This window comes from Peptoniphilus sp. (assembly GCF_022767005.1).
Taxonomy (GTDB): domain Bacteria; phylum Bacillota; class Clostridia; order Tissierellales; family Peptoniphilaceae; genus Peptoniphilus_A.
On record NZ_JALEOV010000103.1, the window covers coordinates 1 to 57,671 of the forward strand.

55 protein-coding genes (1 of these 55 running past the window's edge) are annotated in these 57,671 nt (G+C 30.2%); 10 read left to right on the forward strand and 45 right to left on the reverse strand.

Annotated features, from left to right (window positions below):
- The 3 genes from dnaK to hrcA all read right to left on the reverse strand — a co-directional run.
- Positions 1-1,608, reverse strand: a 1,608-nt coding sequence (gene dnaK, locus MR285_RS07595) for a molecular chaperone DnaK (protein ID WP_293559649.1), incomplete at its 3' end; no start/stop codon positions are given.
- 26 nt (positions 1,609-1,634) lie between these two features.
- Positions 1,635-2,207, reverse strand: a complete 573-nt coding sequence (gene grpE / locus MR285_RS07600; protein ID WP_293559651.1) for a nucleotide exchange factor GrpE — start codon at positions 2,205-2,207, stop codon at positions 1,635-1,637.
- 8 nt (positions 2,208-2,215) lie between these two features.
- Positions 2,216-3,238, reverse strand: coding sequence for a heat-inducible transcriptional repressor HrcA (hrcA, locus tag MR285_RS07605; protein ID WP_293559653.1), 1,023 nt, complete (start codon positions 3,236-3,238; stop codon positions 2,216-2,218).
- Between the two features lie 205 nt (positions 3,239-3,443).
- Between hrcA and lepB the strand changes: the two genes are divergently transcribed.
- From lepB to hemW, 3 genes are read left to right on the forward strand one after another with little or no spacing between them, the layout of a single operon-like run.
- Entirely contained in the window at positions 3,444-3,968 is a 525-nt protein-coding gene (gene lepB / locus MR285_RS07610; RefSeq protein WP_293559655.1) for a signal peptidase I, read from the forward strand.
- 31 nt (positions 3,969-3,999) lie between these two features.
- Positions 4,000-5,811: a translation elongation factor 4 gene (lepA, locus tag MR285_RS07615; RefSeq protein ID WP_293559657.1), complete on the forward strand. Its 1,812-nt coding sequence runs from the start codon at positions 4,000-4,002 to the stop codon at positions 5,809-5,811.
- Complete coding sequence (hemW, locus tag MR285_RS07620; protein ID WP_293559659.1) at positions 5,798-6,937, forward strand: radical SAM family heme chaperone HemW; 1,140 nt, start codon at positions 5,798-5,800, stop codon at positions 6,935-6,937. Before lepA ends, hemW begins: the two co-directional genes overlap by 14 nt.
- Positions 6,938-7,052: 115 nt before the next feature.
- Here hemW and rpsT read toward each other — a convergent pair whose 3' ends face one another.
- From rpsT to MR285_RS07635, 3 genes are all read right to left on the reverse strand, one after another.
- Positions 7,053-7,322: a 30S ribosomal protein S20 gene (rpsT, locus tag MR285_RS07625; RefSeq protein ID WP_293559661.1), complete on the reverse strand. Its 270-nt coding sequence runs from the start codon at positions 7,320-7,322 to the stop codon at positions 7,053-7,055.
- A gap of 96 nt (positions 7,323-7,418) precedes the next feature.
- Positions 7,419-8,432 (reverse strand): DNA polymerase III subunit delta, encoded by a 1,014-nt coding sequence (gene holA, locus MR285_RS07630; RefSeq protein ID WP_293559663.1) that lies wholly within the window; start codon positions 8,430-8,432, stop codon positions 7,419-7,421.
- A complete protein-coding gene (locus tag MR285_RS07635) occupies positions 8,404-10,677 on the reverse strand; it encodes a DNA internalization-related competence protein ComEC/Rec2 (protein WP_293559665.1) in 2,274 nt (757 codons plus the stop codon). The genes holA and MR285_RS07635 overlap by 29 nt, the downstream gene beginning before the upstream one ends.
- A 75-nt stretch (positions 10,678-10,752) precedes the next feature.
- On the opposite strand from MR285_RS07635, the gene MR285_RS07640 reads away from it, so the two are divergent.
- The gene (locus MR285_RS07640; RefSeq protein WP_293559667.1) at positions 10,753-12,213 is read left to right on the forward strand and encodes an alanyl-tRNS synthetase; all 1,461 of its coding nucleotides are present in this window, start codon (positions 10,753-10,755) and stop codon (positions 12,211-12,213) included.
- A gap of 52 nt (positions 12,214-12,265) precedes the next feature.
- On the opposite strand, the gene MR285_RS07645 is transcribed toward MR285_RS07640, so the two are convergent.
- From MR285_RS07645 to MR285_RS07680, 8 genes are all read right to left on the reverse strand, one after another.
- Positions 12,266-12,820 (reverse strand): DUF6648 family protein, encoded by a 555-nt coding sequence (locus MR285_RS07645; protein ID WP_293559669.1) that lies wholly within the window; start codon positions 12,818-12,820, stop codon positions 12,266-12,268.
- Positions 12,821-12,923: 103 nt separating this feature from the next.
- Positions 12,924-13,349 (reverse strand): hypothetical protein, encoded by a 426-nt coding sequence (locus MR285_RS07650; RefSeq protein WP_293559671.1) that lies wholly within the window; start codon positions 13,347-13,349, stop codon positions 12,924-12,926.
- Entirely contained in the window at positions 13,346-14,254 is a 909-nt protein-coding gene (locus tag MR285_RS07655) for a TIGR01212 family radical SAM protein (protein WP_293559673.1), read from the reverse strand. Before MR285_RS07655 ends, MR285_RS07650 begins: the two co-directional genes overlap by 4 nt.
- An 8-nt stretch (positions 14,255-14,262) precedes the next feature.
- Positions 14,263-14,589, reverse strand: coding sequence for a DUF1292 domain-containing protein (locus MR285_RS07660; protein ID WP_293559675.1), 327 nt, complete (start codon positions 14,587-14,589; stop codon positions 14,263-14,265).
- 13 nt (positions 14,590-14,602) lie between these two features.
- Positions 14,603-16,057 (reverse strand): aminoacyl-histidine dipeptidase, encoded by a 1,455-nt coding sequence (locus MR285_RS07665; protein WP_293559677.1) that lies wholly within the window; start codon positions 16,055-16,057, stop codon positions 14,603-14,605.
- Between the two features lie 48 nt (positions 16,058-16,105).
- Positions 16,106-17,437 (reverse strand): (p)ppGpp synthetase, encoded by a 1,332-nt coding sequence (locus MR285_RS07670; protein ID WP_293559679.1) that lies wholly within the window; start codon positions 17,435-17,437, stop codon positions 16,106-16,108.
- 7 nt (positions 17,438-17,444) lie between these two features.
- Positions 17,445-18,194 carry a peptidylprolyl isomerase gene (locus tag MR285_RS07675; protein ID WP_293559681.1) on the reverse strand — a complete coding sequence of 250 codons (750 nt, stop codon included), beginning with the start codon at positions 18,192-18,194 and terminating at the stop codon, positions 17,445-17,447.
- Between the two features lie 70 nt (positions 18,195-18,264).
- Positions 18,265-18,990, reverse strand: coding sequence for an acyl-ACP thioesterase domain-containing protein (locus MR285_RS07680; protein WP_293559683.1), 726 nt, complete (start codon positions 18,988-18,990; stop codon positions 18,265-18,267).
- Between the two features lie 291 nt (positions 18,991-19,281).
- Between MR285_RS07680 and glmS the strand changes: the two genes are divergently transcribed.
- Together glmS and MR285_RS07690 are read left to right on the forward strand one after the other, a co-directional pair.
- The gene (gene glmS / locus MR285_RS07685) at positions 19,282-21,108 is read left to right on the forward strand and encodes a glutamine--fructose-6-phosphate transaminase (isomerizing) (protein ID WP_293559685.1); all 1,827 of its coding nucleotides are present in this window, start codon (positions 19,282-19,284) and stop codon (positions 21,106-21,108) included.
- Between the two features lie 80 nt (positions 21,109-21,188).
- Complete coding sequence (locus MR285_RS07690; RefSeq protein ID WP_293559687.1) at positions 21,189-22,442, forward strand: hemolysin family protein; 1,254 nt, start codon at positions 21,189-21,191, stop codon at positions 22,440-22,442.
- Positions 22,443-22,505: 63 nt separating this feature from the next.
- Here MR285_RS07690 and MR285_RS07695 read toward each other — a convergent pair whose 3' ends face one another.
- The 11 genes from MR285_RS07695 to MR285_RS07745 form a co-directional block, all read right to left on the reverse strand.
- Positions 22,506-23,768 carry a sodium/glutamate symporter gene (locus tag MR285_RS07695; RefSeq protein ID WP_293559689.1) on the reverse strand — a complete coding sequence of 421 codons (1,263 nt, stop codon included), beginning with the start codon at positions 23,766-23,768 and terminating at the stop codon, positions 22,506-22,508.
- Positions 23,769-23,977: 209 nt separating this feature from the next.
- On the reverse strand, positions 23,978-24,340 hold the full coding sequence (locus MR285_RS07700) for a hypothetical protein (protein ID WP_293559691.1): 363 nt from the start codon (positions 24,338-24,340) through the stop codon (positions 23,978-23,980).
- 74 nt (positions 24,341-24,414) lie between these two features.
- Positions 24,415-25,281: an S-layer homology domain-containing protein gene (locus MR285_RS07705; protein WP_293559693.1), complete on the reverse strand. Its 867-nt coding sequence runs from the start codon at positions 25,279-25,281 to the stop codon at positions 24,415-24,417.
- A gap of 102 nt (positions 25,282-25,383) precedes the next feature.
- Entirely contained in the window at positions 25,384-25,935 is a 552-nt protein-coding gene (locus MR285_RS07710; RefSeq protein WP_293559695.1) for a hemerythrin domain-containing protein, read from the reverse strand.
- A gap of 4 nt (positions 25,936-25,939) precedes the next feature.
- A complete protein-coding gene (locus MR285_RS07715) occupies positions 25,940-26,521 on the reverse strand; it encodes a hypothetical protein (RefSeq protein WP_293559697.1) in 582 nt (193 codons plus the stop codon).
- A gap of 199 nt (positions 26,522-26,720) precedes the next feature.
- Positions 26,721-27,161, reverse strand: a complete 441-nt coding sequence (locus tag MR285_RS07720) for an ATPase (RefSeq protein ID WP_169967852.1) — start codon at positions 27,159-27,161, stop codon at positions 26,721-26,723.
- Complete coding sequence (gene coaD, locus MR285_RS07725; RefSeq protein WP_169967853.1) at positions 27,158-27,643, reverse strand: pantetheine-phosphate adenylyltransferase; 486 nt, start codon at positions 27,641-27,643, stop codon at positions 27,158-27,160. The genes MR285_RS07720 and coaD overlap by 4 nt, the downstream gene beginning before the upstream one ends.
- Positions 27,621-28,187, reverse strand: coding sequence for a 16S rRNA (guanine(966)-N(2))-methyltransferase RsmD (rsmD, locus tag MR285_RS07730; protein ID WP_293559701.1), 567 nt, complete (start codon positions 28,185-28,187; stop codon positions 27,621-27,623). Before rsmD ends, coaD begins: the two co-directional genes overlap by 23 nt.
- Positions 28,188-28,240: 53 nt before the next feature.
- A complete protein-coding gene (recG, locus tag MR285_RS07735; RefSeq protein WP_293559703.1) occupies positions 28,241-30,274 on the reverse strand; it encodes an ATP-dependent DNA helicase RecG in 2,034 nt (677 codons plus the stop codon).
- A 57-nt stretch (positions 30,275-30,331) separates the two neighbouring features.
- Positions 30,332-31,996 carry a DAK2 domain-containing protein gene (locus MR285_RS07740; RefSeq protein ID WP_293559705.1) on the reverse strand — a complete coding sequence of 555 codons (1,665 nt, stop codon included), beginning with the start codon at positions 31,994-31,996 and terminating at the stop codon, positions 30,332-30,334.
- Positions 31,997-32,009: 13 nt separating this feature from the next.
- A complete protein-coding gene (locus MR285_RS07745; RefSeq protein ID WP_293559707.1) occupies positions 32,010-32,363 on the reverse strand; it encodes an Asp23/Gls24 family envelope stress response protein in 354 nt (117 codons plus the stop codon).
- Between the two features lie 204 nt (positions 32,364-32,567).
- On the opposite strand from MR285_RS07745, the gene rpmB reads away from it, so the two are divergent.
- The gene (gene rpmB / locus MR285_RS07750) at positions 32,568-32,759 is read left to right on the forward strand and encodes a 50S ribosomal protein L28 (protein ID WP_019106947.1); all 192 of its coding nucleotides are present in this window, start codon (positions 32,568-32,570) and stop codon (positions 32,757-32,759) included.
- 418 nt (positions 32,760-33,177) lie between these two features.
- On the opposite strand, the gene MR285_RS07755 is transcribed toward rpmB, so the two are convergent.
- Positions 33,178-34,620 carry a carbon starvation CstA family protein gene (locus tag MR285_RS07755; protein WP_293559710.1) on the reverse strand — a complete coding sequence of 481 codons (1,443 nt, stop codon included), beginning with the start codon at positions 34,618-34,620 and terminating at the stop codon, positions 33,178-33,180.
- Between the two features lie 301 nt (positions 34,621-34,921).
- Between MR285_RS07755 and MR285_RS08340 the strand changes: the two genes are divergently transcribed.
- Positions 34,922-35,107 (forward strand): IS3 family transposase, encoded by a 186-nt coding sequence (locus MR285_RS08340; RefSeq protein ID WP_366934101.1) that lies wholly within the window; start codon positions 34,922-34,924, stop codon positions 35,105-35,107.
- A gap of 40 nt (positions 35,108-35,147) precedes the next feature.
- On the opposite strand, the gene MR285_RS07760 is transcribed toward MR285_RS08340, so the two are convergent.
- Positions 35,148-36,425, reverse strand: a complete 1,278-nt coding sequence (locus MR285_RS07760) for a folylpolyglutamate synthase/dihydrofolate synthase family protein (protein WP_293559712.1) — start codon at positions 36,423-36,425, stop codon at positions 35,148-35,150.
- 116 nt (positions 36,426-36,541) lie between these two features.
- On the opposite strand from MR285_RS07760, the gene brnQ reads away from it, so the two are divergent.
- Complete coding sequence (gene brnQ, locus MR285_RS07765) at positions 36,542-37,849, forward strand: branched-chain amino acid transport system II carrier protein (RefSeq protein WP_293559714.1); 1,308 nt, start codon at positions 36,542-36,544, stop codon at positions 37,847-37,849.
- Between the two features lie 48 nt (positions 37,850-37,897).
- On the opposite strand, the gene radA is transcribed toward brnQ, so the two are convergent.
- The 6 genes from radA to fusA all read right to left on the reverse strand — a co-directional run bounded on the left by radA (position 37,898) and on the right by fusA (position 45,921).
- Positions 37,898-39,265: a DNA repair protein RadA gene (gene radA / locus MR285_RS07770; RefSeq protein WP_293559716.1), complete on the reverse strand. Its 1,368-nt coding sequence runs from the start codon at positions 39,263-39,265 to the stop codon at positions 37,898-37,900.
- Entirely contained in the window at positions 39,234-41,705 is a 2,472-nt protein-coding gene (locus tag MR285_RS07775; RefSeq protein WP_293559718.1) for an ATP-dependent Clp protease ATP-binding subunit, read from the reverse strand. Before MR285_RS07775 ends, radA begins: the two co-directional genes overlap by 32 nt.
- On the reverse strand, positions 41,702-42,682 hold the full coding sequence (locus tag MR285_RS07780) for an ATP--guanido phosphotransferase (RefSeq protein ID WP_293559720.1): 981 nt from the start codon (positions 42,680-42,682) through the stop codon (positions 41,702-41,704). The genes MR285_RS07775 and MR285_RS07780 overlap by 4 nt, the downstream gene beginning before the upstream one ends.
- Entirely contained in the window at positions 42,675-43,184 is a 510-nt protein-coding gene (locus MR285_RS07785) for a UvrB/UvrC motif-containing protein (protein WP_293559722.1), read from the reverse strand. Before MR285_RS07785 ends, MR285_RS07780 begins: the two co-directional genes overlap by 8 nt.
- A 10-nt stretch (positions 43,185-43,194) precedes the next feature.
- Positions 43,195-43,647, reverse strand: a complete 453-nt coding sequence (locus MR285_RS07790; RefSeq protein WP_293559724.1) for a CtsR family transcriptional regulator — start codon at positions 43,645-43,647, stop codon at positions 43,195-43,197.
- A 213-nt stretch (positions 43,648-43,860) separates the two neighbouring features.
- Positions 43,861-45,921, reverse strand: a complete 2,061-nt coding sequence (gene fusA, locus MR285_RS07795; RefSeq protein ID WP_293559726.1) for an elongation factor G — start codon at positions 45,919-45,921, stop codon at positions 43,861-43,863.
- A 142-nt stretch (positions 45,922-46,063) separates the two neighbouring features.
- On the opposite strand from fusA, the gene MR285_RS07800 reads away from it, so the two are divergent.
- Entirely contained in the window at positions 46,064-46,708 is a 645-nt protein-coding gene (locus tag MR285_RS07800; RefSeq protein WP_293559728.1) for a helix-hairpin-helix domain-containing protein, read from the forward strand.
- 105 nt (positions 46,709-46,813) lie between these two features.
- On the opposite strand, the gene MR285_RS07805 is transcribed toward MR285_RS07800, so the two are convergent.
- The 12 genes from MR285_RS07805 to MR285_RS07860 form a co-directional block, all read right to left on the reverse strand.
- On the reverse strand, positions 46,814-47,152 hold the full coding sequence (locus MR285_RS07805) for a cytochrome C biosynthesis protein (RefSeq protein ID WP_293559730.1): 339 nt from the start codon (positions 47,150-47,152) through the stop codon (positions 46,814-46,816).
- Positions 47,153-47,160: 8 nt separating this feature from the next.
- Positions 47,161-48,585 (reverse strand): hypothetical protein, encoded by a 1,425-nt coding sequence (locus tag MR285_RS07810; RefSeq protein ID WP_293559732.1) that lies wholly within the window; start codon positions 48,583-48,585, stop codon positions 47,161-47,163.
- A complete protein-coding gene (locus MR285_RS07815; RefSeq protein WP_293559734.1) occupies positions 48,578-49,999 on the reverse strand; it encodes a HAMP domain-containing sensor histidine kinase in 1,422 nt (473 codons plus the stop codon). The genes MR285_RS07810 and MR285_RS07815 overlap by 8 nt, the downstream gene beginning before the upstream one ends.
- A 13-nt stretch (positions 50,000-50,012) precedes the next feature.
- Positions 50,013-50,696 (reverse strand): response regulator transcription factor, encoded by a 684-nt coding sequence (locus MR285_RS07820; RefSeq protein WP_293559736.1) that lies wholly within the window; start codon positions 50,694-50,696, stop codon positions 50,013-50,015.
- Between the two features lie 79 nt (positions 50,697-50,775).
- On the reverse strand, positions 50,776-52,221 hold the full coding sequence (guaB, locus tag MR285_RS07825) for an IMP dehydrogenase (RefSeq protein ID WP_293559738.1): 1,446 nt from the start codon (positions 52,219-52,221) through the stop codon (positions 50,776-50,778).
- A 20-nt stretch (positions 52,222-52,241) separates the two neighbouring features.
- Positions 52,242-53,183 (reverse strand): CdaR family protein, encoded by a 942-nt coding sequence (locus tag MR285_RS07830; protein WP_293559740.1) that lies wholly within the window; start codon positions 53,181-53,183, stop codon positions 52,242-52,244.
- Entirely contained in the window at positions 53,164-53,994 is an 831-nt protein-coding gene (cdaA, locus tag MR285_RS07835) for a diadenylate cyclase CdaA (RefSeq protein WP_293559742.1), read from the reverse strand. Before cdaA ends, MR285_RS07830 begins: the two co-directional genes overlap by 20 nt.
- Entirely contained in the window at positions 53,978-54,553 is a 576-nt protein-coding gene (locus MR285_RS07840; RefSeq protein ID WP_293559744.1) for a DUF5317 domain-containing protein, read from the reverse strand. Before MR285_RS07840 ends, cdaA begins: the two co-directional genes overlap by 17 nt.
- Before the next feature lie 435 nt (positions 54,554-54,988).
- Positions 54,989-55,453 (reverse strand): CPBP family intramembrane glutamic endopeptidase, encoded by a 465-nt coding sequence (locus tag MR285_RS07845; RefSeq protein ID WP_293559746.1) that lies wholly within the window; start codon positions 55,451-55,453, stop codon positions 54,989-54,991.
- A gap of 53 nt (positions 55,454-55,506) precedes the next feature.
- Entirely contained in the window at positions 55,507-55,788 is a 282-nt protein-coding gene (locus MR285_RS07850; RefSeq protein ID WP_293559748.1) for a hypothetical protein, read from the reverse strand.
- A gap of 204 nt (positions 55,789-55,992) precedes the next feature.
- The gene (locus tag MR285_RS07855) at positions 55,993-56,514 is read right to left on the reverse strand and encodes a CPBP family intramembrane glutamic endopeptidase (RefSeq protein ID WP_293559750.1); all 522 of its coding nucleotides are present in this window, start codon (positions 56,512-56,514) and stop codon (positions 55,993-55,995) included.
- A 636-nt stretch (positions 56,515-57,150) separates the two neighbouring features.
- Positions 57,151-57,671: the 3' portion of a type II CAAX endopeptidase family protein gene (locus MR285_RS07860; RefSeq protein WP_293559752.1), read on the reverse strand. 304 nt of this gene lie beyond the right edge of the window; only the last 521 of its 825 coding nucleotides appear in the window; its start codon lies off the right edge, out of view; its stop codon occupies positions 57,151-57,153.

Genomic DNA, 57,671 nt, shown 5'->3' on the forward strand with positions numbered 1-57,671 from the left:
CTTAGTCTTATCAGCATCTGAAATTTTTCCTTCAACATCTTTTAATGTGTTTTCAGATTGATAGATAATTGAGTCAGCATTATTCTTTGCTTCAATTAATTCCTTCTTCTTAGCATCTTCTTGAGCGTACATTTCAGCTTCTTTAACTTTCTTTTCGATTTCTTCTTCATTTAGGTTAGTAGAAGATGTAATTGTGATGTGTTGTTCCTTGCCTGTACCAAGGTCTTTTGCACTTACATTTACGATACCATTTGCGTCAATGTCAAATGTAACTTCAATTTGTGGCACTCCTCTTCTTGCCGGTGCAATACCATCAAGTGTAAATCTACCAAGAGTTACATTGTCCTTAGCCATTTGTCTTTCACCTTGAAGTACGTGAATTTCTACGGAAGTTTGATTGTCTGCTGCAGTTGTAAATACTTGTGACTTTTTAGTCGGAATAGTAGTATTTCTTTCGATAAGTCTTGTAGTAATATTACCCATAGTTTCAATTCCAAGAGAAAGTGGTGTTACGTCAAGTAATAATAAATCTTTTACATCACCAGATAAAACTCCACCTTGAATTGCTGCACCAAGAGCAACACATTCATCTGGGTTAATATCCTTTTGTGGTTGTTTTCCAGTTAATTTTTTAATGCATTCTTGTACTGCAGGTATTCTTGTTGAACCTCCAACTAAAAGAACTTTATCTATATCATTTGCAGTAAGTCCTGCATCTGATAATGCATCCTTAACAGGTCCTTCAGTCATTTTTACAAGATCAGCTGTAAGTTCATCAAATTTAGCACGAGTTAAGTCCATATTTAAGTGAAGTGGACCAGCTTGTGATGCTGTAATAAATGGAAGATTGATATTAGTTGACAATGTAGAAGAAAGTTCTTTCTTAGCTTTTTCAGCAGCTTCTTTAAGTCTTTGAAGACTCATCTTGTCAGCCTTTAAGTCAATACCATTTTCTTTTTTAAATTCTTCAGCAATATAATCGATAACTCTGTTATCAAAGTCATCTCCACCTAATTTGTTATTACCACGAGTTGCGTGTACTTCAAATACTCCATCAGAAAGTTCAAGGATTGAAACGTCGAAAGTACCACCGCCAAGGTCATAAACCATTACAGTTTGTGCTTCAGTGTCCTTATCTTCTCCATAAGCAAGAGCAGCTGCAGTTGGTTCATTTACAATTCTTTTAACATCAAGACCTGCGATTTTACCTGCATCCTTAGTTGCTTGTCTTTGAGCATCTGTAAAGTAAGCTGGAACAGTGATAACTGCTTCAGTAATTTTTTCTCCAAGATAAGATTCTGCATCAGATTTTAATTTTTGTAAAATCATAGCTGAGATATCTTGTGGTGTATAAGTTTTTGAATCTATTTTTACGTTAAAGTCAGAACCCATGTGTCTTTTGATAGAAGAGATAGTTCTGTCAGGGTTTGTAATAGCTTGTCTTTTAGCAGTTTCTCCTACTAATCTTTCTCCATCTTTAGTAAAAGCTACAACAGAAGGTGTAGTTCTATTACCTTCGATGTTTGGAATTATTACAGCGTCTCCGCCTTCCATTACTGCTACTGCAGAGTTAGTTGTTCCTAAATCGATACCAATTATTTTTCCCATAATATATTTCCTCCTAAATAAATCACTTATTGTGAAACTTTGACCATTGCAGGTCTTAGCGTTTTGTCATTAATTAAATAACCTTTTTGTAAAACTTCAATTACGTAGCCACTGTCGTATTTATCAGAATCTTCAGTAAGCACTGCGTGGTGATACAATGGGTCGAATTCTTCGCCCAGAGCTTTCATTTCAACTATACCTTCTTTTTTAAGTACCTCAGTAAGTTGATCCTTTATCATCATAATCCCGTCATAAGTTGAATCCCTTTCACCAATAGAATCCATTGCTCTTTCAAAATTGTCAATGACAGGAAGCAAGTCGTTTACGACCTTTTTAACTCCTAGCTCAATATATTCAGTTTTTTGAGCCTCAGTTCTTCTCTTATAATTTGCAAAATCAGCTTGAAGTCTCATAAACTTATCAGTTAGCGCTTGATACTTTTCATCATCGCTTACCTCATCTGTAACTTCTTCTGAATTTTCTTCTGTATTTACATCATTGTTAATTTTCTCACTGTCTTCATTTTCATTATCTATATTTTTATTTTCATCAATAATTTCTTCTTGAACATCTTCTTTTTTTATATCATCATTTGTCATGTACTCCCTCACATTTCTTTTAATCCTTTAGTAAGTGCATCGCTAAAAATTTTAACGAGCTTTACTAATCTCATATAGTCAATCCTAACTGGTCCAATAATTCCAAAGCTTCCATAGATGCCATAATCCTTGGCAAAGGGTGCTCTAATAATAGTATTTTCTTTCATTAGACTTGCACTGTTTTCTGAACCAATTATTACCTCCACATCTCCTGTAAAGTTATCATCTTTTAAGATTTGAAATAAACTGTCTCTATCCTCAACTAAACTCATAAAATTTTTAGCCTTGTCAAGATCCCTATATTCGTCAAAATTCAAAATATTAGTGAGACCATCATAATAAATTTCAATGGATGAGACCTTTTTATTAAATTTGCTTGCAATTTTTACAACATCGGAAATAAAATTCCCATATCTAATCATATTATCAGAAAGAGAAATTTTAAGTGATTCAATTTTGTCAAAATCAATTCCCGACATTTTTTCATTTAAAACTTTCTCAATATAATAAAAATCTTCATCTGGGATATTTTCTATTTCTAAAAAATATCTTTCTATTACTCCCTTGTCCCCTATTAAAACTAATAGCACTGTATTTTCATCAATTTTTACAAGAGTAAGTCTTTTTATTTTTGTATCAGCCTTTTGTGGTGTAATTAAGTATGCTGTGCAATTGCTGATATTGGCGAGCAAATTAACAGAATTTTTATAAAAGTCTTCTAAATTTCTAGAAGTATATAAAAGTCTATCTTTGATTTTTTGTGAAGCATCTATATCATGAAATTCACTAAAACTATTAAAAATTTCATCAACATAAAATCTATAAGCCTTGTCAGAAGGAATTCGTCCCGCTGATTGATGCGGCTTATTTAAAAAACCAAGATCTTCAAGATCCGCCATTTCATTTCTTATAGTCGCAGAACTAACTCCAAGATTATATTCTTTAGATAAAGTTCGTGACCCGACGGGAGTTGGCATATCGATGTATGCTTCAATTATGGCATTTAAAATATTTATTTTTCTAGCATCCATAATTTCCTCCTTTGTTAGCACTCATTAATGTCGAGTGCTAATCTATTTATATAGTACCCTCTTCTCTCCTCTTTGTCAAGGAATTTTCAAAAATTTTTTCATATTTTTTTATAAAATAGTTATATGTCCTTACATTGGAATAAATCAAAAATTTTCCAATCTTCTATATATTTATGTTAAAATTAGTTATTGGAGATGATTTAATTTGAAAAAAAATGAAACTTTGTCTTTTATTCTTACAATTGTTGCTGCAGTTTTACTTGCACTATTTGTTAGGAATTTTATTTTTAATATAGCTGTTGTTAATGGAGAGTCCATGAACCCAACATTAAATGAAAAAGATAAATTAATTTGTCTTTCTTACAAAAGATTCACTGACATACCTCGAGGCGAAATTGTTGTAATAGACGCACCAAATGACAGTAGAAATTACATTAAAAGACTTATTGGAAAGCCTGGCGATACTATTGAGTTTAAGGAAGGAAAAGTTTATTTGAATGGCAATCTATTAAAAGAAAACTACACTTCAACTGATGTCACAGAATCTGACCAAAAAAGTTTTACACTAAAAGACGATGAATATTTTGTTATGGGAGACAATAGACTGCCGGGCATGAGCATTGACTCAAGATACTTCGGACCAATCGAAAAGAAAAGAATAAAATCAGCTGCAGTTTACAGAATTTTACCTCTTAAAAGTAGAGGGAAAATTGAAACTTTGATAAAATAAAAAATATCCCCTAAAGTATGGAGGTAAAAATTTGAGAAATCAAAATAATATTAGAAATTTTTCAATAATAGCACATATTGACCACGGCAAGTCTACTCTTGCCGATAGACTTATTGAGTCAACTGGCATGCTCACAAAAAGAGAAATGGACGAACAAGTCCTCGACTCCATGGATCTTGAACGTGAGAGAGGAATTACAATTAAATTAAAGGCTATTAGGCTTATATATAAAGACGATAGAGATGGCAAGGAGTACATTTTAAACTTAATCGACACTCCAGGTCATGTTGACTTCAACTACGAAGTTTCTCGTTCCCTTGCAGCCTGTGAAGGTGCCATTGTAGTTGTAGATGCTTCACAAGGCGTTGAAGCACAGACTCTTGCAAATGTATATCTTGCCATTGATCAAGACCTTGAACTTGTGCCAGTAATAAATAAAATTGATTTGCCAAGTGCAAGGCCTGATGAAATAAAGGAAGAAATAGAAGACATTATTGGCATTGATACTGAGGGTATTCCCCTTATTTCTGCAAAGGAAGGTATTGGAATTGACGACGTACTTCACGCAATCGTAGATAAAATTCCTGCACCAAGTGGCGATTACAATGCACCACTTAAAGCACTTATTTTTGACTCAATTTATGACTCTTATAGAGGAGTTATTTGCCACGTTAGAGTTGTCGATGGTTCAGTAAAACCAGGTGATGAAATACTTATGATGGCTACGGGCAAAACTTTTGAAGTAGTTGAAGTTGGTGTAACTTCCAATGGTCATATCCCTCTTGACTCCTTAAACGCAGGCGAAGTTGGTTTTATAACTGCTTCAATTAAAAATGTTAAAGACGCAAGAGTTGGAGACACTATCACTTTAAAAAATAATAGAACAAGTGAGCCAATGCCTGGCTATAAAAAAGTTGTGCCAATGGTATTCTGTGGTGTATATCCTGGAGAAGGCGAAGAATACAACAATGTTCGCGATGCCTTGGAAAAACTACAAGTAAATGATGCTGCCCTAGATTTTGAAGCAGAAACTTCTGTTGCCCTTGGCTTCGGATTTAGATGTGGTTTTTTGGGGCTTCTTCACATGGAAATTATCCAAGAAAGACTAGAAAGAGAATTTAATTTAAATATTGTTACTACTGCTCCATCTGTTATTTACAATGTAATGAAAAAAAATGGCGAGATGATTTCTATTCAAAATCCATCAAACTTGCCTGATCCAACAGAAATTGATTACATGGAAGAACCAATTGTAAAGGCGGAAATTATGACTCCAACAGATTATGTTGGTCAAGTTATGGAACTATGCCAAAATAGACGTGGCGTCTTTAAAGATATGCAATACTTAGAGGAAACTAGAGCACTTATAACTTATCATATGCCTCTAAATGAGGTAATTTATGATTTCTTTGACGCACTTAAATCAAAGACTCGTGGCTATGCTTCCTATGATTACGAATTAATTGGCTATGAAAAATCTAATCTCGTTAAACTTGATATTTTAATTAATGAAGAACTTGTAGATGCCTTCTCACTAATTGTCCACGAATCCAATTCTTACCTTCGTGCGAGAAAAATTTGTGAAAAATTAAAGGATGTAATACCGAGACATCAATTTGCAGTGCCTATTCAAGCTGCAATTGGAAATAAAATTATCGCCAGAGAAACTATTCGTGCACTTAGAAAAGACGTCCTCGCTAAATGTTACGGTGGCGATATTACTAGAAAGAGAAAACTTCTTGAAAAACAAAAGGAAGGAAAGAAGAGAATGCGTACCGTAGGTAATGTTGACATTCCACAAGATGCTTTCTTGTCTGTATTAAAGTACGATGAAGAAAAATAAAATTTCAATTTACATTCATATACCTTTTTGCGAGAGTAGATGTTACTATTGTGACTTCTGCTCTTCTCTTTTAAATAGAGAAAATGAAGAAAAATATTTTCATTATTTGGAAAGAGAAATAAAATTACGAGAAAATATTTTAAAAGAAAGAACTATTGACACCATTTTTATTGGCGGCGGTACTCCCTCTTCTGTGAACGAGAAATTTATCGCAAAAATTTTAAACATTTTAAAAAATTATGATATTAGTGAAAATGCAGAAATTACAATAGAGTCCAATCCCAATTCTCTCACAAGAAGAAAAGCAGAAATCTTTTTTAGTTCTGGAATTAATAGAATTTCTATTGGAGCTCAATCCTTTAACGACGAAATATTAAAAAAGATTGGAAGGATTCATAAATCCGATGATATTTATAAATCTGTTGAAAATGCAAGAGCTGCAGGATTTACAAATATAAATTTAGATCTAATGCTTGCACTTCCAACACAAAAATTTTCTGATATATTAAAATCAATTGATGAAGTAAAAAAATTAAATCTTCCTCATATTTCTTATTACTCATTGATTTTAGAAGAGGGTACAATTCTTTATAAAGCGCACAAAAAAACTCCTCTCGCCTTTCCTAATGAGCTTGAGGATAGAAAAATGTATCACTATGTAGTAACAGAGCTTGAAAAAATTGGTCTACACCAATATGAAATTTCAAATTTTGCAAAAAGAGGTTTTGAATGCAGACACAATTTAATTTATTGGAAACTAAAGGATTATATTTCCTTTGGGCTAAATGCTTCATCAAATATAAAAAGTTTGAGATACAGAAACTTTTCTGACTTTAAAAATTATTATAATTCAATTGATAAAAATAATTTGCCCATAGAATTTTCTGAAGAATTATCTGAAACTGATAGAATTAATGAATATATAATGTTGGGACTTAGGCTTAATTCAGGAATAAATATAAATGAGTTCAATGAAAAATTTCAAAAAGATTTCCTTAAAGTTTATGAAAGTGAAATAGAAAAAAATATTACTCTTGGACTAATAAACTTTAGCGAAAATAAAATCTATCTCACTGAAAAAGGAAGAGATTTATCAAACCAAGTAGAATTAGATTTTTTTAGATAAAAAAGTTAAACTTAATATGCAAAAAACAAGGTGATGTTGCAGAATAATTGTATTCTGTACATCACCTTTTATTCTCTCAAACAAAAAGAGAGAAACTTTCCCGGGAAAATTTCTCTTAGCCAGCGATTTTGCTGTTAAGTTCCTTAGCTAGTCGACTTAGCTTTCTGGAAGCTTGTTTTTTATGAATTACATTTTTATTAGCAGCTTTCTTTAATTTTTTATCTGCAAGGATTAAAAGCTCTTTTGCATCATCAATTCTATTTTCATCAAGTGCGATTCTAAAATTTTTAACTGCATTTTTCATTTCAGTTCTTATAGGTTTGTTGCGCTCAGAATTTCTTCTAGCTACATCTATTCTCTTAATAGCTGATTTAATATTTGCCATTATTTCACCTCCATATTTAACGCTTTTGCTATTTTACCACGAATTTACTTTCATTGCAAGGTTCTTTTTTGCACAACTTTGAATAGGAGTTTAAAATCATAAATTATTGCAATATTTTATAATAATTGTTTCCAAAATAACAATTTCATCCACAGAAGAAGTTTTTAGTAGCTCGTCTGCTTTAATCAATTCATCATGGAATTCTAATAAAAAATTTTTTGAAAAATTTCCCTCGTAGGTTAATATTTTTTTTTCAAATTCAAATTTCTTTACATCCATTTTATTCATAATGTCATTTCTGCTCAAATTTTTTTCAGATAAAATTTTATAAGACAATAGGTTTTTAACTTGTCTAATGATCATGTGAAAAATTAAAGGAAGAGGCTCTCCTAATTTGTCGAGATTGTGAAGTTCTTTTATTGCAATTTCTGTATTTTTGCTAAGGAGTGCATCTAAAAATTTAAAAATATTTGTATCTATATTATCTGAAATTATACTTCTTATATCACTTTCTTTTATAATATTATCCTTGGCTACTGCTGCAATTTTATCCATTTCAGAATTTAAGTCAAGAAGTCTTATATCTTCATTTTTTGAATTATATCCACTTTCTTGGATAAAAATAGCAACTTCACTATCCTTAATTGATTTTCCCTTTCTTATAAAATATCCCTTAATAAAATTTCTAAGATCAGCTGAACCAAGCTTGTCGAATTCCATATCTCTATTTTTTTTGTGAAAGTATTTATAAAATTTTGTAGTCTTTTTAATGCTTTGCGTATCCCAAAAAATTAAAATTACAAAATCAGATAATTTGTTTAAAAAATCATAAAAAGAATCCTTTAATTCATTTTCGTTTAGAAAATCACAGACATCTCTAAGAAGTACAATTTTTTTTTCATTCATAACGGGATAAGTTTCGCAGGCAGAAATAATATCTTCTGGCTTTACATCAGAACCCTTAAATTTAGTATAATTAAAGGCTTCTGTCCCCTTTACATATTTATTTATTAGATAACTAATGGCATTTTCTATTAAATATTTTTCTTTTCCAAAAAATAAATAGGCTCCACTATGTGTCTTATCTCTGTAAATTTGTTTGTAATTCATAATTTTCCCTCGCTACAATATATAGTAAAGTTGTGTTTAAAATTATTAGCAAAATATAAAATCTTAAATCTACTTCTTCCTTTTTTGTGTCAATTCTAAGATTGTAACCTTGCATTTTTAAATCCACTTCGCCGTCTTTTGCAGTAACATAATATATGATACCATGTTTTTCCAAATTCTGTATCACTTCTTGATGTGGATGACCATAGGAATTGTCGACTCCTGCTGAAATTATGGCAATTTTTGGCTTTGTTTTGTACAAAAATTCATTTGAGGTTGAAGTTTTTGAACCATGATGGGCAACCTTTAAAATATCAATTTTACTATTTATTTTCTTTTCACCTTGTTCTGAAATATCGCCAGTAAAAAGTGTCCTAAAACCTCTATGATTTATTAACAATACCATTGAATTATCATTTTCATATTCGCTATTTAAAACATCGCTTATTACTTCAATAGTTGTATCTTTGGAAATTTTTATAATGTCGCCCTTTTCTAGCATTGTAACCTTAGAAAATTTTTTTGCATCTTCTAAAATTTTTGGATCTTCTGGCAAGTGATTTATATATACATTTTTTACATTATATTTTTTTACGAGTTTACTCAAGTTACCAGCGTGGTCTTCGTCAAAGTGAGATAAAAATATTCCGTCGATTTTTGAAATTCCTCTCACCTTTAAAGTTGGAAATAAAAACTTTTCTGCAATTTTATTTTCAAATCTCGCCCCGCCAGTGTCTATTAAATAATTTTTATCGCGAAAACTGATTAATGTTGAGTCCCCTTGGTCTACGTAAAGATGACATTCTTTGTATGTATTGTAATCCTCAAATATTCCTAAAGATGTTGCTACAAAAAATATTACCATATAAATTTCAATTATTTTAATATTTGGCACAATAATTTCTTTTAACTTATGTCTATATAAAATTAATATAAGTAAAATGTAGTATATAAAAATGTACTCAAATTTAAAAGCCCTCAGTGAAAGGAAAAAACTTCCCTTTGAAACAAATAAACTTTCCAAGCCATAAGTTGCATTCATTAAAATATTTAAAATTTTGCCAAGTAATCTCGGTAAAATGCCCACACCTAGAAGAAAACCAAGAGAAATTATAATTGAATAAATTGGCACTATCACTAAATTTGTGATAAAAACCAAAATAGAAAAGCCGTCGAAATAATAATTTATTATTGGAAAAAGTGAAATTAATGCAGATGCTGTTCCCAAAATTGATCTTTTTATAATTCCACTGCCAGCCACCCTATTATTTAACGCTGGATAGACAAAAACTAATCCAAAAATTGCACCGTAGGACATAATCATTGAAATTGAATAAATTGCCATGGGATTAATAAATAAAATTATGGACAAACTTAGAAAATAAATTTTTTTCACGTCTAAGTCTTTTTTTAAATAGATATTTCCCTTGTACAAAAGGAAAAATAAAAAGGCACGCAGAGCCGAAATTGGAGCACCAATAGTAATTATGTAAAAAAGTATTGCTATTGTAACTACTAAATCTGTGAGTTTCCTATCTTTAATAAGCTTCTTTGTTATGCTTTCTAAAAAAATAACGAGAACGCCAATGTGAAGACCTGACACAGCCAAGATGTGACTAATGCCAAGATTATTAAATCTATCTCTATCTCCCTCTCCCATTAAAGATTTATCGGCAAGGACAATTGAAGACATTAAATTTGAATTTCTCTCATCTAAATTTTCTGAATAAAATTTTTTTGCCCTATCAATACAAAAATTTGAAAATCTATAAAAAGCATTTGGTTCAGAAATCTTTTTATAACTTTTTATATTTCCAATAGAGTAAATTCCTTGAGCCTTGTTGTTTTTTTCAAAATCAAAAGTTCCATAATTCATCGCAGGAAGTGGCGAACTAAATTTTCCAAAAATTTTATAATTTGCTCCACGTTCTAGCTTTTCGTAGACCAAAATTTTTGTCCTAAGGTTTTTACCCCTTATGGAATTTGTTTTAAGTACAGATTTATTTTCATTTGAAGAAATAACTGTTCCTGTTACTTCGCCAGTAAAATCTTTTATTTTATAATCTCTAAAACTAAAATTTATGTAAACTGCACAAATTATGAGAGGAAATAAAAATAATTTTATATCTTCTTTTTGCGTTACAATAACAAGGGCTAAAGCCAAAAAAAAGATTGCCTTTATTAAACTTATTTTAATAAAAATTGAAAGTAAAATTCCCAAAAAAATTGTTCCAAATAAATACATAGGCACCCCTTCTTATTATATATCTTTTTAAAGCGTGAAGTCACGAAATATGATAATATATTATAGGAGGTAATTATGAATTCGAAATACAAAAATCCTTACAAAAAAAATTATAAATTAAAAATTATTGATAAAATAAATCGAAATGGAATTACTTATGGAAAGCTTGAAGATGCACCTTTCTTCACTGGAAGCGAAAATCTTTTAGCTGATGAAATTAAAATAAACGGAGAAAAACCCCTATTTTTATCTGGCAATAAAAATTACTTTAAAGTTGATGAAAACAAAGATGAAATTGAAATTGAAATAAACTGGAAAACTAGACTTCTTTTGATGCAAGAAAATCTTGGCAATGCACTAATAAGATATTTCCTTACAAGTAATACCAATTCAGAAATTTTAAATTACAAAGTTGGAATAAACTCTTCTTACATAGATGTGAACGCAAAAGATTTTAAATTTATGACTGTAAAAAATATTGAATCTCTTGCAAATTATGCAGTCTTCTCTAATTTAGCAATTGAAAATTTTGATGATTATTTGTCAATTGAAAGACTTGCAAAAATTTCTTATGAAGGTCCTGCACTAAAAAGAACTGGTGAAATTGGAATGATCCTTATTTCTTCAGTTGACAAGGTAAATTCTGCAATTAGACTTACAATTGTGTCAGGTGAAAATGCCTACAAACTTGCAAGAAATTCCATCAATACTCTTGAAAATATGAAGATGTACCTAAATAGCGATAGCATTGAAAATGTGTTTTCTGATGTAAAAAAACTTAAATCTACTGGATTAATTAATGCACCAAAAATTTCAGCCGATGAAACCTCTTTTCAAAATAAAAATGACGTTAAAACAAAAGCTGAAGGGAACGTACAAAATTGTAATTCAAAAAAATTTGAGAATAATGAACAAGGGGAAAATGAATTATCTTCAAAAGAAAATTTAAAATTTGAAGAAAGCAAAATAGATTTAGAAAAATTTAAATTTAAACCAATGCCTAAAAAAGAATTTTTTGTAAAATCAGAAAATTCTAAGGAAGAAATAAAAAATGATGAAGTTAAAAATTATTCCCAAACCCAAAAAATTTTAGAAAGAGAAAAAATTTCTAATCCAGATGAAAATAAAGTACCCTCAAAAATTGATTTAGATAAAGGTAAGGAAAAATCCCCTCTTTTTTATCAAGCAGTAGAAAGCTTTAAGCGATTTGCCACAGATGTCACTGGAATAAACTATATTTACAAAGTTCTTAACGATGTCAACTTAAAGGAACTCCGTGAAATTTCAAATTATATTTTAAAGGAAGACAATTTTATACAAATTTACGGATTAAAAAATGGAAATAGGTCAAAAGTAATAATACTTCGCTCACAAAATTTGAATTTTGACCTAAAGAAAATTTATAAAAAATTAGAAGATCATTTTGAATTTACTGGAACTGGCAATATGTACACTCTTGATTTGGAATGTAGGGAAAGTGATATGATAAGAATTATGGAGAGCTTTTTAATTGAAATTAAAAGATACGCAAAATAAATTAAGCTTAGAAAGCAAAAAGGGCTGAGGGAATATTTCCCGCAGTCCTTTTTTAATAATATTTTTCATTTATATAGTGATCTATAATTGATGTCTTCATTTTGCTGTCAAAAATATTTTCATCTTTTAGAATTCTCAAAAGCCAAGGAGCCTTTGAGTGAAAGATTGCCTCTTTCTTGTCCTCTAAAACTATTTCATAAAGTACATTTCTAAGTGCCTTTGATTGACACTTAATATAATAAGCCTTAGTATTTCTAAAATCTTGGATCTTTAAAATATTTAAGACAGATTTGTCTTTAAGTTGATAATATTTATTTGTTAAATTTAAATAATAATTATAGTACTTTGAATGTTTTTTTGTATTCCTGACATCTTTGGAAAGAGCTCTATAATACTTTGCCATTACATTGTAATACTGATAATTGTACATTCCCTTTTCATAGGAATCTACTTTAATGTAAGGCCTTGCATTTCTTAGAGCAAAATAATCAAAATTTTTTTGCAAAAATTCTCTCTTAGAGATGTCGCCATTTGTGTATTGCATTATGAGAAAGGATCTGTGCTCAAAAAAATCTTCAAAAAGTCCCTTCTTTTTATTAACTTCCACGAAGCACCATTAAATTACACTTAGAACTATTGGAATTACCATGGCAATAATAAGTAATAATGCAATAATCCTAACCACTGTTTTTCTATCCACTTATAACACCTTATTTACCAGTTACTTCTAGACAATTATCTTTTAGAGATTCAGGCATATCTTCTTTTAGATAATCAACATTGATGTAGATTTCTTTGTTTTCTGCATCAGGAATTTTAGAAACTTTATTGTATAAATGTTCTAAATCTTCAATATTTAGTTTCAATACTTTGTAGATTCCGTCAACATAAATTTTGTGTAAATCATAATCCATTGCAAAAAGTCCGCAAATGAATCCATAAAAACTATCAATAGAATTTAATCTGTATTCAGTTGCATTGATAAGTCTTACATTGTAATCTAAACTGAAGATGTGATCGTCGTCAACTTCTACGAAAGCAATATTTCCATCGCCCTTTTTCATATCATCATTTGCGTTGTTGATTAACCATCTTGTCTTTCCAGAGCCTTTGCTCCCTAAAATATACTTTATCATAGTATTTCTCCTTTCACTAGATCACCTTGATTGTATCCATTTTCATGCATAACATCTATAATATCATCTCTAATTTTCCACCATGATGTATTCCAATTGCAAAAAAGAGAATCTTCATAAGGTGCTCTTCCTATTATTCTTTCCACTATTATATCATCTTTAAGATTTCTTAAAAAGAGTATAACTTTTTTCTTGTAATCATCTAAAGAAATAGGATTTATTTGTCCGCGTTGATACATCTTTCCAAGTGCAGTGTCCTTTAAGATATAAAGGGCATGAATCTTAACTTCGTCTATGCCAAGGACATTTAATATTTTTGCACATTCAATAATGTCTAAATCGTCATCCCAAGGAATTCCAATTATTATATGAGTACAAACATTTAAGTTCCTTCTTTTTAATTTTAATGCAGCATCTATAAATTCAGAAAGACCATGTCCTCTATTTAATTTTTTCAGACTGTGATAATTTGGCGTCTGAAGACCAACTTCAACTGTTACAAAATAATTTTTCCCTAATTCTTCCAAATAATCTAAATGCTTTTTTGGAAGATAATCAGGTCTTGTGGATATACTTACGCCAACTACATCTTCTATGAGAGCTTCTTCGATAACTCTTTTAAATTCATCAAAGGGCATATAGGTATTGGTAAAATTTTGAAAGTAGGCAATAAATTTATTTGCCTTATATTTATTTTTTATGTGGTCTTTATTTTTCAAAAGTTGCTCCCTAACAGTTCCAAAATTATTTTCAAAACTGCCGCCTTCTTCACCACAAAAAATACAACCGCCAACTCCACAAGTACCGTCTCTATTGGGGCAAGTTAAATCAAGTTTTACGGGAAGTTTGTAGACTTTTTCGCCAAACTTTTCCCTTAAAAAATCAGAATATTTTCTGTAAACCATTTAGGAAATTATTCTTCTTCCTCATCATCAAAAATTTCTTCAAAAGTTTTTGAAACTTTTTCAAATTCTTCTTCAGATTCAATTATGTCAAGTTCAACTTCTTCTTCGTCAATTTCTTTGTACTTATAAAGAAATACATCTTCTCCATCTTCTTTATCTTCAGGAATAAGAGCAATGTATTCATTATCTTCACATTCAAATATTCCAAGAACTATACACACCATCTCACTGTCATCATCTAGTGTAAGTGTAATAGTTTGGTAACCTTCCTCGTGATCGCAACCACAATCGCAGTTTTCGTCGTGTTCATGTAAGTTTTTTTCTTCGTTATTCATATTTCCTCCAAATTTATTTTAATTTTTCTAGTATTCTTAATAAGAAATCAAATACTCTTTCAGTTGACGAAATTGAAAGGTGTTCGCCAGGTGCGTGAACTCCCTTCATATTAGGTCCAATTGAAAGCATATCGATATCGCCAATTGTTTCGACAAACATTCCACATTCAAGTCCTGCGTGAATTGCTTCTAGTTTAAATTCTTTACCACTTACTTCTTTGTAAGCTTCTTTTGCAACTTCACGTAGTGGGGAATTTTCTTTGTACTCCCATGCTGGATACTTTGTCGTGACTTCTATTTCTGCGCCAAGACTATCAGCTGCAATTTTATTTACAAGTCCAATATATTCTTTAGAAGACTGGACAGAAGATCTAATGTTAGAAATAATATTTATAGATTCTTCTTTATCTTCAATTACTCCAACATTCACAGAAGTCTCTACTAATCCGTGAATATTTTTACTCATAGCAATTACGCCATTAGGAAGTATGTTTAATAGACTTAAAATTTTATTTTTTAATTCATCAGTAAAGGCTTTTTCTGAATTGACCTTTGTTTTTTCAAAATTTAACCTTACATCAGGATCAACTTTTCCAAGTTCTGTAACGAAATGAGAATTAAGTTCCACGATTATGTCTTGAATTTTTTTGATATCTTCTTCTTTTATTGCAACTATTGCCTTTGCATATCTTGGAATTGCATTAGGTTTTGCTCCGCCTTCAATTTCAACTAAGTCTCCGTCAACTTTTTCAAAAATTTTGTAAAGACTTCTTCCCAAAATTTTTATTGCGTTGCCTAAACCAACTTGAATTTCTTGACCAGAGTGTCCTCCTCTTAATCCATTTACAATTATTTCGTATATCGTTTTTTCTTTGTCTAATTTCTTGAATTCTTTTTTAAATTTTATAAGATCTCTTTCTGCACCAGCACATGAAATACATCCCACACCTTCAGTTTCTGAATCGAGGTTTAAAAGTCTTTTTGACGTAACCATTCCCTTTTCAAGATTGGCTGCACCAGTCATTCCACTTTCTTCGTTAACTGTGAAAAGTGCTTCTATCTTTGGATGTTTATACTCCTTTGACTCTAAAAGAGCAAGTATCATGGCAACAGCAATTCCATTGTCTGCACCAAGAGTTGTATCGTGAGCGACAATAAAATCGCCATCTATTTCATACTTTATTGCATCCTTGGAAAAATCAATTATACATTCAGGAGTTTTTTCACAAACCATGTCCATATGACCTTGCAAAATTATGCTGTCAACGTCTTCATAGCCCTTTGTTGCTTCTTTTATAATAACAACATTTCCTATCTTATCAGTTTTATATTCTAAATTATGTTCTTTTGCAAATTCAATTAAGTAATTTCTAATTTTTTCTTCTTCAAAGGAACATCTTGGGATTTTTGTCAATTTATCAAAATAATAAAAAATTCTATTATCCAACAAGGTATTCATATCTTTCATTTTAACCTCCTAGTTACATTATACATAAGTGTAAAGGATATTTATAGCTTAAAAAGTGTAATTATCTTTAAATATTTTAATCATTTTTTCTGGACTTGTGGCATCACTTTTATTAATTTCACAAAGAACAGAGTTAAATTTATTTAGAGATGTATTCAAAAGAAATTCTATGGTTGTTTTTTCTCTAAATTCATCAATTACTGAAGACAAAAATACACTTTCCACTTGATCACGTTCATCTTTTGAAAGATCTTTGCTTTCGAAAAGATTAGATAAACACATCATATATTCGTATCTCACAAAAATAATAAATTCTGTAAAAATTTCGCCATAGGATTCTTGAGAAATTAATCTTATTATTTTAAATAAAATATTCCAATCCAAATCATTGTTTATAACTTCTCCAAGAATTTCTGTGATTTCTTTTGAAAAACTGTCATAATATTTTGGATTCTTTTCAAAAACTATGTATTCCTCAACATTCATCTCATTACCTGAAACAGAATTAATTTTATTAATTAAATCAATAAAATTTTCTCCGTAACTTAAATCTTTATTTTTTGAAGATTTCATAAATAGAAAATCAACAACTACGTCTGTAATAATTTTTATATTTATAAAAAGTCCAAGTTCATCATGTATTTTCCTAGTGAAAACATCGTGAAGAATTTTTGAGAGAAGTTTCTTTAGCTGAATTTCTGCAGAAATAGTTTCAGAAGCATCTTGTTTTTTCACATGGTCGTATAAAATCATTAATTGTTTGTCAATCATCTTCAAGCTGTCATTAATTGAATTCATTATTTCTCTAAAAAAACCTTCTGTAATAATGTAATTGTAATTTTTGTAAAGAAGTTTGTGATCAATTTCTCCCCAAAAAACATTTACGAAGGATTTTATTTGAAGTTCAAAACAATATATAAAAGAACCTGTGTCATATTCGCCATCTAATTTATACATTTTAAAACCATTTGCAAGAGTTTGAGGCTGTGGGTCATCTAATTTTAATCTAATCTTTTTATTAATATTTGACTTGTAATAGCCTCTGTCAGACTTTATAGTAAAATCTTCAATGATTTTTTTATACAGTGCTTCTTCATCTTTAATAAAACGACATTCAACTCTAATGCCAACTAAATCTTGAATTTGTTTAAAGCCACGAACGGGATCAGGAAACCTCATGAAAAAATTTCTTCTAATTAATTTTTCACGAAGAGATTCCTGAGTTTTTATTCTCGTAGTAATATTTGTGAGTCTATCGTCATCTAAAAATATGTAGGAAAAATACTTTTTAAGCTCTTTATTAACTCCTGCAAGTTCAATTTTGTGATAATCAAAAAGATCTAATACATCGTCGATGTAATTAAAAAGCTCGAGTTTCATATTTCACCTAGACATTCATTTTCACTTCATATTTATCTTTAAGTTCAGTTATTTTTTTGTTATAAATTTCTTGTTCTTTTTGCCTTCTAATTTGTGTAGCAATTTTATCCTTAACTTCATCAAGGGTTAAATCTCTACCTTTATTTTTGTCATTAATTTTAATAATGTGATAACCAAATTGTGTCTTAACAGGTTGAGTAACTGTTCCAACTTCGTTTGCAAATACTGCGTCTTCAAATTCCTTTACCATTTGTCCCCTAGTGAAAGTCCCTAATTCGCCGCCCTTTTCCTTTGATGGACAAGTAGAAAATTCCTTTGCAAGACTTGCAAAATCTTCGCCATTTTTTATTTTTTCATAAATTTCTCTTGCCTTGTCTTCTTCTTCCACTAAAATATGAGAAGCATCTGCACTTTCCTTTTCTTTAAAAGCCTCTTTATTATCTTCGTAGAATTTTTTAATTTCCTCCTCTGTTACAGTTACCTTTGCAAGAAGTTTTCCAAGAGCGTAAGTTTTTAACATACTCTCCTTAGTTTTATCTAAAACTTGTATAAATTCGTCATCTTTATCCATTCCCTTTTCTATTGCATCTTGATACAAAAGAGTTTGATATACAAGTTCATTTACAACTTCTTTATTCATCTCTTCCCCGCCAAAATATTGTTTAAGCTGTGGATTTAGTGAATCTATAAATAAATTGTAGTCCACTCCTGTAATTTTCTTGCCATTTACCTCTGCTAAAAGCTTGTCCTTATCCATTATTACCTCCGCAATTTATATCAATTTATAAGTTTCCCATAATTTATGTTACCATTTGAAAAAACTTTTTTCAACTAATATAGTGGCAGCAAACTCTCGCATAAATCTCGCTTTTTTCTTTATTTTTAAAGAAAAAGTAAAGCTTATCATCTTCTAAATAGACATAAATAAAGACACGATCACCGTATTTCAATTCCTTTACATAATTTATATTCACATCAGTAAATTTTATATTATATAAACTTTTAGGCAATGCTTCATAAAGTAGTTTGGCATAGACGCTATTGTTCACATGATTATTTATATCTATATCAGCTTTTAATATATTATAATCAAAATTATTTATAGCCTCTATGTCCTTAGGCTCATTAATTCTTTCAATTTTATCAAAATTCTTCACATAATATGTGCTATAAATTTCAGAAACTTCTCTTGGAATTTTTATTGGCTTTAATTTTTTTAAATCAATTAATAGAAAAATGGAAGATGCCGAAACTATTTTTTCACCTTCTGCATACATTTCAAATTCACGAAATGCGTTAATACCCTTAAAACTACTTGCCCAAGTTCTTACTTTTATCTTTTGATAAGCTTTTGGATATTTTAAAATTTTTATAAACCATTTATAAATCATCCAAGTGTAACCTTTACTTATTAAGTTGTTACTATCTTCGCCTAAACTAATTGACTGACAATTTGATGTCTCCACAAAATAATTAATTATATGATTAAGTGGAAGTTCTCCATTTTTGCACAAAAAATTTTCCACAATATACTCTTTTTCGTAAATACTCATAACTACCTCCAAATTTATTTTAACACATTACTTTTTTTATTTTTTAAAATAAAATTTACAAAAATCATCATTTATCTTTAAAAGTTTACTTTAAATAGCCCTTATGTTAAAATCAACTGAAGAGATAAAAATAATTTAAGCGCCTGAGCCCTAGTGGCTGACGAGGGATAGAGTTATCGAATATCGGCGGATGCTCTAAAGGTTTCACAGCCTAAACATTTTACAAAAAATAAAAGCAATTTTATAACAAAATAAATGTAGTGAATCTCTAATAAATTTGGAGGTAGAAATATGTGCGGAATAGTTGGATATATTGGAAAAAACAACGCAACGAAATTAGTGCTAGAAGGTCTAAAAAAATTAGAATACAGAGGTTATGACTCTGCAGGACTTTCTATTATAAGAGATAATAAATTGATGACCTTTAAGAAAAAGGGTCGCATAAAAGTTTTGGAAGAATCCTTTGATCAAGATGAATTCTCATCAAATATCTCAATTGGACATACAAGATGGGCAACTCACGGAGAGCCAAATGAAATAAATGCTCATCCTCATCTATCAAGTGACGGCAAAATTACTGTTGTTCACAATGGTATCATTGAAAATTACTTAGAGCTTAGAAATGATTTAATAAAAAAGGGATATAAGTTCCTTTCACAAACGGATACAGAAGTAATTCCAAATGTAATTGCTGATAATTATAAGGGCGACATCTTAGATGCTGTTTTTAAGGCAACTGAAATTTTAAAGGGCGCTTATAGCATTGGCATACTTGATGAAAATGAACCTAATAGACTTATCGCTGTTAGAAATTCATCTCCCCTTCTTTTTGCAATTTGCAAAGACGGATATTTTATTGCAAGTGATATTACATCAGTAATTGAACATACAAATAAAATTATTTATCTCGAAGATGGCGATATAATTGATATTCGAGAAAATTCCTATAAGATTTACGACAAAAACCACAAAGAAGTTGAAAGAGAAATAACTGAAGTTAATATTTCAGCAGCAGACGCATCTAAGGAAGGCTACGACCATTTCCTAATTAAAGAAATTCACGAGCAACCTCGCGTTTTGCGTGAAGTTATTTCAATTAAACACAATAATTATGTAATAAATCTTCCAGCAGAAGGAAGTCTTTCACTTGAAGAATTAAAAAATATTAACAAGATTTATATCACTGCTTGTGGAACTGCCTTTCATGCAGGAGAAGCAGGAAAATATGCAATAGAAAATCTTGCAAAAATTCCAGTCATCTCTGAAATTGCTTCTGAGTTCAGATACAAAAATATGTTTACCGATGACAAATCCCTCGTTATTTTTGTATCACAATCAGGAGAAACGGCAGATACTTTAGCTGCATTGAGAAAAGCAAAGGCGATTGGTGCAAAAACTCTTGCCATTACAAATGTAGTTGGCTCATCTATTTCAAGAGAAGCTGATAAAGTTGTATATTGCTATGCTGGCCCAGAAATTTCTGTCGCTTCAACTAAAGCTTACACTACACAAGTAATTTCCCTTTACTTCTTGGCGATGGACATAGCGCTAAAATTAAAGGCAATCACTCAAGAACAGGTTAAAGATATAATTCAAAACATGGAAAAAATTCCATCTCAAATTGAAGAAATCTTAAAACACAAAGATGAATTTAAAAAAATTGCAAATTCTATTAAAGATGCAAAATCAATTTTCTACACTGGAAGATCACTTGACTATATAACTGCAAAAGAAGGTGCACTAAAACTTAAAGAAATTTCCTATATTCACACTGAAGCCTTCCCTTCAGGCGAATTAAAACACGGTTCCATCGCCCTTATTGAAGAAGGCACACCAGTTATATCAGTAGCAACTCAAAGTTCTATTTTGGAAAAAACAATTTCAAATAACCAAGAACTACTAGCAAGAGGTGCCACAGTAATTTCAATTGCAGAAGAAAAAAACAAATTTGTAAAGGACTCTTCTGATGTAATGATTGAAATTCCAAACACAATAGATTTGTTAACACCGCTTCTCGCAGTAATACCAGAACAATTGATTGCATATTACGCTTCAGTCTTACTTGGCAATGATGTAGACAAACCAAGAAACTTGGCAAAATCTGTAACAGTAGAATAATTATTAGAGCTGCCTTTGTGCAGCTTTTTTAGTTTTCATAAGGACATTTCGGGTATATAATATAAATGGAGTTGAATTTTATGAATGAATACATATACCTTCTCATATCCATTGTGGCACTTTACTTTTCATATTTGTTTACACTTATAGAAAATGCCTATCTTGCCCTTGGACCTGTAAAAATTTCAAAATTAGAAGACTTAGAAGTTAAAAATCTTGCAATTATAAAAAAACTTGTTAAAAATGAAAATATTTATTCTTCAACACTTATTTTAGATTATTTTTCCAATTCACTTACTGTGATTTTTATGTCTTTATTTTTCTTTTTTAAATGGAATCATATTGGAATGATTTTTGGAATAATAATCTCCACTATAATTGTAATAATTTTTGGCGAAACCTTGCCTAGAAACCTTGGCAAAAATAATTATGAAGTAATTGTACCTAAGTACGCAAAATTTTTAAAATATTTAATAGTTTTTATGCGTCCACTTTCATTACTAATTACATTTCTATCTCAAAATATTATTAAATTAATTATTAAGGACAAAAGTTATAAAGAGCCAATAATTACAGAAGATGATTTAAAAGATGCAATGGACCTTAGTATAGAAGAAGGAATTATAAATAAAAATGAGTCCATAATGATTCAAAATGTAATTGGATTTAAAGATACCTTTGCAAAAGATATTATGACTCCAAGAACTGACATTGTGGCAATTGATATTGAAGACGACTATGAGGAAATCATCGAAAAAATTTCTGAATATTCTTACTCGAGAATGCCAGTTTATCAGGATAGTTTAGACAACATCATTGGCATATTAAATGTTAAAGAACTCTTCCACATGGATAGGACAAAAACCCTTGCTGAAAATAAGTCTTTTTTCAAAAAGCCTTTTTTCACCTACGAGTACAAACCTACGGGGACACTTTTTAGTGAAATGAGACAACATAAATTATCTGTTGCCATAGTTACTGACGAATATGGCGGCACTGAAGGCATGATAACCTTTGAAGACATTATTGAAAAAATTGTGGGACAAATCTCTGACGAGTATGACACAGAGGAAGATGAAGACATAATAAATATCGCTCCTGGAAAATATTTAATCGACGCATCAGTTAATATAGACGAAATAAATCAAAAATTTGGAACAGAACTTGAATGCCAAGAATTTGATTCCCTTGGCGGATTTATCATCGAAAATATCGATAGATTTCCAAAGCTAAATGAAGTTTTAAATATTTCTGATTTAAAATTTACAATAGCAAAGAAAACAAAAAATAGAATTGAAAAAATAATATTAGAATTTCCACAAAAGAATATGTAAAATAAAACTCCCAGCAAATTTCTATTAAAGAAATTCAAAGGGAGTTTTATTTTGTAATTTAATTTAAGAACCGCTTATTATCTTACCGAAGAAGGATAAGAAAATTGGATTGTATATATCGTCAATTATTACTGCAAAGGAAGGATAAAGTACCCAAGCAATAGTATTGTATCCATAAGTATCCATTACTGCCTTTGTATTAGCTACTGCATTTGGACCTGATCCACAACCCCATCCACAGTTTCCTGCTGCCATGACTGCTGCGCCATAATTTCTGCCAAATAAATTGTAAGAAACTAAAATTGCAAACAATGCCATAAGAACTGCTTGAGCTACTAAAACTATTCCCATTTGTCCTAAGTGACTTAATAATTTAGTAATATCAATTGTCATGAGAACTAGTGCAAGATAAAGCTCGAGGAACATGTGCTCAATAGCACTAATTTCAGATACATAAGTGTCCCTTTTAGATTTTTCAATGATATTTCTTGCAATTGCTCCAGCAAATAAACAACCTATAAACTTAGGCATTTCAATTTTTGGAATGCTGTCAAGCAAGAAGTAAATTGGCATACCTAGAGCCGCTATTAATAAAACCATGGCAAAAGCCACAATCATTCTGCTGTCAACTAAAGGCACTACTTTATCATTAAGTTCAGATTCTGGCCTATCGTTTGGATCAGCTTTTAAATTATATTTGCTAATTAAAAATGCTGCCACAGGTCCACCAATTAATGAACCCATAATATTTCCCATTGTTCCTGCTGCAACTCCAATTTCCGTTACTCCATCAGGTGCTCCCCATTCGGCAAAAATTGGTCCAAAGGCAGATGCAGTTCCAACTCCACCTGACATAGCTGCTGATGAACATTGAAGTGCAAACAATGGATGCATACCTATTGCCTTGCCAACTAATACTCCAACGATGTCTTGCAAAGTTATCAATAAGCAAGCTGCAAAAGCAATATTGAAAATCAATTTTCCTCCTGCTTTTTTAAATAAAGATGCAGAAAATCCATATCCAACTGTTAAAAAGAATATATTCTGTGCAAGATCCTTTGTAATCTTTGCATCAAAATTAAGGGCAATAATTCCTGATAATTTAATGATTGCCACAATGATAGAAAATATAAGTCCTGATACAACTGGTGCAGGAATTGCATATTTCTTTAAAGCAGATGAATGACTTACACACCATCTACCGGCAAAAATTACTAAAGCCGCAATACCTAGTGTACAAAGGTATTCAAATTCAAAACTTGCAACTTCGCCATTTTTACCGGGAGTATAAGTTCCAAAATAACTAAGAACGTGTTCTAATGTCATACTAAAACCTCCAATAAAATTTTTCATAATAAACTCTTAAATCTATAAGAATTATTATAATAAAATATAATATCATAAGGTTTTTCCTTTTACTATTAATTTTTTTAAGTAAAGTTTTTTCAAAGAATCTAGAGCAACATTTTTCATATATTATTGAAAATTTATAAAAAAATAAGAGACTCAAAATGAATCTCTTTTCTTTCTTAACTTTAATTAACATCTTGAAGTTCTACTACCTTCATTTTAGAATTTTTCCAACTTGCGTTGTCTCCAAGGTCTTCCACTATTTTTATAAGTAATTCGTCATCTTCCAACTCTTCTGAAAAGGGTTTTACTCTTGCTTCTGAGTCATGAGGAATCCAATCTATCTCATAGCCAAGATCCTTATTTGTGATTACTCTGCTATTGAGATGTTTTAACTCTTCCTCGTCCTCTATCCTTATATATTTTCCATTTTTTCTAGTGTAGAAAAAAATATCTTGTCCATATTTTTCTCTATAATAAATCATGTAAGCCTCACAAGAAAATTGAAAACTTCCAAGTGGGCTAATGTCAAAAATCACTTTTTTCATTACCTCACCTTGGAAGTATTATATCACAATTATAAAGTTTTATATACAATTTAAGTTTTTTTGTAAATTTTTTATCAAATATGACGCACTATTGAAGAAATAACTTCTTCCCTAGTCATTTCTCTTTTTGGATTAAAATTATTCTTCTCATCTAAATTTAAGTAGCCGCCATTTAGCGCATTATTGACATAATCCCTTGCGTAATTAGAAATCTTTTTAGCATCTTTAATTTTTAAATCTTTGCTCTTTTCTAGCTTAAATAAATTTGAAATTACAACAGCATAATCTTCTCTTGTAATATGGTCCTTTGGAGCAAATTCTCCGCTATTTTTTCCCTTCATTATGCCAAGGTCGTATGCCATATTAACATATTTGTTGTCAGTGTCTTTAAACTGTTTTACTGAACCTTGAGCACTTCTCTTGTACTTAATTTCATAAGCTTTGACTGCAATTTCTGCAAATTCTTCGCGAGTAATTTTTTCTCTTGTATTTTTTGCAACTTCTTTAGAGAAAAGTTTTAATTCTTCTGCTTTTAACAAATCATTGTATGCCCAGTTGCTATAATTTCTAAAAATTGGAGCCTTCCCAAGATGTAATTCTTCTGTAAAATTTGATTTGCCGTCATTTTTTGCAAACCTAAGTCTAAAAGTGTAACCTGTTGATGGTCCAACTAATGAATCCAATTCCTTTTGAGTAAGAGAAATATATTTTTTATTATTTTTTACAAGTACATTTTTTGTAACTTTAGATTTTACGTCATTGCCTTCGCTTTTTACTTCAATTTCAATTGCGTCCTTATTTTTTGCATTTTTTATTTCAAAGTTATATACTTCACTTTCTTTAACTGCACTGACATTAAGGGGCATTGCCACTTCCTTTGCTGCAAAAGCACTTATTGGCATTGCAATTAAAATTATCATCAATATAAATATTTTTTTCATTATTCACCTCAAGTTTTTATAATAACAAATATTCAGGTGAAAATCTTTAAAAATTAAACTTTGTAATCAATTTGTAATCTTTTTGATAAAAAGCTAAAGCAATTAAATTCCTAATAATTTAATCAAGTTTATTTTTTCAATGTTATCATTTTTTTCTTCTTGGATTTTTATTTTCATATCCTCTGAAACTTTTTTCTTCACATCTTCTGGAAGATTTTTCTCTGCAAAGGGATAGACTGTATTATTTTCCTTAGTTGCATGATTTCTCAAAAGTTCAACATAAGCCATGGCATTTGTTAGTATGTGAAGTTTTGCAAGTTCTGATTTAGATTTTTCAAATAAGTTTAAATTATTTTCAAGCTCCATTACATATCCCCTTGCCATTTGATGCTCTACAAGCATTCCACCACGCACAACTTTTTCTGCAACTGGTCCAAGATTTTCTAACATTGCCTTAAATAAAATATCTTCTTCCTTTTTGTGATGTCTTCCATCTGCATACTTCCTTATAAAAATTATTGCATTTTTAAAAAATTCCTCATCCACATTTCCCTTTAATATTTCAAGACATTTTTCTTCCATTTTGTCACAAAAAATTAAAATTTCTTTATGCTCATCTTCTAAATAATTAATTGTTTCTTTTAAAGTATCCACTTAATCACTTCCTAAGTATATATTTTTCATCTATCTTTTCAAATTTTATATTAGAGGATTCTAAACTCCCTGAAATAAAATTGTCGCGAAGTATCCAATAATTTTGAGGATCAATATAATTTTTCCAAATGCTTTCGTGAACATCCCTTGTTACTGTAAATACAAGTTCATCCTTATCATTTTTTAAAATTGCAAGTGCATGGTCGCAAGGCATTCCGTCTAAAAATTTTGAAGTTATAAAAGTAAAAGCCTCAAAGGGAGTTTTCCCTCCATTATAATTTTTGCCCATTTCGAAAAATTTATTTTTTATTTTTTCCAAGTCAAAATCTTTTAGTAAAATTGAAACTGCCCTTGCAAGTCTATTTTCACTTCTTACAACCCTACTGTCAAGCCAACCGTGAATATTGCTTGTGTCGATTATATCTTCAAGTTCTCCTCTTTCAATTGGAAAATCTCTATCTAATTCTTTTTTTAACTTAGCACTTTTTTCCTCGTCCAATAATTTTAATAAATTTTCCAAAATATCTTCTTGGAAAATAATTTTTTCGTACATAATGTAATGAATGCGTCCTAAAAATAAACTCATCTTATCCCTCATTTCACATGAAATAATATCATTTTAGTCAAAAAAATAATGTGACAAAAGTCACAAATAAAATATCGCTATTTTTTAATAAATTGCTAAAAGATATTATAAATCCACATTATAAAAATTTTAAATCAATATAAAAAAAGAGGAGCAATACATCAACATAGCTTCTCTCTTTTTCTTGCAAAATATTAAATTATCCTCTTAACTCTTGTCTATTTTCATTAAGCATTTTAATTATTTCTGATAAATTAACTTGTGTGTTTTCAAGAAGTTCATCAGCATAATCTCTTGCGCCTTCTCTAATTTGAGTAGATTCTTCTTTTGCAGATTTTAAAATTTCTGATGCTCTCTCATTAGCTTGTCTTACAAGTTCATTTTCGTCAATAATCTTTTCTGAGTGAGCTCTTGCTGCTGCAATTATTTTGTCAGCTTCGTCATGTGCTCCATTGATTATTTCGTCTTTGTCCTTTGCAATTTTTTGTGCTTCGGAAACTTCTTCAGGAATTTGCATTTTTACTTCATTTACAATTTCCAAAAATTCATCTCTATCAACCATTACCTTATTAGTAAGTGGTATTTGTGATGATGTTTCTACAAGATCTTCCAATTCCTCAACTAAATCAATTAAATTCATATCTTCCTCCTAAGTAATTTTTTCTTCATAGCTTCTCCTACAACAGGAGGCACGAATAAATCTGTATCTCCGTCAAAGGTTGAAACCTCTTTAGCAAGCGTTGAGCTCACAAATAAATTTTCATTAGATGCCAATAAAAAAACAGTTTCAACACCATCTTTATAGTGCATATTTGCCATGGCAAGTGTATATTCATTAAAATAATCAGAAGCTGATCTAAGTCCTCTTACTATTACTTTACAATTTTTTTTCTTTGCATAGTCAACTAGAAGTCCATCAAAAGAATCTATCTCCACGCCCTCTACGCCATTTAGTACCTTGTGAAGGAGTTCTTTTCTCTCTTCAACTGTAAATAATTCTTTTTTTGAAGTGTTGTCAAGAACTGCGACAATTACCTCTCCAAAAATATCCTTCGCTCTTTTTATAATGTCTAAATGTCCATTAGTTACTGGGTCAAAGCTACCCGCATATATTGCTTTCATCTATATCCCATCCACATATGGAAATTGATGTATTTCCATATTTTTTATTCTTTATTTCTACAAAACCTTCGCCAATTAAAAGTGGAATATCAGAATTATACTCCACAATTAGTTGTCCTTTCGGTTTTAATAATTCCTTTTCTCTAATTAGTTTAAAGGCTTTTTTATATAAATCACGCCTGTCAAAAGGTGGATCCATGTAAATGTAATCAAACTTTACATCTAAACTTCTAAGGGCTTTATTCAAGTGATCTTCAATTACAACTGCATAATCCAAAAATTTTGCCTTATCTAAATTGTATTTTACACAATCTATTGCTTCCTTTGATTTGTCAATGAAGTAGGCTTTTTTTGCGCCCCTTGAAATGAATTCAATTCCATTTGCACCGCTGCCACAGAATAAATCTAGGACAATATCGTCAAAAAAATTTTGCCCCAAAATATTGAAAACCGATTCCTTAACCCTATCTTCTGTTGGTCTCGTATCAAAGCCCTTTGGTGCCTTTAATTTGAGTCCTCGTCTATTTCCTGAAATTATTCTCATAAAGCCTCCAAATTAGTTTTATTTTACCATAAGTCAAGAGATAATAAAAGATATTAGTTCAAATCAGAGTAAAAATCAACTATTTCTCTATTTAAGTAAAAATATTTTTTGCTCTCTAAATTTGGATCTTCTTCCAAAATATTTTTCACGTCTTCTGTTGCATATTTTAAAATTGTTTCGTCTCTAAATGGATCTGCAAGTCTTAAATTTGGCATACCTGATTGTCTAGTTCCCAATATATCTCCAAAGCCGCGAAGTTCTAAATCTTTATTTGCAATATAAAATCCATCGTTTGAGTCCGTCATAATTTTCATTCTTTCCCAAGATATTTCACTTTTAGAAAGATTGTAGAGTATGCAATAGGATTGATAATCTCCTCTTCCTACTCTTCCGCGAAGTTGATGTAGTGTTGAAAGCCCAAAACGCTCTGCATTGTAAATCATAATTACAGTCGCATTGGGCACATTTACTCCAACCTCGACAACAGTTGTAGAGACGAGTAAATTTATTTTGTTCTCTGCAAATTCTGTCATAATTTTATTTTTTTCATCTGCCTTCATCTTTCCGTGGAGAAGTCCAACACTATATTCAGAAAAAAAGCCTTTTAATTCTTCATAAACTTTTTCAACTGCTTGTAAATTTTCATAATCTTCATTTTCTTCGATTAAAGAACAAATTACATAGGCTTGCCTGTTTTTTGAAAGCTGAGATTTAATAAAATTAAGAGATTTATCTAGCATATTTTCATTTATTGCAATAGTCTTAATTGGTTTTCTGCCTAAGGGCATAGTCTTTATGACAGAAATATCTAAATCTGCGTAGAGAACTAAACTCAAACTTCTAGGTATTGGTGTAGCCGACATTACAATTGTTGCTGCGTCCTTATTTTTATTTTGAAGCATATTTCTTTGCAATACGCCAAAGCGATGTTGCTCGTCAATAACATTTACTCCTAATTTTCTGAAAACCACATTTTCTTCTATGAGAGCGTGAGTTCCTATTAATATATCAATAGAACCCATCTCCAAATTGTCTAGGATGTCTGTTTTTGCATTTTTTGAAGTTGAACCTATTAACAGTGCTATTTTTACTCCAAGAGGCTCTAAAAGCTCTACAAAAGATTTAAAATGTTGCTTTGCCAAAATTTCTGTCGGCGCCATAATAGATGATTGAAAGCCATTTAAATAGGCAAGATACATTATTATAATTGCAATAATTGTTTTGCCACTTCCAACATCTCCTTGAATTAGTCTATTTATTGATTTTCCTTTTTTCATGTCGTCAAAAATTTCATCGACTACATTTTGTTGTCCTTCCGTTAATTTAAAGGGAAGATCCTCTATAAAATTAAAAACTTTATCCTTAATTTCAAATTTTATTGCATCTCTTCTTTCGTTTTGAAATTTATTTTTCAAAATAGAAAGTTCAAATAAAAATAATTCTTCATAAATTAATCTCTCACGTGCTTGAATGTAATTTTTTCTGCTACTAGGATAGTGAATACTTTTTATGGCGTAATTCTTATCTATTAGAGAGTATTTTTTCAAAATTTCTTCTGGCAAATTTTCTTCAAATAAATTTAAGTCTATTATTTGGTTTATTGCATTTTCAAAGGCAAAATTGTTTAGTCCTTCAGTTAAATTGTAAATTGGAGAAATTTTCCCCAATTTTTTTAAATTATGTATATTTTCAATTTCAGGACTGCTTATGCTAATTCTTCCCCTAAAAAAGTCAGCTTTTCCATATACTAAATACTCACTTCCAATTTTTATTTTAGAATTTAAGTAAAAGGCATTGAAAAAAGAAAGCTCTACCTCTCCACTTCCATCTTCTGCAAGAAAACTTGTTAGAGTAAGACCCTTTCTTATTCTTCTATTTTGAAGTTTTGATATAATTCTAACCTTGAAGGTATTTTTTTCGCCTATTACTGCATTTGAAATGCTTACAATCTTTGAACTATCCTCATACCTTCTAGGATAATATAATAAAAGATCCTCTAGGGAATAAATTCCAAGCTTGTGGAAAAGTTTCTCCCTCTTTGGTCCAATCCCCTTTAAATTTTTTATAGAATCGCTTAACTTAACCATAATTCTCCTAATACAAAAGCCCAAAGAAAAACTTCGGGCTCAAATCTAAATTAATTCTTATTCTAATGAAAGGATGTAATAATAAATAGGTTGATCACCCTTTATAACATCTATATCGACATCTGGATATTTTTCTTCGATGGCTTCACGAACTTTTTCAGCATCTTCTTCCTTTACATCTTCTCCATAAAAAATAGTTAATAGAGAAATTTCATCATCCATAAGTTTATCCACAGTATCAATTACAACATCAAATACAGTTTTTCCACTGGAGATGATTTCCTTTGATGCAATCCCAATTATGTCGTCCTTATGAATTTCTTTTCCGCCAATAGTTGTGTCTCTCACTGCATAAGTTACAGATGCATCAATTACATTTTCTATGGCTTTCATCATATTTTCTTTGTTTTCTTCTTTATCTGCATCTTCGTTAAAGGCAAGAATTGCTGCAATTCCTTGTGGTACAGATTTTGAAGGAATTACAATAATTTCTCTGTCAGAAATGTCCCTAGCTTGCTCTGCTGATAAAATAATATTGCTATTGTTTGGAATTAAATAGATAACTTTTCCGCCAACTTTATCCACGCCCTTTAAAAGATCTTCTGTCGATGGATTCATAGTCTGTCCACCAGCTACGACATAATCAACGCCAAGAGATTTAAAGGTTTCAGTCATTCCACTGCCCATGGATACAGTTATGAAAGAATAATCCTTTTCTTCAATAGATTCTTCCTCTTCTTCTTTCTTTTTAGCCTCAGCAACTTCACTGTCATCAAAAAGAACTTCTCTGTGTTGATACCTCATGTTGTCAATTTTAATATCTTGAAGAAGACCAAGTTCACAAGCGTGTTGCAAAACAATGCCTGGATCATTAGTGTGAACATGAACCTTAATAATATGTGTTCCGCTACCACCAACAACTAATAAACAGTCCCCTAGAGGAGCAATTTTTTCTCTAAAAGTATCTATATCTTCGTAATCAGTATTTATAATAAATTCTGTACAATATCCATATTTAAGAGATTTGTCAGCTTCAGTAAATTGAATTTCTTTTTGTGCTTTTTTCTTCAAAGTTTCGTCTTCGCTTTGATCAGCAATGTCCTCGCCCTTTAAAACTTTAAGTGCACCTTCAAGCAACACAACTAAACCCTTGCCACCTGCGTCAACTACCCCAGCTTCCTTTAAAACTTCAAGCAAATTTGGAGTATTATCAAGGGACTTATTAGCTTCAACAATTACATCTTCTAAAAACTTAATTGGATCTTCAGCTTTTTTATGATGCCTAATGGCAAAATCAGCAGTTTCTCTGCCAACTGTTAAAATCGTCCCTTCAATTGGCTTCATAACAGCTTTATAAGTTGTTTCGCTTGCTCTTTTAAAAGCATGGGCAATATCAGAAATTCCCGCTTCATTAATTCCCTCTAATCCTTCAGAAAAACCCCTTAGAAGTTGAGAAAGAATTACACCACTATTGCCTCTCGCACCCATAAGTGCTCCACGTGCTGCTGCAGCAGAAACATCTCCTACTGAAAAATCTCCTTCCAAACCATCAATTTGTTTTAAGGCAGATTTTGATGTAAGGCTCATATTTGTGCCTGTATCTCCGTCAGGAACAGGGAACACATTAAGAGCGTTTACCTCTTCCTTTCTAGATATTAGATAATTTACAGCCCCTCTAAAAATTTCTTTTAATAAAGGGCCATTAATTTTTTTTATTTCCAAAACCTTACCTCCACTATTTAAGTCTAATTCCTTCTACCAAGACTTCGATATTATCAACTTCAAGTCCTGTCAAGTTTTCAATATTAAACTTAACTCTCTCTATAATATTTTCACCAACAGTAGAAATTTTTACTCCATATTCTAGAATAACATGAAGTTCAATACTAATTTCATTTTCTTCAGTGTTTACAACAATTCCCTTTGATAGATTTTCAAATCTCAAAAGTTCAAAAATCCCATCTGCGGCATTTTTTGATGCCATTCCAACAATTCCGTAGCTTTCCATTGCTGATATTCCAGCTATGTTTGCAAGTACGCTATCTTCTATTACAATATTTCCAAGTTTTCTATTAATAATTGCCGGCATGAGGGCACCTCCTTATCTTTTTTATTATAACAGAGAATTTATAAAAGATTAACAGAAATTAAAAAATTCCTTTGTAAAAAATAATAATTTAGTGGTAAAAAATAATGTTTTAGTGTAAAATAAAAACATATTGAAAAAAATATTTGCACTTAGCAGCAATTTTTGATAGAATATTTGTTGCTTAATGATTAAAGGAGGTGCGTTATGGCTAAAAGATGTGAAATTTGTGGAAAAGAAAAAAAATTCGGAAATAAAATTTCTTTCTCTCACTCTCGTTCTAACAGAAGCTGGTCTCCTAACATTAGAAGAGTTAAAGCTGTAGTTAATGGATCAACAAAAAGAATCAACGTGTGCACTAGATGTTTAAGATCTGGTAAAGTCGAAAGAGCTATATAATTAAGGGTCTTAAAAAAGATCCTTTTTTTGTGTATAAGTTACATATCTTGCAAAGCAATAGTTTTTATTTCAATTTGATATTTAATAAAAAATTCTTGGACTTCTAAACTGAATCCAAAAATCCGCAATAGTGGTAGAGGTTTTTCCATATCAAATATAAATTCTATATTAAACATTTGGAGGCTCAAAATAATGAGTCTTTCTTTTTGTTTAAATAACATATGTTAATAATCCTTAATTTAAAATATTTTAGCTTTAAATTAAGGATTATTACATCTTTAAAACTAAAAGGTTTGTTTTATTTTTACGCTTATATACATATTAACTTGCTTTTTTCACTTTGAGTCTAGGAATAAATTCCCATAAGTGCAATATTTTAAACCAAAAAAAGAACGCGTGTAACCGCGTTCTATAAATATTATGCTCTTGCCAAAACTTTTTGTTTGCCACCTTCTTTATAGACAACAAAAGCGTAAAGTATAGCAATTATAACACCTATTATATTTGCTATCATATAAGGCAAGTTAAAACCAATCTTAGCACCCATAATATAAGCTGTAATGACATAGACATAGAACATACCAGGAATCAAGGATACTAGGAATGCCTTACCATGACGTTGTAAGTAAATTGAAATCATGGCGAAGGCAAACACAGCGATCGTCTGGTTAGCCCATGCGAAGTATTGCCACAAAACATTAAATCCATTTGGACTCAATTTTGCAAAGATTAAGATAGCTAGTACGCATATGAACATACCAATTGATAGACTTAATCTGCTCTTCATAGTTTTTTGTGGAATGTTCAAGTGATCTGCAATCATAAGTCGTGCAGAACGAAGTGCAGTATCTCCAGAAGTGATTGGAAGAACGATAATTCCAATAATGGCAATTAAACCTCCCACTGTACCGAGCATATCATTTGCAACAAGACCTATAACAGCAGGTTTTCCAACAAGACCAGCGTCTATACCTTTGTTGTAAATACCCATTGCAGCTGCCGCCCATATCATTGCGATAAAGCCTTCTAGGATCATCATGTCGTAAAATACGAAACGACCTTCACCTTCACTCTTTACAGAACGACCTATTAAAGTCGCTTGTGTAGAGTGGAATCCTGAAACGATTCCGCAAGCAACAGTTACAAAGAACACTGGTAAAATTGGCGTTCCATTTGGATGTGTGTTTAAATTGCTAAAATCTAAATTATCTAATTGATAACCGTTAAAGAACAAACCAAAGAAAATACCGACAGCGGAAAGTAATAGGATGCCGCCAAAAATTGGATAAACTCTACCGATTATCTTATCGATTGGGAATAGTGTCGCCGCAATATAATAAGCGAAAATACAAGCATAGACAATCCAAACAACAGGGTTTGTTGACACTGCTTCTTGCTTTAATACATTAGTGACTATTAAATCTCCGGGAGTATAAATAAACACTGCACCTACGAGAACCATGAGAATGATTACGAAAATATTGTAGATTAAGTATACCTTCTTGCCGAGATTGCGCTTAATAAGTCCTGGCATTTGTTCGCCACCTGAGCGAATTGAGATCATGCCGCTCATATAATCGTGTAAAGCACCACCAAAAACACATCCGATTGGAATCATAAGAAAAGCCAAAGGTCCAAATAAAATTCCTTGAATTGGACCTAGAATCGGTCCAGTTCCTGCAATGTTTAATAATTCAATAAGTGCGTTCTTTTTTTTGCCCATGGGAACATAGTCGACGCCATCTTGATTTTTAATCGCCGGCGTCTCCCTATCATCCGGTTGAAATACTTTCTCGGCAAATCGGCCATAGGCAAAACCACCGATAATTAAAATAGCCAAGCCAATGAGAAATGTAGTCATATTCTTACCTCCTTAAATAAAATTTAAAGTTGAGGCTAAAAATAAAAATACCTCAACTTAATTTTTCTTATTATATTCTTTTTTTTTAAAAAAGACAATAGAATCATTCACATTTTTTTAAGATTTTCTTAACTTTTAAGACATATGATACACTTTTTTTAATTTGGCACAATTTCTTCAAAATCTTTAATTATTGTTTTAAAAAATAATATTACTAAAACCACTTTTTAATTGGATAAATAAATATAACTAGATTTTTTAAAACTTATGAAAAACAAACTTCTTAAATAAAAAACTTTTTTTGAATTCTAATGCGAAAAATTCTCTAGGGCAAGAATTTAAAAATTATAAAGAGTTAATAAATGAAATAGACAAATATGTCAAAAAGAATAATCCAGGCAGAATCAAGGAAAAAATAAAGGGAGTGAACCCTATAATGTTTAGGATCCACTCCCCTTTAAATAATACAAAATCATTCTGTGTTTAGGCGTTCAGTTCATTCTCTGGATTTTTGGCACTCATATTTTTTAATTTAATTTTTCTAAAAATATTTTTCTAATGTCCTTAATTAAATATAAAGACCCACACCACAAAATCATGTCGCCTTCTTCTGCAAGTTCTAGAGTTTTTTCTACAGCCTTTTCTCTATTTTTTATTGCAAAAATTTCTTTTCTTGAAAACTTTTTAAATTCACTCATAAGAACATCAATTTCTGTAAATCTATCGTTGTCAATTTCCGTTAAGACGATTTTATCTGCAATATTTTCGATTTTTTTTAAAATTTTATCGTGATCCTTATCCTTTAAAAGACTAAATCCTAAAATTAATTTATTATATTTGAATTTTTTTATGCTTTCTTCAATTTTTTCAATTGAGTCTAAATTATGAGATCCGTCAATTACTACAAGTGGATTTTTAGAAAGACATTCTGTCCTGCCAATATTCTTTGCATTTTTTAGTCCAAATTTTATTTTTTCTTCATCTAAGTTGTACTCAGTTTTTAAGAAATCTAAAACCATTAGTGCAAGTGAAGCATTTAATATTTGATGCTCTCCTATTAGATTTATTTCAACATCTTTATAATTTCTAAAGTTAAATTTATTTCCAAACTCATTGGACTTTAAAATTTCAACTTCATTCTCCTTAAATTCGTCAAAGGTAGAATTTTTATCTCTGCTAATTTTTCTAAGAACTTCTTCTGCCTCCTTCTCTTGAGGATAACTAAAGATATGGGAATTTTCTTTTATAATTCCACCCTTTTCCCTTGCAATTTTCCCTATTGTATCGCCCAAAATATTTGCGTGGTCAAGAGAAATGTGGCAAAAAACTGAAATTGATTTTTCCATTACATTAGTTGCGTCAACTCTTCCACCCATTCCAACTTCCATTACAGCAAAGTCTACTTTTTCCCTCGCAAAAAAAATGTAAGCAAGGGATGTTAAAATTTCAAATCCACTTACAAAAATTTTTTTCTCGTCAAGTTCTTCTACTTTTTCTCTAATTTCTGAAGCTAATTTTGCAAAGTTTTCTTCAGATATTTCTATATTATTGATTTTAATTTCTTCACGAATGTTTGTTATGTAGGGTGAAGTAAATTTTCCCACAGAAAAATTATTTTCCTTTAAGGAATTTGCAATAAAACTTGCAACTGAACCCTTTCCATTTGTTCCAGTAATGTGTATTATTTTTAATTTATCTTGTGGCTTGTTAAATATCTCTAAAAGTGTTTTTATATTGTCCGTTGTGAACTCACCAAGAGGAATATTCCTATTTTCAATCCAATTAACTGATTCAGTGTAATTCATATCAATCTCCTTTATAAAAATAGTACCAGAATTTTTACTGGTATTCAATATTTTAGTATATCAAATTCTATGCAATTGTGGTAAAATAGAAAAAATAATTAATTGGAGGTTAAAAGATGAATAATGAAATTCGAATGAAAGATTTATTTGTAATCGGTTTTGCACTTTTTGCAATGTTTTTTGGTGCAGGAAATTTAATTTTTCCACCCTATCTAGGACTTATATCGGGTTCACAATGGTGGATTGGATTTCTAGGCTTTACTATTACAGACGCAGGATTAGGCCTTCTTGCAATCATTGCTCTTTCTAAATACGATGGAAATTTAAATGTTCTAGCTTCAAGGGTTAATAAAGCTTTTGCAATTATTATTTCAACAGCAATTATTTTATGTATTGGACCTTTCTTAGCAACTCCTAGAACTGCAGCTACTACTTATGAAATAGCTATTATGCCAATTTTTGGCGAATCTGTAAATAGATATTTATTCTCTGTGTTTTTCTTTATTATAGCTTGTCTTTTAAGTATAAGACCAAGCAAGGTTGTAGATATAGTAGGTAAATTTTTAACACCTTCGCTAATAATTTGTATGGCAGTTCTAATTGTAAATGGAATTCTTAATCCAATTGGAGAAATTGCAAATACCACTATGATTGACAATATACTTGAAAAGGGAATTGCTGATGGTTATCAAACTATGGATGCCATTGCAGGATGTATGTTTGCACTAGTTGTAATAAATGCTGTTAAGACTAGAAAATATTCTTCGCAGACACTAGAAATTAAGGCAACTATTTATTCAGGAATTATTGCAGCTATATGTCTTGCTTTTATCTATGGCGGTTTAGTATACCTTGGCGCACAAACTTCAAGCCTTGGCATCTATGACATAAATACAGATAACACTCAACTTCTTGTAGATATTACAAATATAGTTCTTGGTGGAGTTGGAGTATATATCTTGGCAATTATAACAGCACTTGCTTGTCTTACAACTGCAATTGGTTTGATTTCAGCTGCAGGTAACTTTTTCAACGAACTAAGCAAAGGTAAAGTTTCTTACGAAATTGTAGTTATTATTTGTTCTATTGTTTCTTGTGCAATTTCAATGCTTGGTGTAAGCCAAATAATTAAAATTTCTGCGCCAATTCTTGAAACACTTTATCCTTGTGCAATGACCATTGTTTTAATAGGATTGTTTAATGACAAAATTAAAGACGACTTAGTCTTCAAAATTCCATCTATAATTTCACTTGTGTTTGGTCTTTTATATGTATTAAAGGGTAATGGACTTCTTGGCGGGCTTAATGATATACTAGCAAAACTTCCTCTTGCTGTATTTGGTCTTGGTTGGGTTGTTCCAACTTTAATTGGCCTAGTGATAGCAATTGTAATTTCAAACTTTAGAAAGCCACAAGAGGCTTAATGTAAAAAACTCTTCTTACTATAATAGTAAAAAGAGTTTTTTGTCTATTTATATGCTAAATATTTTTTGTAGAACTTCTAAAATATTTGTCATCTTAATAACTTGAAGATTCTTATAATTTTCTTCCTTTACATTGGAATATTTTGAAACATAGGCTTTTTTAAAACCCATTCGCTCTGCTTCTTTAAGCCTAACATCTAAGCTTGGAACATTTTTTAGTTCGCCAGTAAGACCAACGTCGGCAATGAAAACTGAATTTGCCTCCACAGGCTTATTGAGAGTAGAAGAAACTATGGAGACCATTACAGATAAATTTGATGCCTGTTCCTTAACCTTAATTCCTCCAGCAGACTTTACCACAATATTTTTATCCAAAAATTTTATTCCCGCTCTTTCTTCTAAAATTGAAACTAAAGTATTTAAGTGTTCCCTTCTAATAGATTCCGAAATCCTTGACGGATAAGGAAGAAATGTCTTTGAAGCTAAGGCTTCTGTCTCCAAAATTATTGGTCTAGTTCCCTCTCTTATAACAGAAAGAGATGAGCCTGCAACTTGTTCATTTTCTGACCTTCTTGTCATAAAGTATTCTGAAGGATTGTCGATAGAAATCATTCCCTTTTCAGTCATTGAAAAAAATCCAATCTCACCAGTGGAACCATATCTATTTTTTGTCGCCATTAAAGATCTCAAATCCTCTGATGAATCACCCTCAATTAATAAAACTGTGTCCACTAAATGTTCAAGACTTCTAACTCCTGCAAGTTCATCTTGCTTAGTCATTTGACCAACTAAAAAAATCATTCGTGGCTTGTTAATGTCCTTTGCAATTTCTGTCATCTTATAGGCACACTCCATGGTCTGTGTTGGAGTGCCTGGTCTTTGAGGAAATTCGTCTAGGGTAAAAGTTTGAATTGAATCAATAATTATAAACTGTGGATCAATTTTTTCCACTTGATCCAAAACTGAATTAAGAGAATTTACTGAATAAACCCAAATATTTTCAGAAAGCTTGTCCAAAATTCTTTCAGCTCTCATTTTTATTTGCGTTTCAGATTCTTCTCCCGATGCGTAAAGAACTCTCATTCCTTTATTTGCAAGGTCATTTGCAACTTGCATAAGGAGGGTTGACTTTCCAGAGCCAGGCTTTGCTGTTAAAATGCTCACAGAATCTCTCACAATTCCGCCACCCATTACTCTATTAAATTCCTCAATGCTAGTCTTTACTCTTTCATCAGAGGAAACTTCTACTGATTTAAGTTTAAGTGCATCTTTGTTATTTTTAGAAGGAGCCTTTTTGCCAGGCTCCTCTTCTTTTTCTTCTAAAGTGTTCCACGAGTTACAGTTTGGACATTTTCCAAAAAATCCTTGGGAAATATATCCGCAATTACTGCACTGATACACTATTTTCTTTTTCATTTTTCTTCTGTTTAGTCCTTTTAACTTTTTCTATTTGAATTTTTTTGTACTTAACATCTACTAAAATTTCATCGCCTTCTTTTATGTTTCCATCTAAAAATTCATCGGCAATTTTATCTTCAATTAATTTTGTAATAGTCCTTTGAAGTGGTCTTGCACCAAACACTTTATCATAACCTTCATCAACTAAGAAATTAATGAGTTTATTTGAGTAATTTGCTTTAATACCCATTTCAGAAAGCCTATCGCTTAATTTATTGAGCATGTTTTTTACAATATCTTTAATTTCAGTTTTTTCAAGAGTTTTAAATATTACTACATCGTCAACTCTGTTTAAAAATTCAGGCCTAAATTTTTGCTTTAAAGATTCCATTATGATTTTCTTCATATTTTCATATTCACTTTTCTTTTCAGTGCTTTCTGAAGTTGAAAAACCAAGAACTGAATTTTTTGCAAGTAGGTTTGCCCCTGCATTAGAAGTCATAATTATAACAGTATCTTTAAAGTTTACAGTCCTTCCCTTTGAATCAGTAACTCTGCCTTCGTCTAAAATTTGTAGCAAAATATTGAAAATATCTGGATGTGCCTTTTCAATTTCGTCTAAAAGAATTACTGAATAAGGATGAGTCCTTACTGCTTCAGTAAGTTCGCCACCTTCTTCATATCCAACATATCCTGGAGGAGAACCAACAAGTCTTGATACAGTAAATTTTTCCATGTACTCAGACATATCAAATCTAATCATATTTTCTTCTTTACCAAATAAATTTTTGGCAAGGCTTTTTGCAAGGAAAGTCTTACCAACACCAGTTGGTCCAACAAATATAAAGCTTCCAATTGGCTTATTCGGATCTTTAAGCCCAATCCTTGACCTCTTAATTGCCTTTGCAAGAGTCTTAACAGCGTCATCTTGACCTTTTACATCTTCTTTTAACTTACTATCAAGTTCTCTTAACTTTTCAGTTTCTTCTTCAGTCATATCTGTTACAGGAACTTTTGACCATTCAGAAACTATTTCAGCAATAAGTTCTGGAGTTACTTTTTTCTTTGATTCTTTTTCTTCAAATTTTTTTATTTCTTCTTTGTATTTTTCTTCAATATTTTTTTGTTCATCGCGAAGATTTGCAGCAAGTTCATAATCTTGATTTTTTACTGCCTCAGATTTTTTATTTTCAATTTCTTCAAGCTCCTTTTTGTATTTTTCTTCAAATTCAGGAACTTTGTAGGATTCAATTTTAAGTTTTGAACTTGCCTCGTCTATTAAATCAATAGCCTTATCAGGTAAAAATCTATCATTTAAATATCTATCGGAATATTTTACAGCAGCCTCAATAGTTTCCTCAGGAATCACTACATGATGATGCTTTTCATAAATTTTTTTGAGTCCCCTTAAAATTTTTATAGAATCTTCAACGCTTGGTTCATCAACCATTATTGGCATAAGTCTTCTCTCAAAGGCTGAATCTTTTTCAATTTTCTTTCTATACTCAGAAATTGTTGTAGCCCCAATAACTTGAATAACTGACTTAGTAAGCATTGGTTTTAAAATATTCGATGCATCAAGAGATCCTTCGGCTGAACCTGCGCCAATTATTATATGCATTTCATCAATAAATAAAATGATGTTTTTGTTTTTTGCAGCTTCATTAGTTACATTTTTTAATCTCTCTTCAAAGTCTCCTCTGTATTTTGAACCTGCAATAAGCTGAGAAATATCAAGAGTTAAAATTACTTTATTTTTCATAATTTCCGGCACATCTCCTGCGACAATTTTTGCAGCAAGTCCTTCTGCAATTGCAGTTTTACCAACACCAGGTTCTCCAATTAGTACAGGATTATTTTTTGTCCTTCTTGACAAAACTTGAATAACTCTCTTTATTTCCTTTTCTCTTCCAATTACAGGATCAATTTTTCCTTCTTCAGCCTTTTTATTTAAATTTGTAGTATATTTTTCCAAAGCTTCGGAAGAAATTTCCCCATCTCCTTCTTCAGAAGTTTCATATTCTTCCATATTGTTTAAAATGTCATTTTCAAGACTCATAATATCAATGCCAAGTCTTTTTAGAACTAATATGGCAACACCTTGACCCTCGCGCAAAATTCCAAGGAGAAGATGTTCTGTTGAAACTGTAACTTCTCCCATTTCTCTTGAAACTTCAAAAGCAAGTTCAAAAATTCTCTTAGTCCTTGGAGTGTACGCAATACTGGATACAACTGGACCTTGACCACTGCTAACTATATCAAGTGTGGCTTCCTTAGCCTTTTTATAATCGATGCCAAGTTTTGATAAAATGTGTGCCCCTGTGTCTGTTCCTTCTCTTATTATTCCAAGAAGAATGTGTTCTGAACCTATATATGGATGTTTTTGTTCCCTTGCCTCTTGCTGTGCAAAAAGAATAGCCTTTTGTGATTTTTCACTAAATTTTCCAAACATACTCATTTGAAAACCTCCTTCATGAGAGCTCTTGCCTTATTAGCTCTTAAAATGTCTCGCGACTTGAGATCTAATATTGCACCCCTCTCAATTTGCAAATGTCCATTTCTAAGCTTAGTAATCTCTTCATAAAAATCAAATTCTCGATTTGGTTTTAAGATTGAAAGTTCAATTCCAAGATTAATTGTGCTCATGGACTGCATCATCTCTTCTTCCGATAAAACTCTTGCATTTGCAAGAACTCCAAAGGATCTGTTTACCATATCCTCTAGAGTAATAATATTGTCTAAATAAAGTTTTTTTCTATTTTCCCTTTCAACATCGGCAATTTCTCGCGCGATGATTTTTAATTTATCAACATAAGACTTTTCATCTTCGCCAAAAGTTGATTCAAAAGACAAAGTGTAAATACTTCCCAAGGCTTTATTTGAACTATCTCTATATGAACCCAAAGTGTAGCCAAGTCTTGAAAGTCCCCTTGCTATTTCATTTATTCCAAAATAATTTAGCGCCGGAAGATATAAAAGTACAATTGGCTTTAATCCTGTCCCGGAATTTAAAACTCTTGAACTTAAATACCCAAAATTTGGATCAAAAGCAAAATTAATTTTATCTTCTAAATTTTCTTCAAGACTATAAATCTCTTTAAATAAATCACTTAAAGTCTTTGTCCTAGAAAAAATAGAAAGCTCAACATGTTCTCCTGCGTTAATTAAAATATCTGGAGCATCCTTTTTCTCATAAAAGCCAATATTACTTTTTTCTAAAAATTTTTTCCCAATTCTTCCATTTTCAACATACTCAAGTTTTTTTAAAGAAGAAATTTTTTCCATATCAACTTTAGTGTACCCTAAATCAGTTAAAATAGGATAAAAAAATTCTAAGTTTTTCTTTAATTCTTCCTCAGTCATTGTGTTTACAAATTTTTTACCGTCAATATTTCTATATAATTTTAATTTATAACCTAAAATAATTTTAGACACTGACATCTTCCTTTAACTTCTTTATTTCATCCCTAATCTCTGCTGCCTTTTCATATTCTTCCAAATTTATGGCAAGATCTAATTTTTCTTTTAAATCCTCAAGTTTTCTGTTGTAAACAAGATAATTATCTGCATTTTTTGGGATCTTACCCCTGTATTTTAAATTAATGTTTAGTGCACTTAAATATTTTCTAATTTCCCCTCCAAAAGAATCATAACATTTTGGACATCCAAGAGTTCCTGTGTTCTTTAATTCACGAAAACTCCTTCCACAATATTCACAACTTAGATCCTCTTCATCATTATAAGAATTTGTTGTAAATTGAAAAATATTTCTAAGTGCATTCTCAAGTTGAGGAATTATATTTTGATAACTCTTGAAATCTTTTCTAAATTTTTCCTCTGCACAAACTTCACATAAATGTACTTCTTCTATTTCATCGTCATTAACCCTAGTATAAGATATGACAGATTCTCTTTCCTTACAAATATCGCATAGCATATTCTTCCCCCTAACTAAAAATAACTAGTAGCATATTTTTTAAAATATCTGCCCGCAGTTCATTTTTATTTTCACACTCACTAAGCGCTCTATCTGAGAGAGCAACTTTTATTAGTTCCATCTCTCTTTTACTTACTTTTTTAATTCTCAATAGCTCCTTTAATAATTCATCTGAATTATTTTTTGTAATTGAATCGCCAATGAAACTTAAAAAAGTATCTAAAACATCTTCATCATCTTCAATTTTTACTTTTACTATTCTAATGTAGCCTCCACCGCCTCGTCTTGACTCAACATAGTATCCCTTAACAGGCGTAAACCTTGTTGTCAAAACATAGTTTATTTGCGAAGGAGCACAATTAAAATGATCTGAAATTTTTGATCTTTGTATCTCAACAACTCCACCAGATTCAAAAATAAGTTCATTTAAAAAATCTTCAATGGAGTTAGAAAGCTTTGCCATAGCACCATTCCTTTGACTATCTTTGTCCTTTGATTTATAAAAATTTTGACTATCTTTTACTATTTCTAGTTTAATATAAAATATAATTTTTGTAAAGCTTTTAGTTTCAAATAATAAATTATTATAAAATTTTTCTTAATTGATATCAACAATATTCTCAACTAAAAAGGTTGAGCATTGCCCAACCTTTCAATTAAATCTGCTTTATTAAATTTACTTTTCTTTATTTCTTTCTTCTATTATTTTTTCCGCAATATTTTGTGGAACTTCTTCATATCTTACAAATTCCATGCTAAAAGTTCCTCTACCTTGAGTAAGAGATCTTAAATCAATTAGATATGAGAATAATTCAGCTTGTGGTGCTTCTGCAATTAAAACTTGAGTGCCGTCATTTTGTTGGTCCATACCAAGAATTCTGCCACGTCTTTTGTTCATATCTCCCATTACATCGCCGAGATAATCTTCTGGTATTGTAACTTCGACTTTCATAATTGGTTCAAGAAGAACTGGACTTGCCTCTTGCATTCCCTTCTTAAAAGCAAGGTTTGCTGCAAGTTTGAAACTCATTTCGTTGGAGTCAACATCGTGGTAAGATCCATCGTATAAAACAGCCTTGAAATTAGTTACAGGATATCCTGCAAGAACTCCCTTTTCCTTTGATTCAATTATTCCCTTTTCAACTGCAGGGAAATAATTCTTTGGAACTGCTCCTCCAAATACTTCTTCGTCAAACTCAAATTCTTTGTCAGATGGTTCAAATCTAATCCAAACATCACCATATTGTCCAGCTCCACCTGATTGTTTTTTATGCTTACCTTGAACGCTTGCCGTCTTTCTAATTGTTTCTCTATAAGGAACAATAAATGGAACAATATTTACTTCAACTCCATAAGTGTTCTTTAATTTCTCAAGAATTACATCTAATTGAACTTTACCTTGACCACCAATAGTCATTTGTTTAGTTTCAGGGTTTCTTTCAATTACAAATGTTGGATCTTCATCTCTAATCTTTCTCAAAGATTGAGAAAGTTTTTCTTCGTCGCCCTTAGTCTTTGGTTCAATTGCATAGTATAAAACTGGTGTAGAATATTTTAATTTTTTATATTCAACAATGTGATCTTTATCGCAAAGAGTGTCCCCTGTAACTGTTTTAGCAAGTTTTGTAGTTGCGCCAATATCTCCTGCGTAAATTTCATCTATTTCAATTTGTTCTTTACCTCTCATGATGTAAAGTCCACCAAGTTTTTCGTTTTCTTCTGCGTTTACATTGTAAAGAGCTGTGTTTTTATTTACAATTCCGGAAATAACTTTGAAGATAGAAATTTTTCCAAGGAATGGGTCTGAAATTGTCTTAAATACTACTGCAGCAAAAGGTTCCTTTGCAGAAACTTTTCTTTCTTCTCCTTCTTTAAATCTAAAACCTTGATGTGCACGTTCATCATCTGGAGCAGGCATATAGTTTACGATTGTATTGAGAAGTATATCAATACCAATGCCCTTTTCGCCACTTCCTACAAGTAGTGGAACTGCATCCCCTTCAAGAAGTGCTGTGGTAACTCCTCTCAAAAGATCTTCTCTAGTGAATTTTTCTCCAGAAAAATATTTTTCCATCAAAACTTCATCAGAGCCAGCAACAACTTCTGCAATTTCTTCATACATTCTTTCAGTTGCTTTAACTTGATCATGATTTAGTTCAGTTTCTTGTGGCGCAGAATTTACATATTTATATCCCTTTTGGAAAATAACATCTGTAACACCAACAAAATGTTCACCTTCGCCAATTGGCACAGAGAAAGGAATAACTTTTTTACCAAAGGAAGCTTCAAGCTCATCCATTAGTTTTCTAAAGTTTACATTTTCTCCGTCAATTTTATTTATAAAAATAATTCTTGGAAGTCCAATCTTTTCTGTGTATTTCCAAGTTCTTTCAGTTCCAACTTCAACTCCCTTTGTTGCGTCAATAACCATTATTGCAGCTTCACTTGCTCTTAAAGCACCGTGAGCTTCTCCAACAAAATCAAGGTATCCTGGAGTATCTATTACATTTACTTTATAATTTCTCCACTCAATAGGAATAATTGATGTTCCAATAGAAGTTCCTCTTTCCTTTTCTTCCTTTGAAAAGTCAGAAACTGTATTTTTGTTAGAAACATTGCCAAGTTTTTGTGTAGCTCCACTTTGGAATAACATAGCCTCTGTTAGGTTTGTCTTTCCGGAGCCAGAATGTCCTACGAGAGCAAGATTTCTTACCTTATCTGTTGTATATACTTTCATACTTTCCTCCTGTTATGTAAATTTTTTGAAATCGTTTCTATATATAAATTATAACATAGATTGCTACTTTTGAAAACTGTGTAAAATTATCAATTTAGGGTATTAAAATTTTAAGATAATTTTAAATAAATGAGTGATGAAAATGAATTTTAAATTTTTTAAAAAAGATAATATTCCCTACATAATTATTATTTCTCTTTGTTTAATAATTGGATATCAATACTATGATTCACATAAATTTGATGATGACGCTACAAAATTTTTGGCCACAAAAACTTCAAATTCATCGTCAAAAACCTTTTCTAAAAAAGAATTAACTGAAGAAGATGAAATTCAGACTACAAAGGAAGCTAAAGAGATAATGGTGCATATTTCTGGTGCAGTAAAAAATCCTGGAATTTTAAAATTAGATTCATCAAAAAGAGTTGTAGATGCAGTTGAAATGGCAGGTGGTGCAACAAATGAAGCCGACCTCGATAGGATTAATCTTGCATCAAAACTTCATGACGAAGAAAAGATTTACATTCCAAAAATTAATGAAGTTAATAATAATGAAGCTACGCAATTAGTTTCAAATAATTCTAGGGAAAATCCTGGAGGTAAAATAAATATTAATAGTGCAGATGCAGCTGAACTACAAAAAATCCCTGGAGTTGGTCCAAAGACTGCTGAGAAAATTATAAATTATCGCTCTCAAAATTCTTTTTCATCAATTGAAGATATTAAAAATGTCGATGGCATTGGCGATAAAAAGTTCGAATCAATGAAGGATTATATCTCAACTTAAATTTTAAAGGATTATTATTAAATCATGAACTTATTCTAAAGTTTCATTAATATTATTTATTTTAAAAAAGCTCAAGAAAAAAGAAGCACAATGTGCCTCTTTATCTTAAGCTTTTTTTCTAGTATTTCTTTTATACCTATTTTTATTTGAACTTGCAATTCCAATTATCAAAGCAAATATTAGTGAAACCAAACCAGAGGATACACCAATTACAAATATAATTAAATTATCGAGACTTCCTGGATCAAAAAGTTTATTTATCACCATAAAAAGTGAAATAATTCCAATGAAAACTAGGGCAAGTCCTGGCAAATATTTTATAAATTTTAAATCTCTTGCGGCAAAGTTTACTATAAAGGTAAGGACAACTCCAATTAAAATTGCGCCAAGAGTTAGGAGCAAGTAAGTTGAATTTTCCATGACCATTTCCATTATTTTGTTCATTTTACACCTCATTTATTTGATGACAATTCTTGTTGCCAAATATTTGAATAGCGACCTATTGCCCACTCAGTCATAATTGTGGACGCTTCATTTCCTATCTCTCTTTCAAAAATTGGACTAGGAAGTATTTTGCTATCCTCTATATTATAAATTCTTATAAAATTTTTTTCCAATGTTATTAAAAATTTATTGTCAGGGGATACAAAGCCATCTTTTATGCTAGATTTGAAATTTTTTATTTGAGACATTGGAATATTTATCTCGTTATATTTATTTACTTCATATGGAAGAACTAAATTTAAATCAAAATCAGAGAATTTATTATCTGATAGTTTCATTCTCCCCTTTAACTTCCAAAAACCGTTATCTCTATAAATTCCTATATTATAGGGATCTTTTTTTAATTCCTCAATATTTTTGCTTTCAGAATTTAAATCTTTTTCTGACAAAAAATCTTTATAACTTAGAGGGTTTTTATCCTCCAACTTATCTAATTCGTAAATTCGCAGATAATTATTGTTTGAATTTCTATCTAAACTTTCCACATTTACATAATTATTTGTAATAAAATTTATCGTCATTAGACTATTATTATCTTTTAGTTCCTCTGTATCAGCCTTAAGGATGTCATCATCTTTTCTAAGCTTTGAATTTTTATAATCCTTTACGATTACTTTATCTGTGGTCTCCTCGCCCTTTGATTCTCTTTGAACGCTAATTTCAGAAAAGCTATCATTGCGAGGAAGAATAATATTATTCATCTCATATACATTCTCAAGCTTTAAGTCAGAAAATTTAATGTAGAAAGTTTTATAATTCCATGTTGGAATATTAGAATCTGATTTTGATTTAAAACCAATTAAAAATCCCTTGTCGCCCTTGTAATCAAATAAACTTCCCCTATTAAGCACCTCATCTTTCTTAGCTAGAATTAATTTATCAAGATCGTCATTTTTTATCTTGTCATCCACAAGTTTTATCTCTAAAATCACTCCATTATAAAATAGTAAAGCTGTGTTTTCACTAGTCTTTATTACTTCATAATAAATATTTCTACTTGCCTTTGAGTCAAAAATATAAGTTGTGTAGACATCTGAATCTTCAATGCCAAGAGTTTTATAATCTAAATTAAATTTTTTATATAGATATTCAGAAAGTTTTACATACTTTGTCTTGTACTCAACGTCTTTTATATAGTCATTGGAAAGTACCACTTGATCATTGCTAAAGTAAAGGTCTTCACCTATTATATCTTTAAATAAAAAATTGTCCTGATTAATTTTTCTATTGTAAATAAATTTTGTAATAGTCCACTTGCCATATATTGGAGATTGTCCCATCTCTGGTGTTTCAATATTTGTGCTTTGCGTTGTTAAGAAAGAACAACCTGTGAGAAAAATTAAGGAAATTATAATAAATAATTTTTTAATCAATTTTATCACCCACTTCCTTAGGAATTTCTATTGGAAGAGAAACTTTTACAGTAGTACCAATATTTTCTTCAGAAAAAATTTCCAAGTTTCCATTGTGAAGCTTTGTAATCTCATCACTTATTGAAAGTCCAATACCACTATGGCTCTTTGAATGCTTTCCCTTGTAAAATTTTTCTTTTACATGGGCAATTTCTTCTTTAGTCATTCCCATTCCATTGTCAGAAATCATCATGTGAACAAAATTATCTTCTCTAAACATTTGAAACTTTACCCAGCCCTTGTCTGATGTAAATTTTATTGCATTGTCTAGCAAATTTATCAAAAGCTGTTTTATTCTATTTTCGTCGGCATATATTAACACAGCTTCCTCTGGAAATTCAGTTATAAATTCAATATTATTTAATTTTGCACGTGGTTTCATTTGTTTTGAAACATCCACACAAGTTTGTGAAATATCAAATAAATCTTTATCTAGAGTAATTCTTCCAGAAATATATCTTGAAAAATCTAAAAGCTCTTCAACCATTTTTGCAAGTCTATCAGCTTCATTTTCAATAATATTTAAACCATCTTCCACAAGATCTTTTTCATCTTCCTTTGCATCTTTAAGTACAACTGCCCAGCCTTTTATAGACGTAAGTGGTGTCCTAAGTTCGTGAGAAATTGAAGAAATAAAATCATTTTTAATTCTATCTTTATTTATAATTTCATCACTCATTGCATTGAGAGTCTTTGCTAATTCTCCTATTTCATCATCTTCATAAACTTTTGCCTTTTCTTCGTAATTTCCACTTAACATTGTCTTTGCAACTTCTGTAAGTTCAAGTATGGGCTTTACAATTGATTTTGAGATTAAAAGAGATACCATAGCAGTAACCAATGCAACAAAAAGCATAAAAATAAGTAGCGTTATTCCAGTTTTTAATATAGCCTTATTAGCTTCTTCAATAGATGAAATAAATCTAAGGTAGCCGATTTTTTCACCTTCATTGTTTTTTATTGCACCAGTAACAGACATAATGGCTTCTCCAGTTTGAGCATCTTCACCACGCCATGTTTTTATTTCACCATTTTCTGCAGCAAGTAAGTCTGATGGCTCAATTGGCGTAGATGAAAGTTTACCAATAGAATCCAACAATAAATCTCCATTATTGTCTAAAATTTGTACTTCTGCATTTGTATTTGAAAGAAATATGTCGCTATCTTCATAAATTAAATCTTCAATTGTTTTGTCAGAGTAATCTCTTTTGTAAATTTCAAGAGAAACTTCCATCCTAGAAATTAATTCTTTGGAAATATTATTGTAAAAATAAAAACTAAAAGCAAAGAGCAAAAATATATCTATAATTGAAATTGTAATTAAAATAACTATTAGAAAACTTCTTACTAATCTTTTTCCAATTTTATTTTTCAATTACAGACACCTCTTATCTCCATCTGTATCCTGTTCCCCAAACTGTTTCAATGTAATTTGGCTTTGCAGGGTTTGTCTCGATTTTTGACCTAAGTCTTCTTATGTTTACATCTACAATTTTTGAATCACCTAAAAAGTCATCGCCCCAAACAAGTCTTAGTATTTCATCTCTTGTCATTGCTTTGCCGGGATTTGTCATAAATATTTTTATAATTTGATATTCCGTAGGAGTTAGTTCCAATTCAACATCATCCTTATAAAATTTTCTTGAGTAAGAATCAATTTTAAAAGGTGGATCAATTATTAAATTGCTTTCCTTTTCTTCTTCTGGCTCAAGTCTTCTCTCAATGGATTTAATTCTCAAAGTAAGTTCTGTTGGATTGAAGGGTTTAGTAAGATAATCATCTGTGCCATATTGAAGACCCATTATCTTGTCGTAATCCTCTGCCTTTGCAGTAAGCATTATTATGCCAAGTGAAGGAAACTCATTTCTAAGAGTCCTACATACTTCAAAACCATCAATTCCAGGGAGCATAATGTCAAGCACTACAATGTCAGGTCTTTCACGTCTTGCGATTTCAATTCCACCTTCTCCACTACCAGCTTCAAAAATTATGTATCCTTCTCTTTCTAAATTTATTTTTACAAATTTTCTTATTGATTCTTCATCTTCAACAAGTAATACCTTAGTTTTCAAAATATCACCTCACAATGATAATTATAAATAAAATCCACTCCAAATTCAATTGAAGTGGATTATTAATAAAATTTTAATATTAATAATAGTTAGGAGCTTCTCTTGTAATTGTAATATTGTGTGGATGAGATTCTGTAAGGGAAGCTTGAGTAATCTTAACGTATTTAGCAGTTGCCCTTAGAGTTTCAAGATCCTTTGCTCCAAGATAACCCATTGCAGATTTTACACCACCAACAAGTTGGAATACAATGTCGCTAACAAGACCCTTGTAAGGAACTCTACCTTCAACTCCTTCAGGAACATATTTAGTAGTTCCACTTTGAAAATATCTATCAGATGAACCTGCACTCATTGCGCCTAGAGATCCCATACCTCTATAAGCTTTAAATCTTCTACCTTCAACGAAAATCTCTTCTCCAGGGGATTCATCAGTACCTGCAAAAAGTGAACCCATCATTACAACATTTCCACCAGCTGCAAGAGCTTTTGCAACGTCGCCTGAGAATTTAATACCACCATCTGCAATAATTGGAACGCCGTATTTTTTAGCAGCTCTATAAGCTTCCATAATAGCAGTAATCTGTGGAACTCCAATACCTGTTACAACTCTTGTTGTACAAATTGAACCAGGTCCAATACCAATTTTTACGCAATCTGCACCAGCTTTAATTAAATCTTCCGTTCCCTCATAAGTTGCAACATTTCCTGCAATAAGTTGAATATCAGGAAAAGCGTCCTTAATATTTTTAATAGTATTTAAAACATTTTTAGATTGACCATGAGCTGTGTCAATTACAAAAACATCTGCCTTTGCCTTCACAAGTGCTTCTATTCTATCAAGAACATCCTTAGTTGCTCCAACTGCAGCCCCAGCAAGAAGTCTTCCAGTTTTATCTCTAGCAGAATTTGGATATTGTTCGTGTTTTTCAATATCTTTAATAGTAATAAGTCCCTTTAGAACATTATCTTTATCCACAAGTGGAAGTTTTTCAATTTTATATTTTTTCAATACTTTAAGGGCTTCATCAAGGGAAATATCCGGAGCACCAGTTATTAAATTTTCAGAAGTCATTACTTCGCTAATCCTTTTAGATAAGTCCGTTTCAAATCTAATATCTCTATTAGTAATAATTCCTTCCAAAACTCCCTTTTCGGTTACAACTGGAACGCCGCTAATTCTGTATCTTTCCATAAGTTCAGATGCATCTTTAATTGAATGGTCCTTAGTTAGTGAAAAGGGATCTGTGATTACTCCATGTTCAGATCTCTTAACTTTATCTACTTCAAGAGCTTGGTCCTCTATTGACATATTCTTGTGAATAATACCTATTCCACCTTCTCTTGCCATGGCAATTGACATTCTGTGTTCAGTAACAGTGTCCATGCCTGCAGACATAAGTGGTATGTTTAACTTAATTTTTTCTGTCAAATTTGTAGATAAATCAACTTGGTTTGGCAAAATTTCTGATTTTGCTGGCACAAGTAAAATATCGTCAAATGTTAATCCTTCTCCAAAATATTCCATATTCCCTCCTAATTACTTAATTACTCTACATCCTTAGGTTTTTGCTTCAATCTAAAATTAATATTTTCATCGACTAATGTAACTTTATCTGGCAAATTCAATTTAACTTGATCATCACCTTTTTTAATATTATTAAAATTAATTGGACGTGTTTCAATGAATCTTATAGAATCAATTACATCAGAATTTCCTCTAATTGTAACAGAAGCCGGCTCAATTGAAAAGTCATTTGTAACAATATTTTCTGTAGTATTTTCATTATATACCAATTTAATTGGAACAGTCTTGCTCTTTAAAATTGGAACGTCAACTTTTACAGTGGCAGGCGTAACAGTTACCTCTTTAATCACTTTTCCTAAATCATCATAAGCGAAGATTTCTGCATCTACAGTTGATGTTTCCGTCATGTCAGTAACATCAATATGTGCTTCTACCTTATCAATTTTATTAATATAAGTGCTTGCACCCTTTACAACAACATTGACTGTCTTGTCAATTTCTCCAACAGACAATCCCTTTTGAGGTTTATTTTTTATAACTACATCTGCTTTAACTTTTTCATTCAAAACTTTGTCTATTTTGAAAGGAATTCTCCTTGGCGATGTATTTACAACAGAAATCCCAAGGTCAATATAAGAAACATTTACAGGAATAGAGTGCTCTCCTTCAGATAATTTACTTAAATCCACTTTTGCCACAATTCCATCCCTTGTAACATTTCGCATATAAGAATTATAACCCTGCAATTTAACATCAACACTAAACTCCTTAGGAGAAATAATTGTCAAGTTTTTTTCCTTTAAATTAGATAATCCCTCATAAGTAACTTCTATGTTTTTAAAATTTGCCGAAGTAATAAAATTTGCCTCGCTCTTTACATAGGACCACAAGATAAGTGCAAAAATAAGAGATGTAATTTTTATCATTAAACTTCTGTCATTTTTAAAATTTATCTTTTTCATCTTTATCACCACGCTTTGAGAAAATAGACCTTACTCTATAATCTGGACTGTAAATCTCAAGAAGTTTTGCTTCAAGAGTTTCAATATCTAAATATCTGGAGATAACTCCATTTTCCGCAGTTGAAATAGTTCCATTTTCCTCAGACACCATAATACTTAGACAGTCAGATTTTTCAGAAATTCCAATTCCCGCCCTATGTCTTGTGCCAAGTTCCTTAGAAATTTTTTGATTGTCAGAAAGTGGCAAAAAACAAGCTGCTGCTTTAACCTTTGAGCCCTTAATAATAACAGCACCATCGTGAAGAGGTGTATTTGGAATAAATATATTTATAAGAAGACCACTGCTCACTAATCCATTGATTTCTGTACCAGTTTCAATAACTTCACTAAGTCCAACTTCTTTTTCAATGATTATAAGAGCCCCAATCTTTTGTCTTGCAAGAGAAGCAACTGCCGAAATAATTTCTTCAACAGTTTCAGGTACTGTGTCCTTATTTTGACTAAAATTATTTTTAATACTAGAAGTAAGACCTAAATATTGAAGACCCCTCCTAATTTCTGGTTGGAAAAGCACTATTATAGCGACGATGCCATCGTTAATAAACCTTGTGAAAATCCAGTTGACAGTATATAGTTGGAAAAACTGGGAAATTTTTATAAATAATAAAATCAAAAGTATTCCCTTAAAAACTTGCTCCGCTCTGGTGTTTCTAATTAATTTTAAAATATAATAAATTAATACTGTTACAATTAATATGTCCACAACATCCCTTAAATTTATTACATTGATTATATTATTTAAGTTTTCCATACACATCTCGCTTCCTTGAAATTAAAATTATTGCAAAAAATAAGCCAATAGAAATAAAAATATCTCCAATACTTATCACCTTTGAATTTCCAATAACTCTATGTAAAGGTATAATATCCGACAAAAAATAAAATTTTGGATTTTCAAAAACCCCATGACTAAGACTTCCACCCATGTATATGAGTTTTATTATCCTTTCGTTATTTGTTTTCATTAAGGCATCTATGCTGACAGGCATTTTGCCATTAAAAATAACTGGAATGACATTTAAAATTGTGCCAATCCCACTTAAAAGTAATCCGTAATTTTTATAATTTGAAATAAGTGAAATTCCAATCAATGAAATAGATAAGATGTGAAAAATTTTAAAATTATCTACAAAAAAGTCTGTAACCTTCCCAAAATATCTCGAAGTTACAAAATTTATAAAAATCATCACAAAAATTCCAATAGACGCAAAAGAAATCATTTTGAATTTAAAATTTATTAAATTATTTAAATCCTTATCTTTAAGAAAAAATAAAACAATTGCTGCAAGAATTATTGCCTCTAAGATCATCCTTTCACCTCAATTATAATATCACAAATACTTTAAATTTACATAAAATTTCTCTTTCTAAATATTATAACACAAAAGAATTTTCAATATTATTTTTTGAATCTTAAAAATTTTTTATTTCACTTCTTAACACTACCATTTAATATTTTTAAATCTCCAATATCCCTTACACAAAAAATATAAAAAAAGTAGTGCTATGTGCATCACTGTTTTATAATAAAAAATACTAACTAAATTTAATGAATTACAAGAAAAAAGAACACCCTTATGCAAGAGTATTCTTTGTATAAAAAATAATTTTTGAACCAACACGATATATGAAACTATGAGAAGTACTCAATTTAAAACAGTAGATATTATAAATATGTAAATGTATCTAGCATCAATTAACATTGTATTATTAATAATTCAAATTAAGTTCTTAAAATATTTTTATTATATTTTTTCATTCTTAGTTCCTATTATTTTTGTTAATATGTATATTATAAAAAAGATTATAAACATAATTAATGAAGATATAAATATCCAATTTTCTCCAAACTTTTCCTGAGGATCTAATAATTTTATTATGGGGTTTATTAAAATCGAGTTTATATTAACTATAAAATGAAGAAAAATCGAATAGACTAATCTTTTTGTTTTTAAAAAAGTTAAAGCTAAAAAATACCCAATTATTGTAGCACTTATTATTGCCAGAACATCTACAAAATGTATAAATCCAAAAGAAAACGCACTAATTAACAAGATGTTCCTTTCACTGTATTTTTTTTCTAAGAATTTAACTAAAGTTAATCTAAAATAAAATTCTTCGAGAATAACATTCATAAATACAATAATTAAAAACTTTAGGGTATTGATATCTAATTTATTAATATTTACACCATCACTTGTGTAAATCATATTATCAAAAAACTTCATATTGTATTTTATAATGATAAAAAAAATTATAAAATTTATAAAAAAATTGCACTTCCATACTTACACATATTACTAATATTGCTAAGTAAACCATCATTATATTTAGATTTTAAAAAACTGATATTTTTAATTTTAAAAAAAAGTATAATCAACAATATAAAAAGCAAGGATTTTACAGAACTCAAAATCAATAAATGGTTAGTATCTTCAATGTTAAAACTTGTAAATACTTTTAAAAATATTAATTGATATATTAAATTAAAAAAATAAAAAATAAAGCTTGCAATTCCACTTACAAAAATAGTTTTAATTATCATTACAAATCTCCCGCTTTTATAAAAAATGCCAACATCAATAAATAATTAGAATTCACTTGTTTATACTTTATCCAACATACTTGTCATTATATTAATTTGCCTCTACATTCCTTATTTAAATCCAAATAAATTTCTTTAAAATTACTAATAATATTTCTCCCTCTATATTAAACCCTTATTTTCAAAAACTATTTATATAATAATTTAAAGATTTTTATATATTTCAATTATTTTTTCTTTGTAATAGCTAATTTTTCTTTTATAAAAAGCTTGTATCAAAAACAACAATAATAAAATAATAAATATGTATATCACAGCTGTTATATTATCATTATATTTCATAATAAAATTTATGCTAGGAGTATCTCTTAATATAAACTCATAATATAGTGCTGATGACATAGCAAGTAAATTATTTAAACCATGAGTAAAAATTGAATATCTTAGTTTATCAGTTACAACATATGCCAACCCGGAAATAACTCCAATTAGAAAAGAAGATACAAAAGAACTAATAATTCTAAAATGAAATAATCCAAAAGAAAGTGCTGATAATAAAATGGCATGTTTGTTATCAAGACCTTTTGACTTTAAAAAATTTAATCCAAATTTTCTAAAATACAATTCTTCCCCTATTGGTACTAAAGTCACAGATGTTATAATTGTTTCTATTGGACTAATTTTATTAATATCATTTACTTGCATATTTTCGCTAAAATACTTCATATACCTTTCAAAATAAGTAAAATTAAATTTCTTTTCAATATTGTAAATTAAAATGAAAAATATTATTGATATTAACATGCCTAAAAGAATAAATGAATAAACATCAATTATTTTAATATTTAAATTCTTAAAATAAAAACTTTTTCTTTTTATATATATTTTAGTAATTAAATATGTAACAACAATAAATACAATAGAAGCTAATAAATTTATATGACTTTTATAATCTAACTTTTTTAAAGATCGAAAAATTATACTAAAGATTATGTTAAATACTAACCAATTTGCAAGACAATAAGTGATGTAAAAAATAATATTTTTAAATATTTTTTTCATATTTCAATTACACATCCTTTATGTAAAATATTTGAATTTTTATTTAATATTTAAAGATTTTAAATCCGAATAATATTAAGTTTATTCTATCCTTATATACTCATTGATCTAATATCCAAAAAACTTATGTATAAAGAAATACGAAATTATTTAATAATAATTGATTTATCATAATATCATTTGAATCTATTATTTTTTCTCTATTTATAAAATAATTTGACATACTATCATTAATATTAGTAATATATTTTTCAAAATTCTTAACCATATTAGACACCTTATTTTATTTTAAATTAAAATTTAATTATACTGCTTATTTAATAAAAATGGAGTATAAAAAAATATAGATGTTATTACAGATACAATTAAAAATTCTTTAGTAAAAATAAAATCTTGATTATGCCCTACACTCATCATATTTGCCATAAACATATTATGCATAAGATGGATAAATGTTACCATAAAAACACTTCTGCTTTTCATATAAATGAGTCCAAGGACTATTCCAAAAGTAATACAAAATATGGTAATATCTATACCTGCAAAAACACCTTCTATTCCAGTATAAAATACCAAAACATACAATGGTAAATGAGCTACTCCCCATAAGAAGCCAGTTAATAAAACTCCTATTCTATTACCACAAATTGATTGCAATCTTGTTTGTAAGAAATATCTCCACCCATATTCTTCGCCCATAGTAAATATTAAATGAAAGATTGTACTAACTAATCCTAACGTAAATACCCCTATTACTCTGTTAAAAAGATCATTAAAATCAATTTTCGATGTATAATAATAACCCAATATGCCCAACCTAA

Bases quoted from the DNA above. Each gene is read 5' to 3' on its own strand.
- grpE (WP_293559651.1), bottom strand. From the start codon at position 2,207: ATGACAAATGATGATATAAAAAAAGAAGATGTTCAAGAAGAAATTATT.
- hrcA (WP_293559653.1), bottom strand. From the start codon at position 3,238: ATGGATGCTAGAAAAATAAATATTTTAAATGCCATAATTGAAGCATAC.
- hemW (WP_293559659.1), top strand. From the start codon at position 5,798: ATGAAGAAAAATAAAATTTCAATTTACATTCATATACCTTTTTGCGAG.
- rpsT (WP_293559661.1), bottom strand. From the start codon at position 7,322: ATGGCAAATATTAAATCAGCTATTAAGAGAATAGATGTAGCTAGAAGA.
- holA (WP_293559663.1), bottom strand. From the start codon at position 8,432: ATGAATTACAAACAAATTTACAGAGATAAGACACATAGTGGAGCCTAT.
- MR285_RS07635 (WP_293559665.1), bottom strand. From the start codon at position 10,677: ATGTATTTATTTGGAACAATTTTTTTGGGAATTTTACTTTCAATTTTT.
- MR285_RS07640 (WP_293559667.1), top strand. From the start codon at position 10,753: ATGAATTCGAAATACAAAAATCCTTACAAAAAAAATTATAAATTAAAA.
- MR285_RS07650 (WP_293559671.1), bottom strand. From the start codon at position 13,349: ATGATAAAGTATATTTTAGGGAGCAAAGGCTCTGGAAAGACAAGATGG.
- MR285_RS07655 (WP_293559673.1), bottom strand. From the start codon at position 14,254: ATGGTTTACAGAAAATATTCTGATTTTTTAAGGGAAAAGTTTGGCGAA.
- MR285_RS07660 (WP_293559675.1), bottom strand. From the start codon at position 14,589: ATGAATAACGAAGAAAAAAACTTACATGAACACGACGAAAACTGCGAT.
- MR285_RS07665 (WP_293559677.1), bottom strand. From the start codon at position 16,057: ATGAAAGATATGAATACCTTGTTGGATAATAGAATTTTTTATTATTTT.
- MR285_RS07670 (WP_293559679.1), bottom strand. From the start codon at position 17,437: ATGAAACTCGAGCTTTTTAATTACATCGACGATGTATTAGATCTTTTT.
- MR285_RS07675 (WP_293559681.1), bottom strand. From the start codon at position 18,194: ATGGATAAGGACAAGCTTTTAGCAGAGGTAAATGGCAAGAAAATTACA.
- MR285_RS07680 (WP_293559683.1), bottom strand. From the start codon at position 18,990: ATGAGTATTTACGAAAAAGAGTATATTGTGGAAAATTTTTTGTGCAAA.
- glmS (WP_293559685.1), top strand. From the start codon at position 19,282: ATGTGCGGAATAGTTGGATATATTGGAAAAAACAACGCAACGAAATTA.
- MR285_RS07690 (WP_293559687.1), top strand. From the start codon at position 21,189: ATGAATGAATACATATACCTTCTCATATCCATTGTGGCACTTTACTTT.
- MR285_RS07695 (WP_293559689.1), bottom strand. From the start codon at position 23,768: ATGACATTAGAACACGTTCTTAGTTATTTTGGAACTTATACTCCCGGT.
- MR285_RS07700 (WP_293559691.1), bottom strand. From the start codon at position 24,340: ATGAAAAAAGTGATTTTTGACATTAGCCCACTTGGAAGTTTTCAATTT.
- MR285_RS07705 (WP_293559693.1), bottom strand. From the start codon at position 25,281: ATGAAAAAAATATTTATATTGATGATAATTTTAATTGCAATGCCAATA.
- MR285_RS07715 (WP_293559697.1), bottom strand. From the start codon at position 26,521: ATGAGTTTATTTTTAGGACGCATTCATTACATTATGTACGAAAAAATT.
- MR285_RS07720 (WP_169967852.1), bottom strand. From the start codon at position 27,161: ATGAATTTAATTGATTTAGTTGAGGAATTGGAAGATCTTGTAGAAACA.
- coaD (WP_169967853.1), bottom strand. From the start codon at position 27,643: ATGAAAGCAATATATGCGGGTAGCTTTGACCCAGTAACTAATGGACAT.
- rsmD (WP_293559701.1), bottom strand. From the start codon at position 28,187: ATGAGAATAATTTCAGGAAATAGACGAGGACTCAAATTAAAGGCACCA.
- recG (WP_293559703.1), bottom strand. From the start codon at position 30,274: ATGGTTAAGTTAAGCGATTCTATAAAAAATTTAAAGGGGATTGGACCA.
- MR285_RS07745 (WP_293559707.1), bottom strand. From the start codon at position 32,363: ATGCCGGCAATTATTAATAGAAAACTTGGAAATATTGTAATAGAAGAT.
- rpmB (WP_019106947.1), top strand. From the start codon at position 32,568: ATGGCTAAAAGATGTGAAATTTGTGGAAAAGAAAAAAAATTCGGAAAT.
- MR285_RS07755 (WP_293559710.1), bottom strand. From the start codon at position 34,620: ATGACTACATTTCTCATTGGCTTGGCTATTTTAATTATCGGTGGTTTT.
- MR285_RS07760 (WP_293559712.1), bottom strand. From the start codon at position 36,425: ATGAATTACACTGAATCAGTTAATTGGATTGAAAATAGGAATATTCCT.
- brnQ (WP_293559714.1), top strand. From the start codon at position 36,542: ATGAATAATGAAATTCGAATGAAAGATTTATTTGTAATCGGTTTTGCA.
- radA (WP_293559716.1), bottom strand. From the start codon at position 39,265: ATGAAAAAGAAAATAGTGTATCAGTGCAGTAATTGCGGATATATTTCC.
- MR285_RS07775 (WP_293559718.1), bottom strand. From the start codon at position 41,705: ATGAGTATGTTTGGAAAATTTAGTGAAAAATCACAAAAGGCTATTCTT.
- MR285_RS07785 (WP_293559722.1), bottom strand. From the start codon at position 43,184: ATGCTATGCGATATTTGTAAGGAAAGAGAATCTGTCATATCTTATACT.
- MR285_RS07790 (WP_293559724.1), bottom strand. From the start codon at position 43,647: ATGGCAAAGCTTTCTAACTCCATTGAAGATTTTTTAAATGAACTTATT.
- fusA (WP_293559726.1), bottom strand. From the start codon at position 45,921: ATGAAAGTATATACAACAGATAAGGTAAGAAATCTTGCTCTCGTAGGA.
- MR285_RS07800 (WP_293559728.1), top strand. From the start codon at position 46,064: ATGAATTTTAAATTTTTTAAAAAAGATAATATTCCCTACATAATTATT.
- MR285_RS07805 (WP_293559730.1), bottom strand. From the start codon at position 47,152: ATGAACAAAATAATGGAAATGGTCATGGAAAATTCAACTTACTTGCTC.
- guaB (WP_293559738.1), bottom strand. From the start codon at position 52,221: ATGGAATATTTTGGAGAAGGATTAACATTTGACGATATTTTACTTGTG.
- MR285_RS07830 (WP_293559740.1), bottom strand. From the start codon at position 53,183: ATGAAAAAGATAAATTTTAAAAATGACAGAAGTTTAATGATAAAAATT.
- cdaA (WP_293559742.1), bottom strand. From the start codon at position 53,994: ATGGAAAACTTAAATAATATAATCAATGTAATAAATTTAAGGGATGTT.
- MR285_RS07840 (WP_293559744.1), bottom strand. From the start codon at position 54,553: ATGATCTTAGAGGCAATAATTCTTGCAGCAATTGTTTTATTTTTTCTT.
- MR285_RS07845 (WP_293559746.1), bottom strand. From the start codon at position 55,453: ATGATTTACACAAGTGATGGTGTAAATATTAATAAATTAGATATCAAT.
- MR285_RS07850 (WP_293559748.1), bottom strand. From the start codon at position 55,788: ATGATAATTAAAACTATTTTTGTAAGTGGAATTGCAAGCTTTATTTTT.
- MR285_RS07855 (WP_293559750.1), bottom strand. From the start codon at position 56,514: ATGAAGTATTTTAGCGAAAATATGCAAGTAAATGATATTAATAAAATT.